Origin of the sequence: Variovorax humicola, assembly GCF_037889915.1 — a bacterium.
Taxonomy (GTDB): Bacteria; Pseudomonadota; Gammaproteobacteria; order Burkholderiales; family Burkholderiaceae_C; genus Variovorax; species Variovorax humicola.
Genome location: NZ_JBBKZV010000004.1, coordinates 113,164 through 167,798, shown reverse-complemented (window position 1 = coordinate 167,798; position 54,635 = coordinate 113,164). Strand labels below are relative to the sequence as shown.

Annotated in this window: 57 protein-coding genes and 3 tRNA genes (2 of these 60 only partly in view); 27 read left to right on the top strand and 33 right to left on the bottom strand. The window is 65.8% G+C overall.

All coding sequences use genetic code 11. From position 1 onward, the window contains the following. From WKW80_RS09555 to WKW80_RS09545, 3 genes are all read left to right on the top strand, one after another. A protein-coding gene (locus WKW80_RS09555; RefSeq protein WP_340363331.1) for an SDR family NAD(P)-dependent oxidoreductase crosses the window boundary here: on the top strand, positions 1-165 show its final stretch. The gene continues 615 nt to the left of window position 1, outside the view; the window shows 165 of its 780 coding nt (coding positions 616-780); its start codon lies off the left edge, out of view; it ends in the stop codon at positions 163-165. Between the two features lie 105 nt (positions 166-270). After that, positions 271-1,476: a M20 aminoacylase family protein gene (locus WKW80_RS09550; protein ID WP_340363330.1), complete on the top strand. Its 1,206-nt coding sequence runs from the start codon at positions 271-273 to the stop codon at positions 1,474-1,476. Positions 1,477-1,534: 58 nt separating this feature from the next. Next, on the top strand, positions 1,535-2,872 hold the full coding sequence (locus WKW80_RS09545) for an MFS transporter (protein ID WP_340363329.1): 1,338 nt from the start codon (positions 1,535-1,537) through the stop codon (positions 2,870-2,872). Here WKW80_RS09545 and WKW80_RS09540 read toward each other — a convergent pair. Beyond that, positions 2,814-4,073: a YbfB/YjiJ family MFS transporter gene (locus WKW80_RS09540; RefSeq protein WP_340363328.1), complete on the bottom strand. Its 1,260-nt coding sequence runs from the start codon at positions 4,071-4,073 to the stop codon at positions 2,814-2,816. The two genes, WKW80_RS09545 and WKW80_RS09540, sit on opposite strands and share 59 nt — an antisense overlap. Positions 4,074-4,172: 99 nt before the next feature. Here WKW80_RS09540 and WKW80_RS09535 point away from each other — a divergent pair, with 99 nt between their 5' ends. Continuing rightward, complete coding sequence (locus tag WKW80_RS09535; protein WP_340363327.1) at positions 4,173-5,105, top strand: LysR family transcriptional regulator; 933 nt, start codon at positions 4,173-4,175, stop codon at positions 5,103-5,105. A 16-nt stretch (positions 5,106-5,121) separates the two neighbouring features. Here the strand turns inward: WKW80_RS09535 and WKW80_RS09530 are convergent, their stop codons facing one another. Beyond that, positions 5,122-5,526 (bottom strand): hypothetical protein, encoded by a 405-nt coding sequence (locus tag WKW80_RS09530; RefSeq protein WP_340363326.1) that lies wholly within the window; start codon positions 5,524-5,526, stop codon positions 5,122-5,124. Positions 5,527-5,580: 54 nt separating this feature from the next. On the opposite strand from WKW80_RS09530, the gene WKW80_RS09525 reads away from it, so the two are divergent. After that, on the top strand, positions 5,581-5,934 hold the full coding sequence (locus WKW80_RS09525; protein ID WP_340363325.1) for a DOPA 4,5-dioxygenase family protein: 354 nt from the start codon (positions 5,581-5,583) through the stop codon (positions 5,932-5,934). A 42-nt stretch (positions 5,935-5,976) separates the two neighbouring features. On the opposite strand, the gene WKW80_RS09520 is transcribed toward WKW80_RS09525, so the two are convergent. From WKW80_RS09520 to WKW80_RS09510, 3 genes are read right to left on the bottom strand one after another with little or no spacing between them, the layout of a single operon-like run. Further along, a complete protein-coding gene (locus WKW80_RS09520) occupies positions 5,977-6,411 on the bottom strand; it encodes an RNA-binding S4 domain-containing protein (protein ID WP_340363324.1) in 435 nt (144 codons plus the stop codon). Next, positions 6,411-7,817 carry a sensor histidine kinase gene (locus WKW80_RS09515; RefSeq protein ID WP_340363323.1) on the bottom strand — a complete coding sequence of 469 codons (1,407 nt, stop codon included), beginning with the start codon at positions 7,815-7,817 and terminating at the stop codon, positions 6,411-6,413. The genes WKW80_RS09520 and WKW80_RS09515 overlap by 1 nt, the downstream gene beginning before the upstream one ends. Next, positions 7,814-8,494 carry a response regulator gene (locus tag WKW80_RS09510; RefSeq protein WP_340363322.1) on the bottom strand — a complete coding sequence of 227 codons (681 nt, stop codon included), beginning with the start codon at positions 8,492-8,494 and terminating at the stop codon, positions 7,814-7,816. Before WKW80_RS09510 ends, WKW80_RS09515 begins: the two co-directional genes overlap by 4 nt. Positions 8,495-8,734: 240 nt before the next feature. Here WKW80_RS09510 and WKW80_RS09505 point away from each other — a divergent pair, with 240 nt between their 5' ends. The 3 genes from WKW80_RS09505 to WKW80_RS09495 all read left to right on the top strand — a co-directional run bounded on the left by WKW80_RS09505 (position 8,735) and on the right by WKW80_RS09495 (position 12,079). Next, positions 8,735-9,694 carry a Bug family tripartite tricarboxylate transporter substrate binding protein gene (locus WKW80_RS09505; RefSeq protein WP_340363321.1) on the top strand — a complete coding sequence of 320 codons (960 nt, stop codon included), beginning with the start codon at positions 8,735-8,737 and terminating at the stop codon, positions 9,692-9,694. Between the two features lie 185 nt (positions 9,695-9,879). After that, positions 9,880-10,416, top strand: coding sequence for a tripartite tricarboxylate transporter TctB family protein (locus tag WKW80_RS09500; RefSeq protein WP_340363320.1), 537 nt, complete (start codon positions 9,880-9,882; stop codon positions 10,414-10,416). 151 nt (positions 10,417-10,567) lie between these two features. Continuing rightward, the gene (locus WKW80_RS09495; RefSeq protein ID WP_340363319.1) at positions 10,568-12,079 is read left to right on the top strand and encodes a tripartite tricarboxylate transporter permease; all 1,512 of its coding nucleotides are present in this window, start codon (positions 10,568-10,570) and stop codon (positions 12,077-12,079) included. 147 nt (positions 12,080-12,226) lie between these two features. Here WKW80_RS09495 and WKW80_RS09490 read toward each other — a convergent pair whose 3' ends face one another. The 9 genes from WKW80_RS09490 to WKW80_RS09450 form a co-directional block, all read right to left on the bottom strand. Beyond that, the gene (locus tag WKW80_RS09490; RefSeq protein ID WP_340363318.1) at positions 12,227-12,583 is read right to left on the bottom strand and encodes a hypothetical protein; all 357 of its coding nucleotides are present in this window, start codon (positions 12,581-12,583) and stop codon (positions 12,227-12,229) included. A gap of 15 nt (positions 12,584-12,598) precedes the next feature. Continuing rightward, positions 12,599-15,706, bottom strand: coding sequence for an efflux RND transporter permease subunit (locus WKW80_RS09485; protein WP_340363317.1), 3,108 nt, complete (start codon positions 15,704-15,706; stop codon positions 12,599-12,601). Between the two features lie 12 nt (positions 15,707-15,718). Next, on the bottom strand, positions 15,719-16,873 hold the full coding sequence (locus WKW80_RS09480) for an efflux RND transporter periplasmic adaptor subunit (protein WP_340363316.1): 1,155 nt from the start codon (positions 16,871-16,873) through the stop codon (positions 15,719-15,721). Beyond that, positions 16,870-18,441 (bottom strand): efflux transporter outer membrane subunit, encoded by a 1,572-nt coding sequence (locus tag WKW80_RS09475; protein ID WP_340363315.1) that lies wholly within the window; start codon positions 18,439-18,441, stop codon positions 16,870-16,872. The genes WKW80_RS09480 and WKW80_RS09475 overlap by 4 nt, the downstream gene beginning before the upstream one ends. Continuing rightward, complete coding sequence (locus tag WKW80_RS09470) at positions 18,438-19,169, bottom strand: CerR family C-terminal domain-containing protein (RefSeq protein ID WP_340363314.1); 732 nt, start codon at positions 19,167-19,169, stop codon at positions 18,438-18,440. The genes WKW80_RS09475 and WKW80_RS09470 overlap by 4 nt, the downstream gene beginning before the upstream one ends. A 261-nt stretch (positions 19,170-19,430) precedes the next feature. Next, complete coding sequence (locus WKW80_RS09465; RefSeq protein WP_340363313.1) at positions 19,431-19,637, bottom strand: YbdD/YjiX family protein; 207 nt, start codon at positions 19,635-19,637, stop codon at positions 19,431-19,433. Between the two features lie 7 nt (positions 19,638-19,644). Next, entirely contained in the window at positions 19,645-21,705 is a 2,061-nt protein-coding gene (locus WKW80_RS09460) for a carbon starvation CstA family protein (RefSeq protein ID WP_340363312.1), read from the bottom strand. A 115-nt stretch (positions 21,706-21,820) separates the two neighbouring features. Next, positions 21,821-22,138, bottom strand: coding sequence for a type II toxin-antitoxin system PemK/MazF family toxin (locus tag WKW80_RS09455; protein WP_340363311.1), 318 nt, complete (start codon positions 22,136-22,138; stop codon positions 21,821-21,823). Positions 22,139-22,140: 2 nt separating this feature from the next. Beyond that, positions 22,141-22,389, bottom strand: a complete 249-nt coding sequence (locus WKW80_RS09450; RefSeq protein WP_340363310.1) for an AbrB/MazE/SpoVT family DNA-binding domain-containing protein — start codon at positions 22,387-22,389, stop codon at positions 22,141-22,143. A gap of 73 nt (positions 22,390-22,462) precedes the next feature. Between WKW80_RS09450 and WKW80_RS09445 the strand changes: the two genes are divergently transcribed. From WKW80_RS09445 to WKW80_RS09410, 8 genes are all read left to right on the top strand, one after another. Then, positions 22,463-23,995 (top strand): sigma-54 interaction domain-containing protein, encoded by a 1,533-nt coding sequence (locus WKW80_RS09445; RefSeq protein WP_340363309.1) that lies wholly within the window; start codon positions 22,463-22,465, stop codon positions 23,993-23,995. A gap of 189 nt (positions 23,996-24,184) precedes the next feature. Then, positions 24,185-25,375, top strand: a complete 1,191-nt coding sequence (locus WKW80_RS09440; RefSeq protein ID WP_340363308.1) for a substrate-binding domain-containing protein — start codon at positions 24,185-24,187, stop codon at positions 25,373-25,375. A gap of 111 nt (positions 25,376-25,486) precedes the next feature. Next, complete coding sequence (locus WKW80_RS09435; protein ID WP_340363307.1) at positions 25,487-26,251, top strand: ABC transporter ATP-binding protein; 765 nt, start codon at positions 25,487-25,489, stop codon at positions 26,249-26,251. Then, positions 26,248-26,967: an ABC transporter ATP-binding protein gene (locus tag WKW80_RS09430; RefSeq protein ID WP_340363306.1), complete on the top strand. Its 720-nt coding sequence runs from the start codon at positions 26,248-26,250 to the stop codon at positions 26,965-26,967. Before WKW80_RS09435 ends, WKW80_RS09430 begins: the two co-directional genes overlap by 4 nt. An 82-nt stretch (positions 26,968-27,049) precedes the next feature. Next, the gene (locus WKW80_RS09425) at positions 27,050-28,030 is read left to right on the top strand and encodes a branched-chain amino acid ABC transporter permease (RefSeq protein WP_340363305.1); all 981 of its coding nucleotides are present in this window, start codon (positions 27,050-27,052) and stop codon (positions 28,028-28,030) included. Further along, a complete protein-coding gene (locus WKW80_RS09420; protein WP_340363304.1) occupies positions 28,030-29,094 on the top strand; it encodes a branched-chain amino acid ABC transporter permease in 1,065 nt (354 codons plus the stop codon). The genes WKW80_RS09425 and WKW80_RS09420 overlap by 1 nt, the downstream gene beginning before the upstream one ends. Continuing rightward, positions 29,091-29,963, top strand: coding sequence for an alpha/beta fold hydrolase (locus WKW80_RS09415; RefSeq protein ID WP_340363303.1), 873 nt, complete (start codon positions 29,091-29,093; stop codon positions 29,961-29,963). The genes WKW80_RS09420 and WKW80_RS09415 overlap by 4 nt, the downstream gene beginning before the upstream one ends. Before the next feature lie 53 nt (positions 29,964-30,016). Beyond that, on the top strand, positions 30,017-30,523 hold the full coding sequence (locus WKW80_RS09410; RefSeq protein ID WP_340363302.1) for a DUF1993 domain-containing protein: 507 nt from the start codon (positions 30,017-30,019) through the stop codon (positions 30,521-30,523). Here WKW80_RS09410 and WKW80_RS09405 read toward each other — a convergent pair. After that, positions 30,505-30,843, bottom strand: a complete 339-nt coding sequence (locus tag WKW80_RS09405) for a hypothetical protein (protein WP_340363301.1) — start codon at positions 30,841-30,843, stop codon at positions 30,505-30,507. The two genes, WKW80_RS09410 and WKW80_RS09405, sit on opposite strands and share 19 nt — an antisense overlap. A gap of 166 nt (positions 30,844-31,009) precedes the next feature. After that, positions 31,010-32,035, bottom strand: a complete 1,026-nt coding sequence (gene hemH, locus WKW80_RS09400) for a ferrochelatase (RefSeq protein ID WP_340363300.1) — start codon at positions 32,033-32,035, stop codon at positions 31,010-31,012. 15 nt (positions 32,036-32,050) lie between these two features. Here hemH and WKW80_RS09395 point away from each other — a divergent pair, with 15 nt between their 5' ends. Continuing rightward, positions 32,051-32,791, top strand: a complete 741-nt coding sequence (locus tag WKW80_RS09395) for an HAD family hydrolase (RefSeq protein ID WP_340363299.1) — start codon at positions 32,051-32,053, stop codon at positions 32,789-32,791. Positions 32,792-32,795: 4 nt separating this feature from the next. Here the strand turns inward: WKW80_RS09395 and hpnE are convergent, their stop codons facing one another. The 3 genes from hpnE to hpnC are packed head-to-tail and all read right to left on the bottom strand — an operon-like array spanning position 32,796 to position 35,854. Continuing rightward, on the bottom strand, positions 32,796-34,076 hold the full coding sequence (gene hpnE, locus WKW80_RS09390; protein WP_340363298.1) for a hydroxysqualene dehydroxylase HpnE: 1,281 nt from the start codon (positions 34,074-34,076) through the stop codon (positions 32,796-32,798). 34 nt (positions 34,077-34,110) lie between these two features. After that, the gene (hpnD, locus tag WKW80_RS09385; protein WP_340363297.1) at positions 34,111-34,953 is read right to left on the bottom strand and encodes a presqualene diphosphate synthase HpnD; all 843 of its coding nucleotides are present in this window, start codon (positions 34,951-34,953) and stop codon (positions 34,111-34,113) included. A 46-nt stretch (positions 34,954-34,999) separates the two neighbouring features. Next, positions 35,000-35,854: a squalene synthase HpnC gene (gene hpnC / locus WKW80_RS09380; protein ID WP_422822884.1), complete on the bottom strand. Its 855-nt coding sequence runs from the start codon at positions 35,852-35,854 to the stop codon at positions 35,000-35,002. A gap of 33 nt (positions 35,855-35,887) precedes the next feature. Between hpnC and WKW80_RS09375 the strand changes: the two genes are divergently transcribed. From WKW80_RS09375 to WKW80_RS09340, 8 genes are all read left to right on the top strand, one after another. Further along, positions 35,888-37,804 carry a potassium transporter Kup gene (locus WKW80_RS09375; protein WP_422822880.1) on the top strand — a complete coding sequence of 639 codons (1,917 nt, stop codon included), beginning with the start codon at positions 35,888-35,890 and terminating at the stop codon, positions 37,802-37,804. 244 nt (positions 37,805-38,048) lie between these two features. Next, positions 38,049-38,135, top strand: a tRNA-Leu gene (locus WKW80_RS09370). Between the two features lie 29 nt (positions 38,136-38,164). Beyond that, the gene (tig, locus tag WKW80_RS09365; protein ID WP_340363295.1) at positions 38,165-39,484 is read left to right on the top strand and encodes a trigger factor; all 1,320 of its coding nucleotides are present in this window, start codon (positions 38,165-38,167) and stop codon (positions 39,482-39,484) included. Between the two features lie 103 nt (positions 39,485-39,587). After that, entirely contained in the window at positions 39,588-40,196 is a 609-nt protein-coding gene (clpP, locus tag WKW80_RS09360; protein WP_340363294.1) for an ATP-dependent Clp endopeptidase proteolytic subunit ClpP, read from the top strand. Between the two features lie 133 nt (positions 40,197-40,329). Then, the gene (gene clpX / locus WKW80_RS09355; protein ID WP_340363293.1) at positions 40,330-41,595 is read left to right on the top strand and encodes an ATP-dependent Clp protease ATP-binding subunit ClpX; all 1,266 of its coding nucleotides are present in this window, start codon (positions 40,330-40,332) and stop codon (positions 41,593-41,595) included. Positions 41,596-41,721: 126 nt separating this feature from the next. Beyond that, complete coding sequence (lon, locus tag WKW80_RS09350; RefSeq protein ID WP_340363292.1) at positions 41,722-44,169, top strand: endopeptidase La; 2,448 nt, start codon at positions 41,722-41,724, stop codon at positions 44,167-44,169. Between the two features lie 53 nt (positions 44,170-44,222). Further along, a tRNA-Gly gene (locus tag WKW80_RS09345) sits at positions 44,223-44,298 on the top strand. A gap of 55 nt (positions 44,299-44,353) precedes the next feature. Beyond that, a tRNA-Cys gene (locus WKW80_RS09340) sits at positions 44,354-44,427 on the top strand. Positions 44,428-44,636: 209 nt separating this feature from the next. Here WKW80_RS09340 and WKW80_RS09335 read toward each other — a convergent pair. From WKW80_RS09335 to WKW80_RS09275, 13 genes are all read right to left on the bottom strand, one after another. Next, positions 44,637-45,842 carry a tyrosine-type recombinase/integrase gene (locus tag WKW80_RS09335; protein WP_340363291.1) on the bottom strand — a complete coding sequence of 402 codons (1,206 nt, stop codon included), beginning with the start codon at positions 45,840-45,842 and terminating at the stop codon, positions 44,637-44,639. Positions 45,843-45,844: 2 nt separating this feature from the next. Beyond that, entirely contained in the window at positions 45,845-46,234 is a 390-nt protein-coding gene (locus WKW80_RS09330; RefSeq protein WP_340363290.1) for a helix-turn-helix domain-containing protein, read from the bottom strand. A gap of 909 nt (positions 46,235-47,143) precedes the next feature. Next, on the bottom strand, positions 47,144-47,362 hold the full coding sequence (locus WKW80_RS09325; protein WP_340363289.1) for a hypothetical protein: 219 nt from the start codon (positions 47,360-47,362) through the stop codon (positions 47,144-47,146). Continuing rightward, positions 47,362-47,628, bottom strand: coding sequence for a hypothetical protein (locus tag WKW80_RS09320; RefSeq protein ID WP_340363288.1), 267 nt, complete (start codon positions 47,626-47,628; stop codon positions 47,362-47,364). Before WKW80_RS09320 ends, WKW80_RS09325 begins: the two co-directional genes overlap by 1 nt. 62 nt (positions 47,629-47,690) lie before the next feature. Next, entirely contained in the window at positions 47,691-48,119 is a 429-nt protein-coding gene (locus tag WKW80_RS09315) for a hypothetical protein (protein WP_340363287.1), read from the bottom strand. Further along, positions 48,116-48,550, bottom strand: coding sequence for a hypothetical protein (locus WKW80_RS09310; protein ID WP_340363286.1), 435 nt, complete (start codon positions 48,548-48,550; stop codon positions 48,116-48,118). The genes WKW80_RS09315 and WKW80_RS09310 overlap by 4 nt, the downstream gene beginning before the upstream one ends. Continuing rightward, a complete protein-coding gene (locus WKW80_RS09305; protein WP_340363285.1) occupies positions 48,547-48,999 on the bottom strand; it encodes a hypothetical protein in 453 nt (150 codons plus the stop codon). The genes WKW80_RS09310 and WKW80_RS09305 overlap by 4 nt, the downstream gene beginning before the upstream one ends. Further along, a complete protein-coding gene (locus tag WKW80_RS09300) occupies positions 48,996-49,637 on the bottom strand; it encodes a hypothetical protein (protein ID WP_340363284.1) in 642 nt (213 codons plus the stop codon). The genes WKW80_RS09305 and WKW80_RS09300 overlap by 4 nt, the downstream gene beginning before the upstream one ends. Further along, complete coding sequence (locus WKW80_RS09295) at positions 49,634-50,029, bottom strand: hypothetical protein (RefSeq protein WP_340363283.1); 396 nt, start codon at positions 50,027-50,029, stop codon at positions 49,634-49,636. Before WKW80_RS09295 ends, WKW80_RS09300 begins: the two co-directional genes overlap by 4 nt. 19 nt (positions 50,030-50,048) lie before the next feature. Next, entirely contained in the window at positions 50,049-51,221 is a 1,173-nt protein-coding gene (locus WKW80_RS09290) for a hypothetical protein (RefSeq protein WP_340363282.1), read from the bottom strand. Next, positions 51,218-51,535, bottom strand: a complete 318-nt coding sequence (locus WKW80_RS09285; RefSeq protein WP_340363281.1) for a hypothetical protein — start codon at positions 51,533-51,535, stop codon at positions 51,218-51,220. Before WKW80_RS09285 ends, WKW80_RS09290 begins: the two co-directional genes overlap by 4 nt. Before the next feature lie 195 nt (positions 51,536-51,730). Beyond that, positions 51,731-52,006, bottom strand: a complete 276-nt coding sequence (locus WKW80_RS09280; RefSeq protein WP_340363280.1) for a hypothetical protein — start codon at positions 52,004-52,006, stop codon at positions 51,731-51,733. Between the two features lie 40 nt (positions 52,007-52,046). After that, the gene (locus tag WKW80_RS09275) at positions 52,047-52,676 is read right to left on the bottom strand and encodes a hypothetical protein (protein WP_340363279.1); all 630 of its coding nucleotides are present in this window, start codon (positions 52,674-52,676) and stop codon (positions 52,047-52,049) included. A gap of 1,330 nt (positions 52,677-54,006) precedes the next feature. Between WKW80_RS09275 and WKW80_RS09270 the strand changes: the two genes are divergently transcribed. Together WKW80_RS09270 and WKW80_RS09265 are read left to right on the top strand one after the other, a co-directional pair. Continuing rightward, on the top strand, positions 54,007-54,210 hold the full coding sequence (locus WKW80_RS09270; RefSeq protein WP_340363278.1) for a YodC family protein: 204 nt from the start codon (positions 54,007-54,009) through the stop codon (positions 54,208-54,210). Then, positions 54,126-54,476 carry a DUF6953 family protein gene (locus WKW80_RS09265; protein ID WP_422822879.1) on the top strand — a complete coding sequence of 117 codons (351 nt, stop codon included), beginning with the start codon at positions 54,126-54,128 and terminating at the stop codon, positions 54,474-54,476. The genes WKW80_RS09270 and WKW80_RS09265 overlap by 85 nt, the downstream gene beginning before the upstream one ends. A gap of 158 nt (positions 54,477-54,634) precedes the next feature. On the opposite strand, the gene WKW80_RS09260 is transcribed toward WKW80_RS09265, so the two are convergent. After that, a protein-coding gene (locus WKW80_RS09260; protein ID WP_340363276.1) for a hypothetical protein crosses the window boundary here: on the bottom strand, position 54,635 shows a 1-nt sliver of it. The gene runs 266 nt beyond the window's last position; a 1-nt sliver of its 267-nt coding sequence is all that appears in the window; the start codon falls outside the window, past its right edge; only part of the stop codon is in view: it crosses the right edge, with 1 base visible at position 54,635.

The following is a 54,635-nucleotide window of genomic DNA, read 5'->3' as shown; positions in this document are numbered from 1 at the left end:
GGGCGCAGCGCCGACGAAGCACTGGCCGAATTCGCATCGGTCAATCCGCAGCAACGCATCGTGCAGCCGGCCGAGGTGGCGAATGCGGTGCGTTGGCTCTGCGGTGATGCGGCGGCATCGGTTACCGGCCAGTCGATATCCGTTTCGGGCGGCGAAGTGATGTAGACGAGGCCGCGAATTGAAAGCGCTGTCGGAAGTGGCTAGGCTCCTGAAACGGGCGCGAGCCGAGAATCCGGCCATTGCGACCTGTCCTCTTGAAGGGAGACCATCTTGAGCACCGAAGCCACTCTGCAAGCACTGCGCCCCCATGCCGAGGAATTCATCCGCATCCGGCGCGACATCCACCACCACCCCGAGCTCTCCTTCAAGGAACAGCGCACCAGCGACCTGGTGGCCGAGCGCCTTCAGGAATGGGGATACAGCGTCGAGCGTGGCCTGGGCGGCACCGGGCTGGTCGGCCAGTTGCGCCGCGGCAGCGGCACACGCTCGGTGGGGCTGCGCGCCGACATGGATGCGTTGCCGATCCAGGAAGAAACCGGCCTGAAGTACGCAAGCCGCAACGCCGGCGTGATGCATGCCTGCGGCCACGACGGGCACACCGCCATGCTGCTCGGCGCCGCCAGGTCGCTGGCCGAGCGCAGCAGCTTTTCGGGCACGCTCAACCTGATCTTCCAGCCGGCCGAGGAATACGGCACGCGGGAGAGCGGCGCCATGCGCATGATCGAGGACGGCCTGTTCGACAAATATCCATGCGATGCGATCTTCGCGATGCACAACATGCCCGGCTTCCCGCAAGGGCGCCTGGTGTTCCGTGACGGACCGATGATGGCCTCGTCCGACAAGGTCTACATCACCCTGAGGGGGGTCGGCGGCCACGGCGCCATGCCGCACCGCGCGGTCGACCCGGTGGTGGCGGCCGCCAGCCTGGTGATGGCCCTGCAGACCGTGGTGTCGCGCAATGTCGACCCGCAACAGACCGCGGTTGTCACGGTGGGCGTGCTGCAGGCCGGCCGCGCCAACAACGTGATCCCGCAAAGCGCGCGCCTCGAATTGAGCGTGCGTGCGCTGGAGCAGAGCGTGCGGGACCTGCTGCAGAAACGCATCACCGAACTCGCCCATGCCCAGGCGCAAGGCTACGGCGTCACGGCCGAGGTGGATTACCGGCGCGGCTACTCGGCGCTGGTCAACACCACGGCTGAAACGGATTTCGCAAGACGTGTCGGCGTCGAACTCGTGGGGGCCGACCAGGTCACGCTGCAGGGCCCGGCGCTGACCGGCAGCGAGGACTTCGCCTTCATGCTCGAACATCGCCCCGGCTGCTATCTCATGATCGGCAATGGCGACGGCGACAGTGCCGGCGCCTGCATGGTGCACAACCCCGGCTTCGACTTCAACGACGACAACATCGTGATCGGCGCGGCCTACTGGACCCGGCTGGCGGAGCGCTACCTGAGCGACGCGCCACTGGCCGCCTGAACCCCATCCACCCCACGCCCGGGAGGGCAGCGTCCGCCAAGAAAGGAAAGAGGGCCATATGAGCAGCACACCCCGCCAGCGTGGAGCGCGCCTTCAGCATGCCGCCACGGATCAATACAGTGGCGGCGCGGCCCCACGCACCGAGCGCGTCTCGCGCAGCATCGTGGCGGCCACCGTGGCAGGCAACGCGATGGAGTTCTACGACTTCACCACCTACGCCTTCTTTGCCGTCTACATCGGCAAGACCTTCTTCCCGGCGTCCACGCCCTTGATGAGCCTGCTGCTGTCGGTGGCGGTCTTCGGCGTCGGCTTTGTCACGCGGCCTATCGGCGGCGTGCTGATCGGCGCCTTTGCCGACCGCGCCGGCCGCAAGCCGGCCATGCTGCTGACCATCGCGCTCATCACGGTGGGCACGCTGGGCCTCGCGTTGACGCCGTCCTATGCCAGCATCGGCATGGCAGCGCCGTTCATCGTGGTGCTGTGCCGCCTGGTGCAGGGCCTCGCGCTCGGTGGCGAGGTCGGCCCTTCCACGGCCTTCCTGATCGAGATCGCGCCCAGCGGCCAGCGCGGCCTGTACGGCAGTTGGCAACTTGCGAGCCAGGGCGTCGCGGCGCTGGTGGCCGGACTCATCGGCGTGCTGCTGACGGTCTCCCTGACGCCCGAGGAGATGCTGGCCTGGGGCTGGCGCGTGCCATTCATCCTGGGGCTGGCGCTGATCCCGATCGCCATCTACCTGCGCCGGCGCATGCCCGAGACGCTGGAGGATGGCCCCAAGCCCACCGTTGGCGAGTCGAAGCCCGCAGGCATTGGCAAGCACACCCGGATCATCGTGCTGTGCGTGCTGGTGGTGATGGGCGGCACTGTGTCCACCTATGTGGGCAACTACATGACGACCTACGCAATCTCGACGCTGAAGCTGTCGCCCGTCATCGGGATGACCGCGACGGTCGTCTTCGGCCTGGCGACATTGATCTTCGCATTGGTCGGCGGCTGGCTTTGCGACCGCTACGGCCGCAAGTCGATCATGGTGATCCCGCGCGTGCTGCTGGCGCTGCTGACCTATCCGGCCTTCATGCTGTTGATCGAGCACACCAGCTTCACCAACCTGCTGATCGTGACCACGCTGCTCGGAGGCCTGACGGCCATCAGCGGAGCGGCCTCGATCGTGACCATTCCCGAACTCCTGCCGAGCCATGTCCGCGCGCTGGGCATGTCGATCGCCTACGCAGTGGGCGTCTCGGTGTTCGGCGGCACCACCCAGTTCATCATCACCTGGCTGATCGGCGCCACCGGCAATCCGGCAGCACCGGCCTGGTACGTGACCGGCACCAGCGTGATCACGGTGCTGGCGATGCTGGCTTTGCCAGAGACTGGCCGCAAGGCGCTGGAGCGCTGAGGGCCTTGCGCGAAGTGCGGCCCGAAGCGAAGTCGAGGCCTAGCGCGAGCACCATCGCCACCGCGCCGAGCTCGAACAGAAGCCCGTAGTCGTTGCCGCTGGCGAACAGCAGGTACGACATGCCGTAGGCCGACAGGGCCTGCAGCAAGGCGAAGCAGGTCGTGGCCTTGCTCCAGGCGGCCTTCTGCGCGGCAGGATGGTGGGCGAGCAGTTCCTGGATTCGGCCCAGCACCAGCGGCACGATGCCCGGCGTGAAGGCGCCCATCACGACGCTCGAGACGATGAGCCACGGCGTTCCGGTCGTGAACACGGGGATCGCCAGGGCCGCCGCCTGCAGGACGAACGCAATGCGCAACGCCGCCTGGAAGCCGATCCGGTCCGCCAGATGGCCACCGAGGATCGGACCGGCCACCGCACCCAGGCCGAACGCCACCCAGTACTGCGAGCCGACCGCCAAGCCTCGCCCCAGCCCGCTTGCAATGAATACGACGAGAAAGATCATGTGTGGCACCAGCCCGATCGCGTCGAGCGCGTATTCGGCATAGAGGAAGCGAAGCTGCCGCGTCGGCAAGGCCGGGTGCGTCGCGCGATGGAAGGGCGCGGCGCTCGGCGCCGACGCCGGCCAACCGTGCCAGGCGACGCCCGTCAGCAGCAGCGCAAGCACGCCGAGGCCCAGCCACGCCTGCGTCAGACCTTCGGCCAGCAGCAAGGGCACCAGCGTGCCGGACGCCGCGACGCCGAGCCCCACGCCCATGAAGATCGCGCCGCCTGCAATGCCGCGCCGGGAGGGCGCGATGTGCGGCAGGACGGTCGGCGCGGCCAGCACCATCACCGCGCCGCCGGTGACGCCGGACACGAAGCGCCAGCAGAAGAACCAGTAGAAGCTGGAAGGCCAGGCGCACGCGAAGAGCGCGACCGTCGTCAGCAGCATCATGGCCCGCAAGACGGATCGCCCCGGAAAGCGTGCCGCCAGAGGCGCCGCGATCAACGCGCCCGCAACGTAGCCCGCAAGATTTGCCGCACCCAGATACGCGGCCGCGGAGGCGCTGAACCAATGTGCCGCGATGATCGCGGGCAGCAGCGGCGTGTAGGCGAACCGCGCAAGCCCGAGGCCGACCAACGTGGCGCAAAGGCCCGACAGCGTGGCGCGCCAGGGCACCACGTCGGCGGTTCGGATGGGAGGGGGCGCTGCGGCGGACATCAGGGGCTCCTTGGGCTGTGGACTCCATGGTAGAAATTGCCGCCTCGCGTTGGAATGCCCGTGCTCCGGCATTCAGTGTTCCGCGGGCGGGAAGGATCGATGGATCGAATCGACGCAATGAAGGTGTTCGTGGCCGCGCTCGACGAGGGCAGCCTGGCCGGCGCGGGCCGCAAGCTCGGCAAGTCCCCGGCCGCCGTCAGCCGCGCCATCGCCTTCCTCGAAGCGCACGTCGGCACCGGCCTGCTGCACCGGACGACGCGTTCGATCAAGCTGAGCGAAGCCGGCGAGCGCTATGCCGTCGCCTGTCGCCGCGTGCTGATCGATCTGGAAGAGGCCGAAATGACAGCCGCCGGCGAGCACGCGGAACCGCGCGGCATGCTCACGATCACCGCGCCTGTTGCCGCCGGCGAAGACCTGGTGCGGCCGATCGTCGATGCATTCATGGACGCATGGCCGGCCGTCTCGGTCCGCCTTCATCTGCTCGATCGACCTGCCAACCTGATCGACGAAGGCATCGACGTCGCATTGCGCATCGCGCACCTTGCGGATTCGACGCTCGTCGCGATCCGCGTGGGAGAAGTGCGGCGGGTGGTTGCCGCGTCGCCGCGCTATCTTTCGCGGCACCCGCCGATCACGGAGCCTGCAGATCTGGCGATGCACCAGATCATTGCGATGACCCACTTCGGCATCGACTCATGGAGCTTTCCGGCGGTCGAGGGCGCATCGATGCCGCGCACCGTTCAATTCACGCCGCGTTTCGTCGTCAACGGCATTCGCGGGGCGGTGGCCTCGGCGGTGCAGGGCCGCGGCGTGGTTCGCCTGTTCTCGTATCACGTCGCCGCGCAGGTTGCGGCGAAGGAACTGGAGATGGTGCTCGTCGGCGACGAGCCGCCGCCGTTGCCCGTGCACCTCGTGTCGCCGCTCGGCCGCCTTGCCGTTCCGAAAGTGCGCGCGTTCGCCGACTTCGCGGTGCCCCGCCTGCGCGCCGGCTTTTCCCGCTGGGCCCGTGAGGCCGGCCCTGCGCACCGCTGACCGAGCGCTGCGTTACCTAGCCGGCAATCCGTGCCCATATCGCCCGCAGTCGCCGGGCGCGGTCTTCGAACAGATACGAACCCGCCAACGCGAGCACACCCGAGATGATGCCCGTGACCACAGCCTCGAGACGGAAGGTGCCGTAGTGGTTCTCGTGCGCGAAGCTGTCGCCGACCATCGTCAGGAGGCCGACCAGCAGTGCGTTGCCGTATCGGTTCGCGTAGAGCTTCGCGGCGGGCGTGAACGTCAGGAGCACGGCGAGGATCCCGGTGAACAGGCCGGTCTGCAGCGCGAGCGTCCAGTGCGGGACGCTCAGGACATTCCAGAGGCTTCCCGGCATGCAGGTCATGCAGGCGCTGGTGGGCTGCCAGAAGCGCTGGGCGAACAGGATCAGGCGGCGTTTCCAGGGGGTTGGATTCATGAATATCCCTTCCGGGGAGCCATTGTGAATGCAAGGCGCCTAGACTCCGCAAGCATGAATCCGCTGAATCCTTCGACCATCGAGAGCTGGCACGCCCATGTGTATTTCGACGGGTCGACGCGCGCGGCCGCGTGGGCGCTGCGCGAGACCATCGAAACGGAATTGGCCGGGCGCATGCAGATGGGCCGGTTTCACGAGAAGCCGGTGGGGCCGCATCCGATGTGGAGTTACCAGTTGGCCATCCCCGCGGCCGACTTCCCGCACGTGTTCGGCTGGCTCGCACTCAACCACGGCGCTCTGGACGTGTTCGTTCACCCGAACACCGGCGACGAGCTTCGCGACCATCGGGACTGCGCGACCTGGCTGGGGAAGTCCTACACGTTGAACCTTGCGATCTTTACGGGCTGAACGGATCGGGCAGCGGTCGATGCAGCGACCAGGCGAGATCGCTTAACCATCGTCGTCCTTGTCGTCCTCGATGCTCGCGCTCCAGCGCGTGCCCCAGCCGCTGCCCTTGGCATCGTCGAGTTGCCGCCGGTCGCGCTTGGTCGGCCGCCCTTGTTCGAGGCTGTGCGCGGGCTCGGTGCCCATGCGCCGCAACTCGCGCGCCGCGGCCTGGGCAGCGATGCTCTCCGGCGTTTCCTCGTAAAGCTCTTGCGCAACCGGCGCCGGGCCGCGCAGCCCGCTCAGGCCGAGCACGTTCACCACCCGCGTGATGGAACCCTGCCGCAGCGTGACCAGGTCGCCGACCTTCACCTCGCGCGAGGCCTTGGCGATGTCGCCATTGACCTGCACGCGGTGCTTGCCGATCTCGTCCGCGGCCAGCGAGCGCGTCTTGTAGAAACGCGCTGCCCAAAGCCATTTGTCGATGCGAAGTCGGTCCATCAGGACGGATTGTCCAGCGGAAGCCATACCGTTGCCGTCAATCCCACGATCACGCCATTCATTTCCCTGTTGTCGAGCGCAATGCGGCCCTCCAGCGCCAGCACGATCTCGCGGCAGATGGCCAGTCCGAGCCCGGAGCCTCGCGTCACGTCGCCGGCGGCAAAGGGCGCGAACAGGCGCTGGCGCAAATCGGCCGAGATGCCCGGGCCGGCGTCCTGCACCGACAGGCGCGCGCCGCCGTCTTCGGGCCGCAGCGCGACCAGCAGCCGCCCGCCGCGCGGACTGTGCTTGATGGCGTTGTGCAGCAGGTTGCGCGTAAGTTCCTGCAGCATCCAGCGGTGCGCGCGCACCGGCGACGGCGCTTCGTCGAACTCGAAATCCAGCGCCTTGTCGGCGATCAGCGGCGACACGTCCAGCGCGACTTCGCGCGCCATGTCGGCCCAGTCGATACGCGTCGACTCCGGCTGCTGCCGCAACTGCTCGACCTTGGCGAGCGAGAGCATCTGGTTGGCCAGCGCGGTCGCGCGCTCGACCGTCTCGTTGATCTCGCGCAAGGCCTCTTCGGGCGGCATGTCGCCACGGCGTGCCGATTGCACCTGCGCCTTGAGCACCGCGAGCGGCGTGCGCAGTTGATGCGCGCTGTCGCGCACGAAGCGCTTCTGGTGGTCGAGCAGGCGCTGCAGCCGGCCCATGACCTCGGTGGTGGCATCGACCAGCGGGCGCAATTCGCGCGGGGCATCGGGCGCGTCGATGGGCGACAGGTCGCTTTCGGAGCGCGCCGCCAGTTCGGCGCTGAGCCGGCGCACCGGGCGCGTTGCGCGCTGCACCACCAGCACCACCACGGCCGCGATCACCGCCATCAACAGCAACTGCCGCCAGAGCGTGTCGACCAGGATGCGCCGTGCGAGTGTGCGGCGAAGCTCCAGCGTTTCAGCGACCTGCACCACGGCCATGCCGCGGCCGCGTTCGGTGGCCACGGGCTGCAGCAGCACGGCCACGCGCACGGCTTCGTCGTGGACCGTTGCATCGTAGAAATCCACGAGCGCCGCATAGGCCGGGCGGCTGGGGATCTGGCCATGCCAGAACGGTAGTTCGTCGAAGCCCGACACGATCGCGCCGGACAGGTGCGATACGCGGTAGAAGATGCGGCTCTGGTTGTCGGCCTCGAAGGCTTCGAGCGCGGAGTAGGGCACCTTCGCGCGCAACTCGGCGTTCTCGTCGTAGCCCTCCACGTCGAGCTGCTCGCCGATGGTCTTGGCCGACGCCAGCAGCGTGCGGTCGTAGGCCAGCGTGGCGGCGGCAAGGCTTTGCGCGTAGAGGCTGACCGAGTTGATGATGACGAACAGCCCGATCGGCGCAAGGATGCCGATCAGCAGCGTCCGGCGCAACGAGGCGGCTTGCTTCATCCTTCCTCGCGCAGCAGATAGCCGAGTCCGCGCAAGGTCATCAGCGCCGTGCCGGTGCCGGCGAGCTTCTTGCGCAAGCGGTAGACCACGACTTCGATGGCCTCGTACTGCACCTCGGTCTCGCCGGGGAACACCAATTCGAACAGGCGCTCCTTCGTCACCGCATGGCCGGGCTTCGCCATCAATGCGGTGAGCAGCGCCAGCTCGCGCGGTGTGAGCTCCAGCACCTCGCCGCGGTGGTAGATGGCGCCGCTGTCCGCTTCGAAGCGCAGCGCGCCCACCTGTTGCGGCCGGGCCGCATGGTCGGTGTCCGCGCCGTGGTGGCGGCGCCGCAGGGCGCGCAATCGCGCCTCCAGTTCGTCCAGGTCGAAAGGCTTGGGAAGGTAGTCGTCGGCACCGGCGTTGAGGCCCATGATGCGGTCGCCCACGGTGCCGCGCGCGGTCAGCAGGAGCACGGGGGTGCGCAGCCCGGCGGCGCGCGCCTGCGCCAGCACTTGCAGGCCGTCGAGGTGCGGCAGGCTCAGGTCGAGCGCGACCACGTCGGGCTCCAGATCGCGCCACTGCGCAACGGCCAGCGCGCCGTCGCCGCACACGCGCACGTCGATGCGGCGCCGGCCCAGCGCTCGCTGCAGCGTTATCTGCATCGACGGATCGTCTTCGACAAGCAGGAGTTTCATCAGCCTTGAAGCGGCAGTTGAATGCGCCCGAGTGCATAGCGCCTCTTACCCAAGAGGTGAAGTTGATCGAAGTCCAGAGTGTCAAGGTTCATGTGATCTGTCCAAGGATTGGGCGCGGTCAACTGCCGATTCAAGGTTCAGTGTTTTCCCCAAGTTGCCGGACAGCCAACTGACAGCAAGGCGGCGCATGATACCGAGTCAGCTTCCGGTCAGATCCACAGTCACAGGAGACATCTTCATATGCGCCGCGATACCTTTCTGAAATCCCTGGCCGCCCTGGCCGCCACCGGCGCCTTGCCCATGTCGGCCTGGGCGGGGGCCAACGTCAAGATGATGATCCCTGCCAACCCCGGCGGCGGCTGGGACACCACCGGCCGCGCGCTGGGCAAGGCCTTGTCGGACGGCAAGCTGGCCGACACCGTCACCTACGACAACAAGGGCGGCGCCGCCGGTGCGCTGGGCCTGGCCCAGTTCGTGAACGGCTCCAAGGGCGACCCGAATGCGCTGATGGTGATGGGCTCCGTCATGCTCGGCGGCATCATCACCGGCAAGCCGCCGGTCAAGCTCGAGCAGGCCACGCCGCTGGCGCGCATGACCACCGAATACAACGTGTTCGTGCTGCCGGCCGATTCGCCGCTGAAGTCGATGGCCGACGTGGTCGCGCAACTCAAGAAGGATCCTGGCAGCGTCAAGTGGGGCGGCGGCTCGCGCGGCTCCACCGAACACATCGCCGCGGCCATGATCGCGCAGAAGGTCGGCGCCGATCCGTCAAAGATCAACTACGTCGCGTTCCGTGGCGGCGGCGAGGCCACGGCGGCCATCCTGGGCGGCAATGTCACGGTGGGCGGCAGCGGCTACAGCGAGTTCGCCGAATACATCGCAGCGGGCAAGATGAAGGCGATTGCCGTCACCTCGGCGCAGCGCCTGCCCGGCATCAACGTGCCGACGCTGAAGGAGCAGGGCATCGATGTCGAGATCGGCAACTGGCGCGGCGTGTATGGCGCGCCGGGCATCACGCCGGAGCAGCGCAAGGCGCTGATCGACCTGGTGCTGGCCGCATTGAAGACGCCGTCGTGGGCCGAGTCGCTCAAGAAGAACGACTGGACGCCAGCGGTCATTTCCGGTGACGCATTCGCCAAGTTCGTGGACGATGACTTCGCAAGCCTGCGCGCGATCATGACCAAGTCCGGGATGGTCTAGCGGGGGCAAGGCCGGCTTCGCGGGTGCCCACGAACAGACTCAGGGGGCGATACCAGTGGCCCGGTGAAGCCGGTTCCACGGTATCCCTGGAGTTCGACGACGCCGGTTTCATGCGTCGCGGGTCACGCGATAGCGTGGCGAAAATCTGAAATGGGGCCATCGCGCCCCGAATCCGGAACAGACAAATGACAAATCCAGAAATCGCGGCGTCGCCGCAACCGGCGGCCCTGTGGCCGCAGACCCTTGTCGGGGTCGGTGTGTTCTTGACCGGCCTGGGGCTGGCGGTCGGTGCCATCGACATTTCGTCCGAGGCGGGTTATGGCGGCGTCGGCCCCAACTTCCTGCCGTGGCTGGTATCGATCGTGCTCACGATCTGCGGGGCCTGGATCATCTGGGAAGCGCGCAGCGGCGGCTTTCGTGAACTCGACGAGCCCTCCGGCGACGTGAAAGCCTATTGGCCCGGCTTCGTCTGGGTGTCGGCGGGGCTGCTGCTCAATGCGGCGCTCATCACCACGCTGGGCTTCATCCTGAGTTGCACGCTGGCCTACGTGCTGGCCGTGCAGGGCCTGCGCCGCGCGAACGGTCAACCGGCCGCGAACGAGCCGCGCATGTGGCTCATCGACTGCGTGACGGGCTTGCTGATCGCGGCGCCCGTGTACTGGGCCTTCACCAAGTTCCTGGCCATCAACCTGCCCGGACTCACCAACACCGGCTGGATCTAGAGAATGAAACACCCCCGAAGCGCCTGCGGCGCCTCCCTCTCGAGGGGGCGCTACCAGTGGCCCGGCGAAGCCGGTTCCACGGTATCCCTGGAAATTGACGGCGCTCGTTGCATGCGTCGCGGGTCACACGTCTGCGGAGTGGAAAACTGACATGGACATCTTCAACGCACTCATGCACGGGTTCGCGCTCGCGATCACCCCTGCCAACCTGCTCTGGTGCCTGGTCGGTTGTGCGCTCGGCACGGCCGTGGGCGTGCTGCCCGGCATTGGCCCGGCGGTGGCGGTGGCCATGCTGCTGCCGATCACGGCCAAGGTCGACGTCACGGCATCGATGATCTTCTTCTCGGGGATCTACTACGGCGCCATGTATGGCGGCTCGACCACGTCGATCCTGCTGAACACGCCGGGGGAGACGGCCAGCATGGTCACGGCCATGGAGGGCAACAAGATGGCCAAGAGCGGGCGGGCCGGCGCGGCGCTGGCCACTGCGGCCATCGGCTCGTTCGTGGCGGGCTCCATCGCGACGGTCATCGTCACGTTGTTCGCGCCGTTCGTCGCCGACTTCGCGGTCAAGCTCGGTCCGCCGGAATATTTCCTGCTGATGCTGCTGGCCTTCACCACGGTGAGCGCGGTGCTGGGCAAGAGCACGCTGCGCGGCATGACGGCGCTGTTCGTCGGCCTGGCGGCAGGCTGCGTCGGCCTCGACCAGATATCGGGCCAGGGCCGCTACACCGGCGGCGTTCCCGAACTGCTCGACGGCATCGAGATCGTGCTGGTCGCGGTCGGCCTGTTCGCAGTGGCGGAGGTGCTCTATGCCGTGCTGTATGAAGGCAAGGTCGTCGAAGGGCAGAACAAGCTGAGCCGCGTGCACATGAGCGCGAGCGACTGGAAGCGGTCGATTCCGGCCTGGTTGCGCGGCACCGTCATCGGCACGCCGTTCGGCTGCATCCCCGCGGGCGGCACCGAGATCCCGACCTTCCTGAGCTATGCCACGGAAAAGAAACTCGCCAAGCCGGAAGTCCGCAAAGAGTTCGGCACCACCGGCGCCATCGAAGGCGTGGCCGGGCCCGAAGCCGCCAACAACGCGACGGTCACGGCCGCACTGATTCCGCTGCTGACGCTCGGCATCCCGACCAGCAACACGACGGCCATCCTGCTCGGCGCGTTCCAGAACTACGGCATCCAGCCGGGGCCACAGCTGTTCACCACGTCGGCGGCGCTGGTGTGGGCGCTGATCGCGTCGCTCTACATCGGCAACGTAATGCTGCTGGTACTGAACCTGCCGATGGTGGGCCTCTGGGTCAAGCTGCTGAAGATCCCCAAGCCGCAGCTCTATGCGGGCATCCTGATCTTCGCGACGGTGGGCGCCTACGGCATGCGCCAGAGCTCGTTCGACCTGTTCCTGCTCTACGGCATCGGCATACTGGGCGTGATCATGCGGCGCTTCGACTTCCCGACCGCGCCTGTGGTGGTCGGCATGATCCTGGGGCCGCTGGCCGAGGCGCAACTGCGCAACGCCATGTCGATCGGCGAGGGCAGTGCGGTGGTGTTCTTCCAGCGGCCGATGTCGATCGCGCTGATCGTCATCGTGCTGGGCGTGCTGATCCTGCCGCGCCTGGCCAAGCGCATGAGCGAGCGCAAGGCGCGCGCCCTGGCGGCTTGAACGAGCGCAAGGCGCGCGCCCTGGCGGCCTGAACGAGCGCAAGGCGCGCGCCCTGGCGGCCTGAACGAGCGCAAGGCGCGCGCCCTGGCGGCCTGAACGAGCGCAAGGCGCGCGCCCTGGCGGCCTGAACGAGCCTGGACGCCGCGTTCAGTGCCCAGCCGGCGGCACGATCACCGCGCGACCATCCCTGGACGTGTAGGTGGAGTCGGAGTCGGCTCCGCTCCTTGCCGTGCCGTTGGGCCCGATAACGGTGGAGCGCGAGTCGGGGATGGTGTCGGGCGAGCCTGTCGGCTGCCCGCCGCGTGCACGCGCCAGCGCGATCCCCGCGTCGCGAATGCAGGCGTTGCGCTGCGGCCGTGGCAGGTTCGCGCTGTTGCACCGCGCGATCGTCTGGTCGTAGCGCTGCTGGGCGGCGTCGTAAGGCTGCGCGCTTGCGGTCGACGCGGCGGCCGCAAGCAGGGCCAGGGCCAGGGCAAGCGGAATGCGGCTGCGTGCGTGCTTCATGAATGAACCTCTGCGTCAGCCCGGTGACGGTTTCAGGTCGTCATCGATGTGCGGGTCCACCGGTTGCCCGCGCACCTTGCGTACGGTTCGCCTGATCCAGTGTTCGATGTCGTCGATATAGGTAAAGACCGCTGGCACTACCAGCAGGCTCAGCACGGTGGAGGTGATCAGCCCGCCGATCACGGCCACGGCCATCGGCGAGCGGAAGCTCGAATCCGCCGAGCCCAGGCCGATCGCGATCGGCAGCATGCCGGCGCCCATGGCGATGGTGGTCATGATGATCGGCCGCGCGCGCTTGTGGCAGGCATCGCGCAGCGCGTCCCAGCGGCTCATGTGGTGTTCGCGGCGTGCGACGATCGCGTATTCCACCAGCAGGATGGAGTTCTTCGTGGCCACGCCCATCAGCATGATGAGCCCGATCAGCGAGGGCATGGACAACGCCTTCTGCCCGATCAGCAGGCCGACGAAGGCGCCGCCCAATGCCAGCGGCAGCGCGCACAGGATGGTGACCGGATGCAGGAAGTCCTTGAACAGCAGCACCAGCACGATGTAGATGCACAGCACGCCGGTCAGCATCGCCAGGCCGAAGCTGTTGAACAACTCGGTCATCACCTCCGCATCGCCCACTTCCGCGACGCGCACGCCGGGCGGCAGGTTGGTGATGGAGGGCAGTTTCATGACCGCATCCTTGGCATCGCCCAGGCCCACGCCCGACAGTTCGATCTCGAAGTTGACGTTGCGCGAGCGGTCGTAGCGGTCGATCACGGCAGGGCCGCCTTCGACCGTGAGCTTGGCCACCTGGCCGAGCATGACCGGGCCGCGCGCGCTCGGCACGCTCAGGCGTTCCAGCAAGGGAAGGTCGGCACGTGCGGAGTCCTCGAGCTTGACCACGATCGGCACTTGCCGCTGCGCGAGGTTGAGCTTGGGCAGCGACACGTCGTAGTCGCCCAGCGTGGCCACGCGCAAGGTCTCGGCGATTGCGCTGCTGGTTACGCCGAGGTCGGCGGCGCGCGCGAAGTCGGGGCGCACGGCGATCTCGGGACGGATCAGGCTCGCGGTCGATGTGATGTTGCCGAGGCCGGGAACGGTGCGCAGGTCGCGCTCCACCGCGCGGGCCGCGGTGGTCAGCGCATTGGGGTCGTCGCCTGACAGCGCGAGGATGTATTTCTCGCCCGAGCCGCCCAGGCCGACGGTGCTGCGCACGCCCGGCAAGCTTTCGAGCGCCGCGCGGATCTGGTTCTCGATGACTTGCTTGCGCGGCCGGTCGCCGCGCGCGTCGAGCTGGATCGTGAGCGTGGCCTTGCGCGTCTCCGGCGTGCCGAAGTTCGCGAACGGGTCGCCGCCCGCGCTGCCGCCGGCCACGGTGGTGTAGACGCTGCGCACGTGCTGGACTTCCATCACGCGGCGTCGTGCCTCTTCCGCCGTCGCCGTGGTCTGTGCCAGCGTGGCCCCAGGCGCGAGCGAGATGTAGACCTGCGTCTGCGAGTTGTCGTCGGGCGGGATGAAGCCGGTCTTGAGCAGCGGAATCATCGCCAGCGAACCGAAGAAGAACAACGTGGCCAGCACCATCGTCTTGAAGCGGTTGGTCATGCACCAGCCGACCGTGCGCATGTACAGCTTGAGCCAGCCGGCTTCCTTCTCCTGTGTGACGATGGGCTTGAGGATGTAGGCGGCCATCATCGGCGTGAGCACGCGTGCGACCACCAGCGAGGCGAACACCGCGAGCGATGCCGTCCAGCCGAACTGCTTGAAGAATTTGCCCGCCACGCCGCTCATGAACGCGGTCGGCAGGAACACCGCGATCAGCGTGAAGGTGGTCGCGATCACGGCCAGCCCGATTTCATCGGCGGCCTCCATCGCTGCTGCGAACGGCGTCTTGCCCATGCGCAAATGGCGCACGATGTTCTCGACCTCGACGATGGCATCGTCCACCAGGATCCCGACCACCAGCGACAGCGCCAGCAGCGAAACCACGTTGATCGAAAAGCCCAGCAGGTGCATGCCGATGAACGCAGGGATGACTGACATCGGCAAGGCAATGGCCGACACGAAGGTCGCACGCCAGTCGCGCAGGAACAGCCACACCACGAGCACCGCCAGGATGGCGCCTTCGTAGAGCAGGTGTAGCGAGCCTTCGTACTCCTCCTCGACCGGCTTGACGAAGTTGAATGCCTCGGTGAGCTGGATGTCGGGGTGCTGCGCGCGCATTTCGCCGAGCGCGTGCTGGATTGCGGCGCCGACCTCGACTTCGCTGGAACCGCGGCTGCGCGCCACCTCGAAGCCGACCACGGGCTTGCCGTCGAGCAACGCGGCGGCGCGCGGCTCCGCGATGGTGTCGCTCACGCGAGCCACCTGGTCGAGCCGGATGCGGCGGCCATCCGACAACGCGATCTGCAGGTCGGCCAGTTCGCCGGCCGACTTGACCGTGGCCAGCGTGCGCACCGGTTGCTCGCTGCCGCCGAGGTCCGTGCGACCGCCGGCGCTCTCGGTCTGCACCTGCCGCAACTGGCGCGAGATGTCGGCCGCGCTGGCGCCCAGCGCCTGAAGCTTGGCCGGGTCGAGGTCCACATGCACCTCGCGCGTGACGCCGCCAACGCGGTTGACCGCGCCGACGCCGGGCAGCGCCAGCAGCTTCTTCGTGACGTCGTTGTCGACGAACCAGCTCAGCGCCGCGGGGTCGAGCTTGCTCGACGAGATCGTGAAGGCGAGCACCGGCTGCGCCGCGAAGTCGAGCTTGGTGACGACCGGGTCGCGCACGTCCGCGGGCAGGTCGGAGCGCACCTTCTGCACGGCCGAACGAACGTCGTCGACAGCCTCCTGCACCGGCTTCTCAAGACGGAACTCGACGATCAGCGTCGCCGCGCCGTCCTGCACCTTGGTCGTGATGTGCTTCAGGCCCTGGATGGTGGCGATCGCGTTCTCGAGCTTGCGCGCAACATCCGTCTCCAGTTGCGAGGGCGCGGCGCCGGGCAACGCGGCCGACACCGTGACAGTCGGCAAGTCGATGTCGGGAAAGTTCTGCACCTTCATCGCATTGAAGGACAGGAAACCGCCGAAGGTGAGCAGCACGAACAGCATCACCGCCGGAATCGGGTTGCGGATGGACCATGCGGAGACGTTCATTCGAAGTGCCCCTTACTTGGCCGTGGCGGCATCGACGACGCGCACCAGGTCGCCGTCGTTGAGGAAACCGGCGCCTTGCACCACCACTTGCGCGTCGGCCGGCAGCTTCGTCGTGATCTCGACGCGGTCGCCCACGCGGCGGCCGGTTTCGATCTTGAGCTGGCTCACGCGGTTGTCGGGCTGCAACAGCAACAGGTAGTTGAAGCCGTCACGCGGAACGATCGACGCCTGCGGCACGGTCAGCGCGTTGCTGCGGCCGAGCTTGAAGTCGCCGCGCGCGAACATGCCGGCCTTGATGGCGCTGTTCTCCTGCAGGTTGGGCATGTCGACGTACACCAGCGCCGCGCGCGTCTGCGGGTCGACCATCGGCGACACGGCGCGCACCTTGCCTTGCACCTGCGCGCCGCTGGCGCTCGTCACGGTGGCCGGCGTGCCGACCGGGACACGGCCCAATTCGGCCGACGTGACTTCGGCGCGCCATTCGAGTCGGCCTTGCCGGATCAGCTTGAACAGCTCCGTGCCCGCGGCGACCACGCTGCCGACGGTGGCCGTGCGTGCGGAGATCACGCCGTCGTCGGGCGCGAGCACTTGTGTGTTGCGGCCGCGCACCTGCTGCGCGGCGAGCACGGCTTCGGCCGCTTCGACGCGCGCCTTCGCGGTCTGCTCGGCCGTGACGTACTGATTGATCTGCTGCTGGCTCATCGCGCCGGTCTTCTCGAGCGTGCGCGCACGCGCCGCGGTGCCAGCCGCGTCGGCGGCCGTGGCGCGGGCTTCGGCGAGCGAGGCCCTGGCCTGCGCCACGTCGGCGTTGATCGTCTCGGGCGCGAAGGTGGCGAGCACCTGGCCGCGCTTGACCGTGTCGCCGACGTTCACCCGCACTTCGGCGAGGCGCAAGCCGTTCGATTCGGAGCCGACGCTGGCCTCCTGCCACGGCATGACGTTGCCGTTGGCCGCGAGCGTGTCGGCCAGTTCGGTGGACTCCGGCTTTGCGACCGTGACCGTGAGCGTCGGCCGTGCCGGCGCGGCACCCGGCTTTGCGCTGGTGGTCGAATTGGCGGCGCCGGCCGCGGCAGGTTGCTCGGGCTTGCGCATCATGAAGATGGCCGCGGCCACGATGAGCAGCAGCATCACGGAGGCGACGATGAGGGTTGGGCGTTTGATGATCATTGCGACTTTGCGGGTGTCGTTTCTTGTTGGCTGATGACGGTGGCACCGTCGGGCCGGACCCATCCGCCGCCCATGGCACGGTACAGCGCCACCCAGGCGTCGCTGCGTTCCTGTTGCAGTTGCACGCGCGCGGTGAGCGCGTTGATCAACAGGCGGCGCGAGGTCTCGAGATCGAGCAGGTTGGCCAGGCCGCTCACGTAGCGCGCCTGCATCGCGTCCAGTGAGGCCTGATAGTTCTGCACCGCGACGTCGGCGTCGTCGGCGCGGCGCGCGGTGCTGTCGAGGTTGAGCAGCGCCGTCTCGACTTCGCGCACTGCTTGCCGCACATTGCCGCGATAGACCGATGCCGCTTCGTCATAGCGCGAAGTCGCGGCGTCGACGTTGGCCTTGAGTGCGCCGCCATCGAAGATCGGCACGGTGAGCGAAAGGGGGCCGACGCTCCACGTGTCGAGCGCCTCGGTGAAGCCCTGGGTGCGAAGCTGCAGCCGCCCGACGGAGCCGGTGAGCGACAGCCGCGGATAGCGTGCGCTCTGCGCCTCGCCGACGGCGGCGCTGGCAGCGGCCACGTCGAGTTCGGCCGAATACAGGTCGGGTCGTTGCGCCAGCGCTTCGGCCGGCACGCTGGCAATCGCGTGGATTCTCGGCAGTGCGCGGTCGGCTGGGGTCGCGGCCATTTTTTGATCGAGCACGTTGGCATCGAGGCCGGTGAGGGCCACCAGTCCGGCGCGCACCACGGCGCACTGCGAGCGCTGCAGGGTCAGGCGATTCGTTGCGTCGGCGGCGCTGGCGCGCGCCAATGCCGCATCGGCCGGCGCCGTGAAGCCGGCGCGCATCGAGAGTTCGGTCAGGCGTGCTGTTTCGCCGCGCGACGTCGCGTCGTTCTCGGCCACCGTGACGAGTTGCTCGCAGGCGCGTTCGTTGAAGTAGAGGTTGGCCGTGTCGGCCGCGATGGACACGCGCGCCTGGTGCCACCGGGCATCGGCACCCGCGAGGCGCAGGGTGCTGGCGTCACGCCCCGCGCGCAGCTTGCCGAACAGGTCGATTTCCCAACTGGCCTGCAAGCCGGCCTGCATCGTGGTGGCGATGAGCGTGGCGGTCGATGCGCTGGCTGTGGTCGTCGAGCCGCCGAAGCCGCTGGCGCCAGCGAATTGCGAGTTGCCGCGAGAGGCCGACGCCGTGCCTGCAAGGTTCGGCAACAGCGCCGCGCCGGCCGCGATGCTATTGGCACGCGCCTCGCTGACGCGTGCCGCGGCGCTCGCCAACGTCGGGCTCGCGTTTTCAGCCGCGTCGATCAGCTCGACCAGCAAGGGATCCTCGAGCTGCCGCCACCATTCGGTCAGCACGCGCACCGAGCCGTCATGGGGCAGGGCGGCGGATCCGGCCGGCGTCGGTGCTGGCACCGGCACCGGTGTCGACGCGGGTGTGGGCGGCAGCGGCGCATGCCATTGCGCTGGCATGGGCGCGCTGACTTCCCGCGGTGGCCGCGTCAGGCTGCAGGCGCTCAGCGCAAGCACCGCAAGAAGCAGGCAGGCGGCGGGACCGATCCGCCTCAAACTGCGAATGCTCATAGGATCTTGTCGCTTTTCTTGCGGGCCGCTTGTGCCCGCTGGGGTCTGGAGGAGGGCGTTTCGCTGCGGCGCCGTGCCTCCGACGCGACCAGCGCCAATGCGTACTGGACGAGGCGTTCGGCCCATGTGTCGATATGCGATGGCGAGCGCAGGAGTGGTGGCCGAATTTCGCCGATGACGTCCTGCATCACGAAAAGCTGGATGGCCAGGCCGGTGACCGAGAACGCAAGGCGATGCATGTCGTCGTCGGCCTCTGATTCGGGTACGCCGAGATGCCGGCGCAGCAGCGCCACCATCGCGTCATGTGGCGCCTTGAGGTCGCGGTCGAGTTCCATCTTCCACTGGCTGGTTGGCTCGATCAGCTCGCGCATGTGCAGGCGCATGCACTGGCGCGCGGTTTCGCTGTCCTTGAGCGGCGCAACGTAGCTGGACATGAAGATGCGCAGCGCTTCTTCGAGCGACAGCCCGGCTGCGGTGAAGTGCGCGATGAGCTCGCGCGAATCGCCGCCCATCGGCTCGGTGAAGGTGGCCGCATAGAGTCCGGCCTTGTCGCCGAAGTAGTAGCTGATGGCGGCGATGTTGGCACCCGCCGCCTGTGCAATCTCGCGCGTGGAGGTCTTGGCGAAGCCCTTTTCGGCGAAGAGCGCGAGGGCGGCGTGCAGGATGCGCGCCCGGGCTTCGACGCCATCGGATCGCGTGGGTTGGGGTGGCGGGACGTAGGCAGCCATAAGTTCCGCCATTGGAACATATAAATCAATCGATTGATTGACTTGCCCCGGCATGCCGAATGGCTTTAGCCGTCGGGGAAGGGTTCCAGCTCCTCTGGCGACGGAATGCTCATTTCAGTTTTCCACCACGTCATCGCGTGACCCGCGACGCATGAAACCGGCGCTGTCAAATGCCAGGGATACCGCGGAACCGGCTTTGCCGGGCCGCTGGTATCGCCCCCTTGAGGGGGAGGCGCCGCAGGCGCATCGGGGGTGTTTCCGTCAGCAGCAGCGTCCCGCGCCACCGCCGTAGCGCGCCTGTTGCCGCTCCCGGAAGAATGCCTCGTAGCTCATCGGCTCCTGCTCGGGATGCGTCGTCCTCATGTGGCTCACGTAGGTGTCGTAGTCCGGCACGCCGACCATCAGCCGCAGCGTCTGCGTCAGCGTGCGGGCCAGGTAGCGGCCGGCTTCGGGAAGCGAGGTGTTCATTGCACGATCACCCCGTCGACGTGGCCGGCTCGAACGGCGTCTCGCGCGTGGTCGGCCGGTTCGCGGCGCGTGCCGCCAGCGAGGTCTTCACGCTGTAGAACAGCACGCTCAGCACGACGAAGATGAACACGCCGCACAGCGCAGCGTCGAGGCGGTCGTTGAAGACGATGCGCGCCATGGCCTCGGGCGTCTTGGCCGGCGCGAGCAGCGTGCCTTGCGCCAGCGCGTCGGCGTACTTGGAGGCATGCGACAGGAACCCGACCTTGACATCGTCCGAGAAGATCTTCTGCCAGCCGGCCGTCAGCGTGCACACCAGCAGCCAGGCCGCGGGCGCCATCGCCACCCAGGCATAGCGCTCGCGCTTCATGCGGAACAGCACGACGGTGCCAAGCATCAGCGCCACCGCGGCCAGCATCTGGTTGGAGATGCCGAACAGTGGCCACAAGGTGTTGATGCCGCCGAGCGGATCGACCACGCCCTGGTAGAGGAAGTAGCCCCAGGCCGCGACCGTCAGCGCCGTGGCGACCAGGTTGGCCGGCAATGAATCGGTGCGGGCCAGTGCCGGCACGAAGCTGCCGAGCAGGTCCTGCAGCATGAAGCGACCGGCACGCGTGCCTGCGTCGACTGCGGTGAGGATGAACAGCGCCTCGAACAGGATCGCGAAGTGGTACCAGAACGCCATCATCCCGGGTCCGCCGACCGCTTGCTGGAGGATGTGCGCCATGCCGACCGCCAAGGTAGGCGCCCCGCCGGCGCGGCCGAGGATGGTGGTTTCGCCGACGTCCTTGGCCGTTTGCAGCAGCATGTCCGGTGTCACGGAAAAGCCCCAGCCCGAGATGGCTTGTGCAACCGCTTCAGGCGTCGAGCCCACCAGCGCGGCCGGGCTGTTCATCGCAAAGTAGACGCCGGGCTCGATGACCGAAGCAGCCACCAGCGCCATCACTGCCACGAACGATTCGGCGAGCATGCCGCCGTAGCCGATCACGCGCATGTGGCTCTCGTTGTCGATCATCTTGGGCGTGGTGCCCGACGAGATCAGCGCATGGAAGCCCGACACCGCGCCGCAGGCGATGGTGATGAAGAGGAACGGGAACAGGCTGCCCGACCAGACCGGCCCGTTGCCTTGCGCGAACTGCGTGAGCGCGGGCATCTGCAGCGTCGGCGCAACGAAGACGATGCCGATCGCCAGCGCGACGATGGTGCCGATCTTCAGGAAGGTCGACAGGTAGTCGCGCGGCGCCAGCAGCAGCCACACCGGCAGCGTGGCTGCGATGAAGCCGTAGCCGATCAGCATCCACGTCAGCATCTTGCCGTCGAAGGTGAAGAGCGGCGCCCAGTATTCGCTGTGGCTCACGGCCTGCCCGCCGAAGATGGCGAGCATCAGCAGCACGAAGCCGATCACCGAGATCTCGCCGATCTTGCCGGGCCGGATGTAGCGCAGGTAGATGCCCATGAAGATCGCAACAGGGATCGTCGCCGCTACCGTGAAGGTGCCCCACGGCGATTCGGCCAGCGCCTTGACCACGATCAGCGCCAGCACCGCCAGGATGATGATCATGATCATGAAGGTGCCGAACAGCGCGATCATCCCCGGCACCGTTCCCATCTCGGTCTTGACCAGGTCGCCGAGCGAACGGCCGTCGCGGCGAGTGGAGACGAAGAGAATGATGAAGTCCTGCACCGCGCCGGCAAACACCACGCCGGCCAGGATCCACAGCAGCCCCGGCAGGTAACCCATCTGCGCGGCGAGCACCGGGCCGACCAGCGGGCCGGCGCCGGCGATGGCTGCGAAGTGGTGGCCGAAGAGGACCTTCTGGTCCGTCGGCACGTAGTCCAGCCCGTCGTTGTGACGATGCGCGGGCGTCTTGCGCTTCGGGTCCACGCCCAGCACCGCGTTGGCGATGAACAGGCTGTAGTAGCGGAAAGCGATGAGGTAGACGCAGATCGCCGCGACGACGATCCAGAGTGCGTTGATGGCCTCGCCGCGCGAGAGGGCCACAGTGCCGAGCGCGAAGGCCCCGAGCACGGCGATGACGAGCCAAGGAAGATGCCGACCGATGTTATGCATGTTTGTCTCCCGGTGAAGAGCCGTCCATGCTTTCTGAATTCGGCTTGGGCGTCAACCGGGGCTGTGTTACCGACTGCTGCGCCGAAGGGCAGGCTTGCCGCCGGGCTGCGCGACTTCAGGGTGCAAACATGGCCTGCAATGTCTGGAGCGTGCTCGCGAGAGTCTGTTGACGCAATGCCCCCATGCGTTTGACAAGTCGTGGCCTGTCCAGCGTGCGAATCTGGTCAAGGACGATCAGGCCACTCTTTCCCTGGAACGTCAGCGACACGCGAAACGCAGCGGGGCGCGACCCGGTAGTCATTGGCGCAACGATCACCGTGGGAAGGTGGATGTTCATCTCCTCGGGCGAAATCACGACGCAGGGCCGTGTCTTTTGAATTTCGCTGCCGACCGTTGGATCGAGTTGGGCCAGCCAGATCTCTCCCGCCTTCATGGTTACCAGACCAATTCGTCGTCACCGGCGTTGGGCATCTCTGGCCAGACCAGGGCATCGTCGCCTTGTGCGACGAGACGGCGCGCGTCCTCGGCCCATCCCTCACGGGGATTGCGATGTATCGGGCGAATCTCGATCACGCCATCGCGCACCTGCAGATCGGCTCTTCCTTCGAGACCCAATTGAGCAAGGATCGGCTTGGGAATCAGCACGCCCTGCGAATTTCCCATTTTTCGGATTGCGACTTCCACAGGTCCTCCTCATCGATATGTAAGCACAATGGTAGCACGGAGGTCGGAAGGATTTCACGCTACGATCCGCGCCATGCCGTCCCCTGCCACGCCCACGCTCCCCCTCGACGCCAATGCCATCCACGCGCTCGCGGCGCGTTCGATGTTCCATCTGTTCTCCAGCATCAGCCAGGGCATGTTCCTGGTCGACCGCAGCGGACGCATCGTGTGGGTCAACGAAGGCTACAAGCGCTTCCTGCCGGCGCTCGGGTTTTCGTCGATCGACCAGTTCATGGGGCAGATGGTCGAGGACGTCATTCCCAATACGCAAATGCGGCAGGTGCTGGAAACGGGCAAGCCGATCCTTATCGACCTGCTGACCAACAAGGCCGGCACCTTCGTGGTCAGCCGCATTCCGCTGCACGAGGAGCGCGAAGGCGACGAGGGCTATGTGCTCGGCGACGTGATCGGCGCCATCGGCATCGTGCTGTTCGACCATCCCGAGACGACGCTGCAGCCGCTCATCAGCAAGTTCGCGATGCTGCAGCGCGACCTGGACGATGCGCGGCGCGAGCTGGCCACGCAGCGGGCCAACCCGCTGCTGAAGCAGCCAGCGGACGGCCAGCGCCGCGCCAAGTACACCTTTGCCAGTTTCATCGGCAGCAGCCCCGCGGCGGTGGATGTGAAACGGCATGCGCGGCGCGCGGCGCAGTCGTCGAGTCCGGTGCTGCTGCTCGGCGAGACCGGCACTGGCAAGGAACTGCTGGCGCATGCGATCCACACCGCATCGGCGCGGTCCAACGGGCCGTTCGTCAGTCTCAACATCGCAGCCATTCCCGACACGTTGCTGGAGGCCGAGTTCTTCGGTTTCGCGCCGGGCGCCTTTACGGGCGCCGACCGTCGCGGGCGCGACGGCAAATTCAAGCTGGCCGACGGCGGCACGCTGTTCCTCGACGAGATCGGCGATATGCCGATGAGCCTGCAGGCCAAGCTTCTGCGCGCGCTGCAGGAGGGCGAGATCGAGCCGCTCGGTTCCAACAGGCTCGTCGCTTTCGATGCGCGCGTGATCGCGGCGACCTCGCGCGACCTGGCGGGGTTGGTGCGCGACGGGCGGTTCCGTGAAGACCTCTACTACCGTCTCAACGTGCTGCCCTTGCGCGTGCCGCCATTGCGGGAGCGGCGTAGCGACATCCCGGCACTGGTAGAAGCGTTGGGCGAAGACATGGCGCAGCGCAGCGGCGAAGCCCCGCCCGAGCTGATGCCCGACGCGCTCGCCTTGCTGGCCGCCCAGCACTGGCGCGGCAACACGCGCGAATTGCGCAACGTGCTCGAGCAACTCAGCATGCGCAGCGACAAGCAGCGCATCGATGCGGAAGAGGTCAAGCGCGTGCTGGCCGAGACCGGGCTCGAGAAGATCGCCGCGCCCGAACCGATGGCGCCAGCGGAGACGGGCGCAGACGCCGTCGCGCTCTTGCGCCCGTTGGCGCAGCAGATCGAGGAACTGGAGCGTCGGGCAATCGATGCCGCCATGGCGTCGACCGGAGGCAACAAGCTCGCCGCTTCTCGTCTGCTGGGCATCTCGCGCGCCACCCTGTACAGCCGGTTGAGCAGCGACGATCCGCAGTGAAGCGTGCCGATGCGTGGCGCTGGAAAACCCTGATCGTCAATCAGACAGTTGTCTGAAAATTGGTCGAAATAGTTGTCTGTGACGTAGCCGATTCCCGTGATTCACAGAGAAAACCCCATGTAATCAAGCATCTCCCACCTGGCATGAACTGTGCAATATTCAGCCATTCCAACCAGGAGACTTTGATCCATGAATCGTCGCAGCCTCGTCGCGATCGCCGCGCTCAGCGCCCTTGCAGCTTCCGCCCCGGCACTCGCCCAATCGGGCAAGGACATCCGCATCGCACACATCTACAGCAACACCGGGCCGCTGGAGGCTTACGGCAAGCAGACCGCGATCGGCTTCAACCTGGGCCTGGAGTACGCGACCGAGGGCACGATGATGGTCAATGGCCGCAAGCTCGTCGTGCTGGAGAAGGACGACCAGGGCAAGCCCGACGTCGCCAAGTCGCTGCTCTCGGCGGCCTACAGCGACGACAAGGCCGATCTCGCCGTCGGCACATCGTCGTCCGGCGCCGCGCTGGCGATGCTGCCGGTGGCAGAGGAGTACAAGAAGCTGCTCGTGGTCGAGCCCGCCGTGGCCGACTCCATCACCGGCGACAAGTGGAACAAGTACATCTTCCGCACCGCGCGCAACAGCTCGCAGGACGCGATCAGCAACGCGGTCGCGCAAGACAAGGACGGCACGTCGATCGTGCTGCTGGCGCAGGACAACGCCTTCGGCCGCGACGGCATGACCGCGTTCAAGGAGTCGCTCAAGAAGGCCAAGGTGGTGGGCGAGGAATACCTCCCGCCGGCCACCACCGATTTCACCGCCGCCGCGCAGCGCATCCTCGACAAGTTCAAGGGCCAGTCCGGCCGCAAGGTGGTCTACATCGTCTGGGCCGGCGCGGCCAATCCGTTCAAGGTGTCGGACCTGGGCCTGAAGAGCGGCGGCATCGAGATCGCGGGCGGCGGCAACATCCTGCCGGCGCTGGTCAACTACAAGCCGTTCCCGGGCATGGAAGGCTCGATCTACTACTACTTCGGCATCCCGAAGAATCCGGTCAACGAGTGGCTCGTGTCCAACCACTACAAGAAATACAAGGCACCGCCGGACTTCTTCACCGCGGGCGGCTTCGCGGCAGCGACGGCCATCGTCACTGCGCTCAAGAAGACCGGTGGCGACACCAGCACCAACAAGCTCATCTCGACCATGGAAGGCATGAGCTTCGAGACGCCCAAGGGCAAGATGACCTTCCGCAAGGAAGACCACCAGGCCATGCAGTCGATGTACCACTTCAAGATCAAGGTCGATCCGGCGTTCGCGTGGGGCGTGCCGGAGTTGGTGCATGAGATCAAGCCTGAGGAAATGAACATCCCCATCCGCAACAAGCGTTGATGCCTTTCCCTCTCCCCGCTGGGGAGAGGGCAGGGTGAGTGGCTGCCTCCGCCTGACGCACGCACCCCAACCCTCTCCCCAACAAGGGGAGAGGGAGCCAGAAAACTCCCGATGCTCGAAACCAAAGACCTGACCATTCGCTTCGGCGGCCATGTGGCCGTCAATGCCGTCTCGTGCGCCTTCGCACCCGGCACGCTGACCGCGATCGTCGGCCCGAACGGCGCGGGCAAGACCACGTACTTCAACCTGATCTCGGGCCAGCTCAAGGCCAGCGCGGGCACGGTGTCGCTCGACGGCAAATCGCTGTCGGGCATGTCCCCGTCGGCGCGCACGCACGCGGGACTGGGACGGGCGTTCCAGCTCACCAACCTGTTTCCCAACCTCACGGTGCTCGAGAACGTGCGCCTGGCCGTGCAGGCCACGCAGGAGGGCGCGCACAAGCGCGGGCTCAATCTCTGGAGCATCTGGAGCGACCACAAGGCACTGACCGCGCGTGCCGACGAATTGCTCGCGCAGATCAACCTGAAGGCCAGGGAACACGCGACCGTCGCAAGCCTGCCGCACGGCGACCAGCGCAAGCTCGAAGTCGCCTTGCTGATGGCGCTCGAACCCAAGGTCTTCATGTTCGACGAACCCACGGCCGGCATGAACGCGGCCGAGGCGCCAGTCATCCTCGACCTGATCCGCCAACTGAAAAAAGACAAGACCAAGACCATCCTGCTCGTGGAACACAAGATGGACGTGGTGCGAGAACTGGCCGACCGCATCATCGTGCTGCACAACGGCACGCTGGTAGCCGACGGCGAGCCGGCCGAGGTGATTGCCTCGCCGGTGGTGCAAGAGGCCTATCTGGGCATTTCGAAGGAGGCTGCATGAACCTGCTCGAACTGAGCGGCGTGCACACGCACATCGGTGCGTATCACATCCTGCACGGGGTTGACCTGGCGATTCCGAAGGGCCAGCTCACGATGCTGCTCGGCCGCAACGGTGCCGGCAAGACGACCACGCTGCGAACCATCATGGGGCTGTGGCACGCGTCGCAGGGCAGCGTGCGCTTCGGCGGCAAGGACATCACCGCGATGCAGACGCCGCAGATCGCCGCGCTGAACATCGCCTACGTGCCCGAGAACATGGGCATCTTTTCCGACCTCACGGTGAAAGAGAACATGCTGCTTGCCGCGCGCTCGGCGAAGAACGCCGCGCAGATGGACGACACGCGGCTGAAGTGGATCTTCAAGCTCTTCCCCGCGGTCGAGAAGTTCTGGAATCACCCGGCCGGCAAGCTGTCGGGCGGGCAGAAGCAGATGCTCGCCGTGTCGCGCGCGATCGTCGAGCCGCGCGAGCTGCTCATCGTCGACGAGCCGAGCAAGGGGCTCGCGCCGGCGATCATCAACAACATGATCGATGCGTTCGGCGAGCTCAAGCGCAGCGGCGTGACGATCCTGCTGGTGGAGCAGAACATCAACTTCGCGCAGCGCCTTGGCGACACGGTGGCCGTGATGGACAACGGCCGCGTCGTGCACAGCGGGAGCATGGCGACGTTCTCGGCCGATGCGGAATTACAGCAATCGCTGCTCGGACTGGCGCTATGAGCGCAGTGCCGGGCCGCCCCAAGCAAGCTCGCACCCCCGCGGGGGGCAGCGCGGCACATGAAATGGCAAGCGTGGGGGCATCATGAAATTCGACTTCGACTGGAAGCCACTGCTGCTGGTGCCGGGGCTTGCGCTCATCGCGCTGGTGTTCACGGGCTCGTTCTCGACCTGGCTCACGCTCACCATCGCGGGGCTTGCGATGGGCATGATCATCTTCATCATCGCGTCGGGCCTGACGCTCGTCTTCGGGCTGATGGACGTGCTGAATTTCGGCCACGGCGTGTTCATCGCATTCGGCGCGTACCTGGCGACCACGGTGCTTGGCGGCATGAGCGACTGGGCCACGGCGGATTCGCTCGCGCGCAACCTGATGGCGCTCGTGCCGGCGCTGCTGATCGCGATGCTGGCGGCCGGCGCGCTGGGCGTGTTGTTCGAGCGCTTCATCGTGCGGCCCGTGTACGGCCAGCACCTGAAGCAGATACTCATCACGGTGGGCGGCGTGATCATCGGCGAGGAACTGATCAAGGTGATATGGGGGCCGGCGCAGTTGCCGCTGCTGCCGCCCACCGCGATGTCGGGCACGGTGTTCTGGCTCGGCGCTCCCATAGAGAAGTACCGGCTGTTCGCGGTGGCCGTCGGCATCGTCGTGTTCGCGGGGCTGGCCTGGACGCTGTCGCGTACCAAGGTCGGCCTGCTGATCCGTGCCGGCGTGCAAGACCGCGAGATGGTCGAGTCGCTCGGCTATCGCATCCGGCGCCTGTTCATCGGCATCTTCGCAATCGGCAGCGCCCTGGCCGGCCTGGGCGGCGTGATGTGGGGGCTGTTCCAGCAGAGCGTGGTGCCGCAGATCGGCGCGCAGGTGAACGTGCTGCTGTTCATCGTCATCATCATCGGCGGCCTGGGCTCGACCGGCGGTGCGCTCATCGGTGCGCTGCTCGTCGGCCTGATGGCCAACTACAGCGGCTTCCTGCTGCCCAAGCTGGCGCTTTTCTCCAACATCCTGCTGATGGTGGGCATCCTGTTGTGGCGTCCGCAGGGCGTGTATCCGGTGAGCAGCAGATGATGCTGAAAAGACTTCTTTCCGACGACACGCCGCGCAGCCGCGTGCTGGCCGCGTTGCTGATTGCGGTGGTGCTCGGCCTGGCCTTCGCGCCGTTCATCTTCCCCGGCGTCAAGGCGCTCAGCGTGGCCGCCAAGGTGCTGGTCTTCATCGTGCTCGTGGCAAGCTTCGACTTGCTGCTGGGCTACACCGGCATCGTGAGCTTTGCCCACACGATGTTCTTCGGCATCGGTGCGTACGGCATCGCGATCTCGGCGACGCGGCTCGGCGCGGGCTGGGAGGCGATGGCGGTCGGGCTTGGCGCATCGCTCGCCGTGTCGCTCGTGTTGTCGTTCGCCGTCGGCTTGTTCTCCCTGCGCGTCCGGGCCATCTTCTTCGCGATGATCACGCTGGCCGTGGCCTCCGCGTTCCAGACCCTGGCCTCGCAGCTCTCGGACTTCACCGGCGGCGAAGACGGCCTGACATTCAAGCTGCCCGAACTGATCTCGCCAAGCTTCGAGTTCTCGGAGGAGCCGTTCCTGGGCGTCTCGCTGGACGGACGCCTGCTTTGCTACTACATGCTGTTCGTCGCGGCGGTGGTGCTGGTGCTGGCGCTGCTGCGCATCGTCAACTCGCCCTTCGGCCGCGTGTTGCAGGCCATCCGCGAGAACGAATTCCGCGCCGAGGCCATCGGCTATCGCGTGGTCGTGTATCGCACCACGGCGGCGGTGCTTTCGGCCCTGTTCGCCACGCTGGCCGGCGCGATGCTCGCAATCTGGCTTCGATACAACGGTCCGGATACTTCGCTGAGCTTCGAGATCATGGTCGACGTGCTGTTGATCGTCGTGATCGGCGGCATGGGTACCGTCTACGGCTCGGTCGTCGGCGCCACCTTGTTCGTGGTGGCGCAGAGCTACCTGCAGGACCTGCTGAAGCTCGGCAGCGCGGCCGCGAGCGACCTGCCGTGGCTGTCGGTCTTGCTGTCGCCGGACCGCTGGCTGCTGTGGGTCGGCGTGCTGTACGTGCTCTCTGTCTACTATTTCCCGACCGGCGTCGTCGGCCGGCTTCGCACACGGGCATCGCGATGAACGCACCTTCCTCCCACTACGTCCAGTTCGTCGGCCGCGAGATCCACTTCATGGACTGGGGGCCGCGCAATGGCGAGGTCATCATCGCCTGGCACGGGCTCGCGCGCACCTGCCGCGACATGGACGACCTTGCGCAGCATTTCGCCGAACGCGGCTTCCGCGTGCTGTGCCCCGACACCATCGGCCGCGGCCTGAGCCAGTGGAGCCGTGCGCCGGACGACGAATACCAGCTCTCGTTCTATGCGCAGCTCGCCGATGCCTTCTGCGAGACGCTGAATCTGGAGCGTGTCCACTGGGTCGGTACGTCGATGGGCGGCGCGATCGGCATGGTCTGCGCGTCGGGCCTGGCGCAGCCGCGCATGAAGCAGCGGATCAGGAGCCTGGTCATCAACGACACCGCGCCGGAAGTCGCGGCTTCGGCCATCGAGCGCATCCGCTCCTATGCCGGCAGCCCGCCCGCCTTCGACAGCGTGCTCGAACTCGAAGCTTTCTTCCGCACGGTCTACAAGCCCTATGGCTGGCTCAGCGACGCGCAATGGCGCCGTCTCACCGAGACATCCACGCGCCGCCTGGCCGACGGCCGCGTCACGCCGCACTACGACCCGGCCATGGTGCGGCAGTTCATTGCGCACCCCGACGACTATCTGATCTGGGCACATTACGACGCCATCGAAGCGCCGATGCTGGCCCTGCGCGGCGTCGACTCCGACCTGGTGCGGCCGGAGACCATCACCGCCATGCATGGTCGCGGCCCCGGTGCGCGCGGAAGGCTGCGGGTGATCGAGGTACCGGGCTGCGGCCACGCACCCGCACTCAACGTGCCGGCGCATCTGGACCCCATCGAGGCATTCATCCGCGCGGCTGCCTGAGAAAATTGGCGCCACAATCGCGCGCCCTTCAAAACTACCTGAGAGACCCTGTCATGCTTATCTCGATGTACGACGCATCTGTCACCGTCTTCCTGCACAACCTGAACCAGCTTTCGCATCTGCTCGACAAAGGCCTGGAGCATGCCAAGGCCAACGGCATCGATCCGGCCACATTGGTGGAGGCGCGGCTGGCTCCGGACATGCTGCCGCTGTCGAAGCAAGTGCAGATTGCCAGCGACACCGCCAAGCTCGCCGCAGCACGCCTGACCGGCATCGCCGCGCCGAGCTACGAAGACAACGAATCAACTTTCGAGGAACTGCAAGCCCGCATCGCGAAGACGCGCGAATGGCTTCAGGGCCTGGCGCGCGAGACCTTTGCCGCCAGCGAGGAACGCGCGGTCAGCTTCAAGGCCGGCCCGACCGAACTGAACTTTGCCGGCCTCGGCTACCTGCTGCACTTTGCGATCCCGAACTTCTTCTTCCACGTCACGACCGCCTACGACATCCTCCGCCACAACGGCGTGCCGATCGGCAAGCGCGACTACCTCGGCCGGGCCTGAGGCCGGGCCGGAGCCCGGACCTGGGCGCTGACCTGAGCATGACTCGTCACGGGCCCGAAAGGGGCCTGCGGCTCGCTCTCCGGCCCGTTGTCCGGATGCACCAGGATCCACAGGATGCGGCACTGGCCGACCAGCAGTCCGGTCAGCATCAAGATGCCGAAGATGCCGTAGTCGCCCCGTCTGCCGGCGACCGCGTCATACAGCAGCGTCGCGACTGCGCCCAGCGCGACGATGCACGCGGTCAACGACAGCGCCGTGGTGACGACCCGGAAGAAGGTTTTCATGCCGATCAGGATGGCGTCCGCGCCGGGAGCGGTCAATGTGCCGGACGGTGCAGGGCGCCGTCTGTCTTTCGGCGTAGATCTTTTCATTACAGGGTAAACCCGTAGCATCGCCGTTAGATCCCAGGGAAACCGCGGAACCGGCTTCGCCGGCCCGCTGGTATCGCCCTCTTGAAGGGGAGGCGCGCGGGCGCCTCGCGGGTGGCTATCTCGTTTTCCAGCCGCTCAAATGGCGCTCCGCAATGCCGCAGAGCGCCGTGATCCATGCGTTGCCATCGTTCAGCGCAGGGATGTAGTGAAACTCCTTGCCGCCCGCGTGCAGGAACGCATCGCGCCCTTCCATCGCGATCTCTTCCAGCGTCTCCAGGCAATCCGCCGGAAAACCGGGGCACATCACATCGACGCGCGCCGCGCCCGCCGCGCCGAGTGCGCGCAGCGTCGGCTCGGTGTACGGCTCCAGCCACTTGGCGCGGCCGAAGCGCGATTGAAAAGTCACGCGATAGCGGTCAATCGGCAACTGCAGTCGCTCGGCCAACAAGCGCGCGGTCTCCAGGCATTGCGCCTGATACGGGTCCCCCAACTGCACGTTGCGCGCCGGAATGCCGTGAAAACTCATCACCAACTGGTCGGGCCGGCCGTGATGCTTCCAGTGCGCCATCACGCTGGCAGCTAGCGCGTCGATGTAGTGCGGATCGTCGTGGTACTGGTTGACGAAGCGGAACTCGGGCAGGCGGCGCACCCTGCGGCTCCAGTCATTGACCGCGTCGATCATGCTGGCCGTCGTGGTCGCCGAATATTGCGGGTAGGCCTGCAACACCAGCACGCGGGTCACGCCTTCGGCCTTGAGGGCATCCAGTTGCGACGCGATCGACGGGTTTGCATAGCGCATCGCCTCGCGCACCGTCACGCGATGGCCGCGTTCGCCAAGCCAGCCGCTCAGCATCACGGCTTGCTTGCGCGTCCACGTCTTCAACGGCGAGCCGTCGGGCGTCCACACGCTCGCGTACTTGGCGGCCGACTTCGCCGGCCGCGTGCGCAGGATGATGCCGTGCAGGATCAGCGACCACACGAGCTTTGGAATCTCGACCACGCGCGGGTCGCTCAGGAAATCGGCGAGATAGATGCGCACTGCGCGGGCTGTCGGCTCGTCGGGCGAGCCAAGGTTGCACCAGAGCACGGCAGTGCGCTCATCGGCAGGAAAAACTGCAGGCGGTTCGGGGCGAAAAAGCATGCGGTATTCTGGCGCATGACCTCCGCGACCCTGGCCCCGCCTCTCGACGTGAAACGCATTGCCGGCATCACCCTCGACCTCGACGACACCCTCTGGCCGATCTGGCCCACCATCGAATACGCCGAGCGCATGCTGCATCAGTGGATGGAGGCCGAAGCGCCGCGCACTGCCGCCATGCTGGTCACCCCCGGCGTGCTGCAGGAGCTGCGGGAGGCCACCGCCAAGGAGCGCTCCGACCTGGCCCACGACCTGGGCGCGCTGCGGCTGGAGTCCATCCGCGCCGCGCTCCGTCGTGCTGGCGAGGACCCGGCGCTGGCCGAGCCGGCGTTCGAGGTCTTCTTCGCCGCGCGCCAGAAAGTCAAACTCTACGACGATGCGCTGCCCGCGCTGCGATGGCTCAGCGAGCGCTATCCGCTCGTGGCCATTTCCAACGGCAATGCCGACATTCATCGCACCGGGGTGGGCAGGTGGTTTCGCACCGCATTCAGCGCGCGTTCATTTGGCAGCGGCAAGCCGCAGGCACCGATTTTTCGCGCGGCAGCCGCATCGATCGGACTGTTGCCGCGCGATGTGCTGCACGTCGGCGACGACGCGGAACTCGACGTGGTCGGCGCGCTCAACGCCGGCATGCAGGCGGCCTGGCTGGTGCGCGAGGAGCGGCCATGGGCGCACGGGATGCATCCGCACCTGATCGTGCCCAATCTGCATGCACTGTGCGACGCGCTTGGCGCGGGTGTGCGGACCGCGCCGGCCTGAAGACTCAGGAAGCCGAGGCAGCGGCCATCGCGGAAAGCACGGCACCTTCCAGCGTCGCGGGGTAGGGCCCTTCCACGTAGTCCCCGCAAGCACGCAAGCCCGGTGCGATCGCCATCGACGGGCGCTGCAGTCCGGGCAGGCAAGCAAAGGTCGCGCGCTTGTCGACGACGGTCTGCAGCACGCGCGGATCTGCGCAGCCCAGTTGCCCTGTGGCCTGAGCGCACACCTGGGACTCCAGCATTGCGCGCTCGGTGCCGCTGGCGCTGACCACCATGGCCCACACGCCTTCATCGCCGCAGAGTTGCGAGCGGTCGAATGCGAACTGTGCGGGCGCATCCGGCGTCGATCGCAGCGCGAGCATGGGTTCCGGAAGGCGGTGTCCGCCTTCGAGATAGACCGTCGTGATGGCCTCGAAGCGCAGCGCGCGGGCTTGCGCGCACCATGCGCCGGTGCCGGTGCCGGTGCCGGTGCCGGCGCTGCTGCCTTCGACGAGCCGTGCGGCTTCCGCCGGCGGACAGGCGAGCAATACCGCGTCAAAAGCTTCGCCGTCGACATGCCAACCGGGCGTCGCCGGCACGACGGCCTGCACACGATGGCCAATTTCGATGCGGCCGCCGCGATTGCAGACCCAGCGGCTCGCAGCCTCGGGGAACAACGCGCCCAAGTCATGTCGCGGCAGCAGCAAGTTCGAGCCGCCGCTCACGCCGAACATTGCATCGCGCAATACGCGCAGGAAGACCTGTCCACTGGCCTCCGGCGCGGGCGTGTTGAGCGCGGACACGCAAAGCGGATCGATCATCTCGTCGCGTACGCGGTGCGTGAGGGCGGCGCACAGGTCCGCAACGGACCGGGTTGCATCGCAGGTAAAGCCCGCACGCTGCCAGCCGATGGCGACGCGCAGCAACGCGAGCTTGTCGCGCCACGACCAGCCGCGCGCACCCAGGATGCCGACGAATGCATCGAGTGGCGCCGGCAACGCTGGCAAGCGCAGGCCGTTGCCATCGGGGAACACCAGTGCCAGCGGCGTGCGCAGCAGCGCGTCGTCGACATCGATGCCCACCTGGCGCATCAGCCGCAGGGTCTGTGCATAGGCGCCGATCATGATGTGCTGGCCGCTGTCGAGCGTGATCGGTGTGCCGTCGGACCTGGTCGCGCTCACCGCGCGCGCACGACCACCGAGTTGGCGCGAGGCCTCGAAGACAGTGACGCCGTGGCCCGCGTGCGTTGCTTCGACGGCGGCGGCAAGGCCGGCCCAGCCGGCACCGATGATGGCGATGCGCTTCATGGCAGGCGCCGGCACTCCTGCCGGGCTGCTCCCGTCACACCCGCCCCAGGGCCTGCACGCGCCACGCCAGCCACAACTTGCGCACCGGCGTCAGGCTCACGCGCTGGTTCAGCACCTGGAAGTCGTCGCTCTCGATCTCCCGCAGCAGCGTGCGATAGATGCTGGCCATCATCAGCCCCGGCTTTTGTGCGCGAAGGTCGGCAGCCGGCAGCAGCGTCAGCGCCTCGTCGTACGCCGCATGGGCACGCGCGGCCTGGAACTTCATCAGCGCGACGAAGCGATCGGAGTACACGCGGTTCAGCAACTCGTGCGCCTTCACATCGAACTTCTGAAGTTCATTCACAGGCAGGTAGATGCGGCCACGCATCGCGTCCTCGCCGACATCGCGAATGATGTTGGTCAACTGCAGCGCCAGGCCGAGCTTGTGCGCGTACTCGGTGGTGCGGGCGTCGGTCTGGCCGAAGATGCGCGCCGCCACTTCGCCGACCACCCCGGCCACCAGGTGGCAGTACTGCGCCAGGTTGGGAAACGCGAGGTAGCGCGTCTGTTCCAGGTCCATCTGGCAGCCATCGATGACCTGCTGCAACTGCATTGCCTCGATGCCGAATTCGGCGGTGCAAGGCATCAGCGCCTTCATCACCGGATGGGTCGGCTTGCCGGCGAATGCCTGCGCGACCTCGGTGCGCCACCAGGCGAGCTTGGTGGCCGCGACGCCGGGGTCGCGCACCTCGTCGACCACGTCGTCCACCTCGCGGCAGAAGGCATAGAAGGCCGTGATCGCCGCGCGGCGCGGCTTGGGCAGGAACAGAAAGGCGTAGTAGAAGCTGCTGCCCGATGCGGCGGCTTTTTGCTGGACGTATTGCTCGGGCGTGGTCATCGTGCGTGCGAAATCATGGGCCGCAATTGTCGACGACGCGAGCGGCTTACATGCGCAGGGCGCGCCACGCGAGCAGCGGTGCGTCGGTGGCGCCGACGGTGGGGCGATGGCGCAGCGTGTCGAAGCCCAGCGCCTCGATCTTGTCGAGGATGCGCAGGCCGCCTTGCACCACCAGGCGCAGTTCCCATCCCATGCGGCCCGGCACGCGGTGGACCAGCGGCGCGCCTTGCGCCATGAGTTCGCGAGCCCATTCGACTTCGGCTGCGATCAGGTTGAGTGCTGATTTCGGCGGTGCGGTCGCGGAATCCGTCCCCAGGGATTTGAGCTTGCCCGGCTTTATCCGGAATGTCTTGCAGTCGGCCAGCGGAAAGTAGAAGCGGCCGCGCGGCAAGTCGACGCTCGGGTCCTGCCAGAAGTTGATGAGTTGCAGCGAAGTGCAGATGGCATCGCTCTGCACCAGCGCAGTGGCGTCGTCGATGTCGTAGAGGTGCAGCATCAGCCGGCCAATCGGGTTGGCCGACCGGCTGCAGTAGTCGAGCAAGGCGGCGCGATCGATGTAGTCGGTGCCGTCGCGCGTCTTCTCGATGTCTTGCGTGAAGGCCGACAGCAGCGCGGCCAGCAAGGGCTCCGGCAGGGAGAAGTCGCGCATTGCCACGGCCAGCGCGCCGAATACCGCCGGCCAGCGCGTCGAAACCCGGCCATTGCGCGCCACGGCCCGGAGGTCGGCACGATACGCCTTCAATTGGGTCAGGCGTTCGTCAGGCGACAGGTCGCCTTCGTCGGCGATGTCGTCGGCCGTGCGCGCAAAGTTGTAGATGGCCGTGATCGGCGGCCGCAGCCGTGGCGGGCAGAGCAGGGAGGCGACCGGAAAGTTTTCGTAATGTTCAGACACGCGCCGCATTGTCGGGCACGGCTGTACGATGGTGCGCACATCATGACCTCCACCACCCCCGCGTCTCATTCCCATACCGGCGCCGAGTCGCATGCCACCGGCCGGGCGGCCGTGGTGGTGGCAGCGCTGGGCGTAGTCTTCGGCGACATCGGCACCTCGCCGCTCTACGCCTTCAAGGAAACGCTGAATCCGGAGCATGGGGTGGCTTTCGCGCCCGATGCCGTGCTGGGACTGCTGTCGCTCATCTTCTGGGGCCTGATGGTGGTCGTGACGCTCAAGTACGTGATGTTCGTGCTGCGCGCCGACTACGACGGCGAGGGTGGCATCCTGGCTCTGCAGGCACTGGCGCGGCGTGCGGTGGAGGGGGCGCACGCGCCGGCATGGATGTGGCAAATCCTGGGTCTGCTCGGGCTCGTGGGCGCCGCGATGTTCTACGGCGACAGCCTGATCACGCCGGCCATTTCGGTGCTGTCGGCCGTCGAGGGGCTGGAGGTGGAGGCGCACGCGCTGAGGCCATTCGTCATCCCGATCACCATGGCGATCCTGGTCGCGCTGTTTGCCGTGCAGCGCCACGGCACGCACGTGGTCGGCAAGGTCTTCGGGCCGGTCATGCTTTTGTGGTTCGTCGTGCTGGGCGCGGCGGGCTTGACGCAGGTGTTGAAGCAGCCGCAGGTGCTGGTCGCGCTGGACCCTTCCCGCGCCCTCGGCTTCATGCTGGCGCACCGGGCGCAGGCGCTGTCGGTGCTCGGGGCGGTTTTCCTGGCCTTTACCGGCGGCGAGGCGCTCTATGCCGACATGGGGCACTTCGGTGCCAGGCCGATCCGCTTCGCCTGGCTTTTCATTGCAATGCCGGGTCTGGTGCTCAACTATTTCGGACAGGGCGCGCTGGTGTTGGGCAACCCGGCCGCCATCGACAACCCGTTCTTTCGCATGTATCCGTCGTGGGCCGTGCTTCCGATGGTGTTCCTGGCCGCCTTTGCCACGGTGATTGCCTCGCAGGCGGTGATCTCGGGTGCCTTCTCGCTCACCGCACAGGCCATGCGCATGGGCTACCTGCCGCGCATGCGCATCGTCCAGACCTCCGGCGCGGCCATCGGGCAGATCTATGTACCCGCCATCAACTGGTCGCTGATGGTCGGTGTGCTGTTGCTGGTGGTGGGCTTCGGCAGTTCCAGCGCGCTGTCGGCGGCGTATGGCATCGCGGTGTCGATCACGATGGTGACGACCACCTTGCTCGCGGGCGTGGTGGCCTACAAGCTGTGGCGCTGGAACCGCGTCGCCGTGGTGCTTGGCGTCGTGGTATTTGCGGGGATCGACCTGACGTTCGTGGTCGCCAACAGCCTCAAGGTGGCGCAGGGCGGATGGCTCACCCTGGCCGTGGCCGTCGTCATGATGGTGATTTTCACGACCTGGGCCAAGGGCCGGCGGCTTGGCCTGCAAGCGGCAGAGGCCCATCAGTTGCCGCTCGAGCCCTTCGTCGAATCGCTGGCAGGACACATGCCGCACCGTGTGAGCGGCACGGCGGTTTTCCTCAACCGCGACGCGTATTCGGTGCCGCATGCACTGCTGCACAACCTCAAGCACAACCAGGTGCTGCACAACCAGGTGATCGTGCTCGTGGTGCAGTCCAATCCCACGCCTCGCGTCGATGCGGTGCACAGGATCTCGGCGCGCAGCCTCGGCCACGGCGTGTGGTCGGTCATTGCGCGGCACGGCTTCATGGAGCGGCCGGACGTGCCGGAATTCATCCGCATCTTCGCGTACCAGCAAGGGCTGGCCTGCGAGACGATGAGCACCTCGTACTTCACCTCGCGCGCATCGGTCACGGCCGGGCAGCTGCCGGGCATGAACCGCGTGCGGCAGGTGCTGTTCAGCTGGCTGCAGCGCAACGCGGGCAGGGCGTCGGATTATTTCGAGTTGCCAGGCAATCGGCTGGTGGAGATGGGGCAACGGAACTGACCTGGCGTGCCGATCCTGGTCGTTCGATTTGTTGTGCGTGCCGATCGGCGCGCGCATCGCCACGGGGCTGGCAGTCGCCCAACACCACCCTGCCGTGTGCGAAGTGCCCGAGCAATGGCGAAGTGCCCGCTTCGAACGGGCCCCGGCCCCGGTTTAGAATACACGGTTGACCGATTTCAAGCGGCTGGCTGCCTTGCGCTTCCCTCTAGGAGCCAACCGCTTTTTGCATCCATTCACCAGAGACGCGCGGGTGGCGAAATTGGTAGACGCACCAGGTTTAGGTCCTGACGTTCGCAAGAACGTGCCGGTTCGAGTCCGGCCCCGCGCACCAGCTCCAGATTCACTTTTGAGGAACAAAAAATGACCGTGACTGTAGAGACTCTCGAGAAACTCGAGCGCAAGATCACGCTGACCCTGCCGGTCGGCACCATCCAGAACGAAGTCGATTCGCGTCTCAAGAAGCTCGCGCGCACCGTGAAGATGGACGGCTTCCGTCCAGGCAAGGTGCCGATGAACGTCGTGGCCCAGCGCTATGGCTACTCGGTGCACTACGAAGTCATGAACGACAAGGTCGGCGAAGCCTTCTCGCAAGCCGCCAACGAAGCCAAGCTGCGCGTCGCCGGCCAGCCCCGCATCACCGAAAAGGAAGAAGCGCCCGAAGGCCAACTGGCTTTCGACGCCGTCTTCGAAGTGTTCCCCGAGGTCAAGATCAACGACCTGTCCACCGCCCAGGTCGAGCGCCTGACCGCCGAAGTCAGCGACGAAGCCATCGACAAGACCCTCGACATCCTGCGCAAGCAACGCCGTACCTTCGCCCAACGCGCGCTGGATGCTGCAGCGCAAGATACCGACCGCGTGACGGTCGACTTCGAAGGCAAGATCGACGGCGAGCCCTTCCAGGGTGGCAAGGCCGAAGACTTCCAGTTCGTCATCGGCGAAGGCCAGATGCTCAAGGAATTCGAAGACGCCGTGCGTGGCCTGAAGAACGGCGACAGCCGTACCTTCCCGCTGTCGTTCCCGGCCGACTACCACGGCAAGGATGTGGCCGGCAAGCAAGCCGACTTCATGGTCACCGTGAAGAAGATCGAGTCGACGCACCTGCCCGAAGTCAACGAACAACTCGCCAAGTCGCTCGGCATTGCCGAAGCCACGGTCGAGGGCCTGCGCGCCGACATCAAGCGCAACCTCGAGCGCGAAGTGAAGTTCCGCCTGCTGTCCCGGAACAAGACCGCCGTGATGGACGCGCTGATCGCCAACGCAGAGCTCGACCTGCCGAAGGCCAGCGTGCAGCAGGAAGTCCAGCGCATGGTCGAAGGCGCCCGCGCCGAACTCAAGCAGCGTGGCATCAAGGACGCCGACAAGGCGCCGATTCCCGAAGAGATCTTCCAGGCACAGGCCGAGCGCCGCGTGCGCCTCGGCCTGGTGGTCGGCGAACTGGTGCGTGTCAACAACCTGCACGCCAAGCCCGAGCAGATCAAGGCCCACGTCGATGAACTGGCTGCCAGCTACGAGAAGCCGCAGGACGTCGTTCGCTGGTACTTCAGCGACAACAACCGCCTGGCCGAGGTCGAATCCGTGGTCATCGAGAACAACGTCACCGACTTCGTGCTGGGCAAGGCGCAGGTCAGCGACAAGTCGGTTTCGTTCGACGAACTGATGGCCCAGCAACAGCAGGGCTGATCCATCCCGTACGATTCGACGGGCTTGCAACCGCGCAGGCTCATCCCCATTTGCACTTTTGCCGGCATCCCCCGGCAAGGTCAAGCACTGAACGGAGCAATTCATGAGCGCACTGGACACTAAAGCTCTCGGCCTGGTGCCGATGGTGATCGAGCAATCGGGCCGCGGCGAGCGGTCCTATGACATCTATTCGCGCTTGCTGAAAGAGCGCGTGATTTTCCTGGTCGGCGAAGTCAACGACCAGACCGCCAACCTCGTGGTGGCGCAACTGCTGTTCCTCGAGAGCGAAAACCCTGACAAGGACATTTCGTTCTACATCAATTCGCCGGGCGGTAGCGTGAGTGCCGGCATGGCAATCTACGACACGATGCAGTTCATCAAGCCGGCGGTGTCGACGCTGTGCATCGGCTTCGCGGCCAGCATGGGCGCATTCCTGCTGGCGGCGGGCGAAAAAGGCAAGCGCTTCTCGCTGCCCAACTCCAAGATCATGATCCACCAGGTGCTCGGCGGCGCACGCGGCCAGGCGACCGACATTGAGATCCATGCCCGTGACATATTGAAGACCCGCGAGCAAATGAACAAGATCCTGGCCGAGCGCACTGGCCAGACGTTTGAGAAAATCGCCCGGGACACCGAACGCGACTATTTCCTGACTGCCGACGAGTCGAAGGAATACGGACTCATCGACCAGGTGATTTCCAAGCGCAGCTAAGATCGCTTGGCGCCCCGGCGCCCGTGCTGCGCCTTGGGGAGAGCAGCACAAGAGCAACAACGGCGTTTGCCCACACGGGAAACGCCGTTTTTGTTTCGCTATCATTGTTAAATTCCAGTTACGAGGCACCTTCATGGCCGAGAAAAAAGGCTCCTCCAGCGAAAAGACGCTTTACTGCTCGTTCTGCGGGAAGAGCCAGCATGAGGTCAAGAAGCTGATCGCCGGTCCTTCGGTGTTCATCTGCGATGAATGCATCGATCTTTGCAACGAGATCATTCGAGACGAACTCCCCGCTGGCGAAGAAACGCGCGACGCACGCAGCGACCTGCCGACGCCGCTTGAAATCAAGGCCAACCTCGATAACTACGTGATCGGCCAGGAGCCGGCCAAGCGCATGCTGGCGGTGGCTGTCTACAACCACTACAAGCGCCTGCGGCACAAGGAAAAGGCCAAAGGCGACGACGTCGAACTCAGCAAGAGCAACATCCTGCTGATCGGGCCCACGGGCTCCGGCAAGACGCTGCTGGCGCAAACGCTGGCGCGCATGCTCGACGTGCCGTTCGTGATGGCCGACGCCACCACGCTGACCGAAGCCGGCTACGTCGGCGAAGACGTCGAAAACATCATCCAGAAGCTGCTGCAAAGCTGCAACTACGAAGTCGAGCGCGCCCAGCGCGGCATCGTCTACATCGACGAGATCGACAAGATCTCCCGCAAGTCGGACAACCCGTCGATCACGCGCGACGTGTCGGGCGAGGGTGTTCAGCAGGCTTTGCTGAAGCTCATCGAGGGGACGATGGCCAGCGTGCCGCCGCAGGGCGGGCGCAAGCATCCGAACCAGGACTTCCTGCAGATCGACACGACCAACATCCTGTTCATCTGCGGCGGTGCGTTTGCCGGACTGGAAAAGGTGATCGAGAACCGTACCGAGGCATCGGGCATCGGTTTCGGTGCGTCGGTGCGCAGCAAGCAGCAGCGCAGCCTCACGGATGTGTTCCGCGAAGTCGAGCCGGAAGACCTGATCAAGTTCGGCCTGATCCCCGAACTGGTTGGCCGCATGCCGGTCGTGGCTTCACTGGCCGAACTGAGCGAAGACGCGCTGGTGCAGATCCTGACCGAGCCGAAGAATGCGGTGGTCAAGCAGTTCACCAAGCTGCTGCAGATGGAAGGCGTGGACCTCGAGATCCGCCCGGCCGCGCTCAAGGCGATCGCGCGCAAGGCGCTTGCCCGCAAGACCGGCGCGCGGGGCCTGCGCTCGATCCTCGAACAGTCGTTGATCGACACGATGTTCGAGTTGCCGAATGCGACCAATGTCGACAAGGTCGTGGTCGAGGAATCGACCATCGATGAGAACAAGGCTCCGTTGCTCGTCTACCGCGAAGCGGCCAAAAAGGCGTAGGTGGCCGAGGTCTCGACGCCGATCTTTCACACGCCAACTGGCGTGTGCCTCACACTGAACGCGCCGCGCGGGCTTGAAATCCGCGCGGCGCGTTCCATCTTTGCCTGACACATCAAGAGGATTCGCATGTCCGGTCATACCCCCCTGCCACCCGACGCCATCGACCTGCCGCTGCTGCCGCTGCGCGACGTCGTGGTGTTCCCCCACATGGTGATCCCGCTGTTCGTGGGGCGCCCCAAGAGCATCAAGGCGCTGGAACTCGCGATGGAGGCCGAGCGCCGCATCATGCTGGTCGCGCAAAAAGCCGCCGCCAAGGACGAGCCCGCCGTCGAAGACATGTTCGAGGTCGGCTGCATTTCGACCATCCTGCAGATGCTGAAGCTGCCGGACGGTACGGTGAAGGTGCTGGTCGAAGGCCAGCAGCGCGCACGCGTCAACCGCATCGACGACAGCGAGACGCACTTTTCTGCCAATGTGAACCCCGTTGGCGGAGGCGAGGGTGCCGCCCAGACCGGCACCGAGATCGAAGCACTGCGCCGCGCCGTAATGCAGCAGTTCGACCAATATGTAAAGCTCAACAAGAAGATCCCGCCTGAAATCCTCACGTCTATTTCGAGCATCGACGATCCGGGACGCCTGGCCGACACGATCGCCGCGCACCTGCCGTTGAAGCTGGATAACAAGCAATCGGTGCTGGACCTCGCCGACGTCAAGGCCCGGCTCGAAAACCTGTTCGGCCAACTCGAACGCGAAGTCGACATCCTCAACGTCGACAAGAAGATCCGCGGCCGTGTGAAGCGGCAGATGGAGAAGAACCAGCGCGACTTCTACCTCAACGAGCAGGTCAAGGCGATCCAGAAGGAGCTTGGCGAAGGCGAAGAGGGTGCGGACATCGAGGAGATCGAGAAAAAGATCAAGCTCGCCAAGATGCCGAAGGATGCGCTCAAAAAGGCCGAGAGCGAACTCAAGAAGCTGAAGCTGATGTCGCCGATGTCGGCCGAAGCGACGGTGGTGCGCAACTACATCGACGTGCTGGTCGGCCTGCCCTGGAGCAAGAAGACCAAGATCAAGCACGACCTGGCCCATGCCGAGGAAGTGCTCAACGAGGACCACTACGGCCTCGACAAGGTCAAGGACCGCATCCTCGAGTACCTCGCGGTGCAGCAACGCGTCGACAAGGTGAAGGCGCCGATCCTGTGCCTGGTCGGCCCGCCGGGTGTGGGCAAGACCTCGCTCGGCCAGTCGATCGCCAAGGCGACCGGCCGCAAGTACACACGCATGGCGCTGGGCGGGATGCGCGACGAGGCCGAGATCCGCGGCCACCGGCGCACCTACATCGGCGCGCTGCCGGGCAAGGTGCTGCAAAGCCTGAACAAGGTGGGGACGCGGAATCCGCTGTTCCTGCTTGACGAGATCGACAAGCTCGGCACGGACTTCCGCGGCGACCCGTCGAGCGCGCTGCTGGAAGTGCTCGACCCCGAGCAGAACCATACCTTCGGCGACCACTACGTCGAGGTCGACTTCGACCTGTCCGACGTGATGTTCGTGGCCACTTCGAACTCGATGAACATCCCTCCGGCGCTGCTGGACCGGATGGAAGTCATCCGCCTCGCGGGCTACACCGAGGACGAGAAGACGCACATCGCACTGAAGTACCTGCTGCCCAAGCAGTTGAAGAACAACGGCGTGAAGGACGGCGAGTTGCTCGTCACCGAGGAAGCGGTGCGCGACATCGTGCGCTACTACACGCGTGAAGCCGGCGTGCGTTCGCTCGAGCGAGAGCTGTCGAAGATCTGCCGCAAGGTGGTGAAGGGCCTGCTGCTCAAGAAGATGACGCCCGGGGTCTCGGTGACCGGCGAGAACCTCAACGACTTTCTCGGCGTGCGCAAATACACCTTCGGCCGTGCGGAGAAACAGAACCAGGTCGGCCAGGTGGTTGGCCTTGCATGGACCGAAGTCGGCGGCGACCTGCTGACCATCGAAGCGGTGACGATGCCCGGCAAGGGCGTCATCAGTCGCACGGGTTCGCTCGGCGACGTGATGAAGGAATCGGTCGAGGCTGCACGCACCGTCGTGCGCAGCCGCTCGGCCCGCCTCGGCATCAAGGACGAAGTGTTCGAGAAGCGCGACATCCATATCCACGTGCCCGATGGCGCCACGCCAAAGGATGGACCGAGCGCGGGCGCTGCGATGACGACGGCTTTCGTGTCGGCGTTGACCGGCATTCCGGTGCGCGGCGATGTCGCGATGACGGGGGAGATCACGTTGCGCGGCGAGGTCACGGCCATCGGTGGGCTGAAGGAAAAGCTGCTGGCCGCGCTGCGCGGCGGCATCAAGACCGTGCTCATTCCCGAGGAAAACGCGAAGGATCTGCAGGAGATTCCCGAGAATGTGAAGAACGGCCTCGAAATCATCCCCGTCAAGTGGATCGACAAGGTGCTGGAGATCGCGCTGGAGAAGGCGCCCACGCCGCTGTCCGACGAAGAGGTTGCTGCGTCTGCTGCCGCCGTGGCCGAACTTGCCAAGAAGCGCGGCGTGCCGCCTGCCGAAGATTCGTCTTCGGTGAAACATTGACGGGTAAGTTTGCGAGGGCCTTGAAAACCGGTATATAATTCGAGGCTCGAAACGCGGGAATAGCTCAGTTGGTAGAGCGCAACCTTGCCAAGGTTGAGGTCGAGAGTTCGAGACTCTTTTCCCGCTCCAGTTTTTGAAAAAGGGAAGCATCAGCTTCCCTTTTTTTCGACTTCAGGAACAACGTGGCGCGATAGCAAAGCGGTTATGCAACGGATTGCAAATCCGTCTAGCCCGGTTCGACTCCGGGTCGCGCCTCCACTCTTTGGGTTCATCTTCGGATGCCCGATTCGGCAGCCTCATCAACTTCGTTGGCGAGGCTGTTTTTGTTTGGGTTATCTTCGACGCATCGAACCCCATCGCCCGGGTGGTGAAACTGGTAGACACATCGGACTTAAAAGGTTGGGTGTCATCTTCCATGACAGCACCCTTCCCGAGGGCAATTATACAGAACTGCTGACCGTGTGGACCTACATTGCGGGACGATTTGCGGGGACCGCGTGCAGGGCGTTGAGCACAGCAGCGGCCTCGATCCCTGCAGCGCTGGGCGCGAGGTGCGCGTAACGCTGGGTCACTGTGGGGGTCGTGTGCCCCAGCAGGTTCTGCACGGTGAACAACGAGACCCCAGCGCCGACCAGCCTTGACGCGTAGCTGTGGCGCATCGTATGCGGCGTGACCCGACCCAGTCGCCCTGCGTCGTCGTTCAGGCCTACAGCGTCAATTGCAGCTTGAATGCCGTCCGCCCCTTCACCTCGGCCGATGTCTTCGTCCGCCCAGCGCTTGCCCGTGAAGGCGGGCCAGACATGGATGCGTGGCGCGGTGATCTTCCGGCGCTCGCGCATCATCTCCAGTGACCGCGCGGACAGTGTCAGCGTGGACCAATTCTGAGTCTTGGAGCGCCACAGTTTCACAGTGCCGGCGTCGAGGTCGACGGCATCCCATTGGAGCGTCGTCGCCTCTGTGAAGCGGCAGCCCAAGTCCAACAGCAGCATGACGAGATCATGGGAGTCCTGGGGCGCTCGCTGACGCGGTCGGGCCGCAGCGTCAGTCGCGAGATACGCCAGCAGCTTGGCCTCCTCTGCGGTCGTCAGATAGCGAGTCTTGCCGACTTTCTCAGTCGTGCGGAGGGATGCCGTCTTGTTCATCTTCACCGACCATTGGATAGCCGGGTTCGGCAACACGATGTTGTGCGCGGCGGCGAACTTGAACAGACTTTGCAACAGGCTGATCTCTCGGTTAATGGTCGACTGGGTGTTGCCCTCGGTCTTCCGCTTGCCCTTGAGCGTCATCAGCATCCCCTGCGTCAGTTCGTGGACCGGCAGGTCACGGGGTAGTCCCGCACGCGCCCCCTCGACCAGCTTCCAGGCCTTAGGGGTCTCGGGGTCTCGCTGCAGTTCTTCGCCGAACAGCTTACGCAAGCGCGATGCGTTGTTGCCGGCGTCGCGGTGGTGCTCTTTGGACGCAGCTAGCCACATGTCGCCCAAGGATCCCAGCGTAGACCGGGTGATGCCGAGGCGCTTGGCTTCGGCGTCGTCCTTCGCCTCTTGACGCATGCGGACCTCGATGGCTTTGGCCTTGATCTTGTCGGCGGTGCCGGTGGCCTTGCGGTATCGGGTCCCCTTCATCTCGAATTCGACAGTCCAATTCTTGGTGCCGGGTGGTTGGTATAGGGCCATGGTCAGTCTTTCTTGCGTTCTGTGATGTTCTTGCGGACGCGGGCCTGGGCCTGCTTGAGGGAGGCCACGGTCGGCGCCGGGGGCTTGAGGTGTTCTTGGGTAAATGGGGAGACGCCGAACAGGGCGGCGTAGACGTACGGCTCGCAGTACCACAGCCACGCTCGAGCGAACTCCTCGGCGGTCATCCCAATGGCGGCCGACCACGCAGCGATGGTCGCCGGGGGTGGGGCGGAGACTCCGCGCTCGACTTGGGACACAAGGCCAGTAACGCGCCAGTCCAAGGCCAATGCGAGGTCAGATTGGGTCAGGCCGGATTCTTCGCGCTTGCCCCGGATGAGGGCGCCGAAGCGTTGCCGAAGGATCTTGGCTTGGTCAGAGGTTGGATTGGGCATCGTCGTCGTCGTCGGGGCAGGTTGCGGAAGCGTCACTATAGCGAACTGCTGACAGTAATCAAGTGCTGTCAGAAAGGCGGGTCTTCCGGGTTCGTTGGGCCGGCAGTTGAGAGGAGGGCGGCCTTCGCGGCTGCTTCGTCGATCCATCGCTGTTCGCTGTCGGCTCGACGATGAAACATGCCCTTTCGGACCTTGACCGGCGGGGCCCACAGCTTCGGCGGCACGACCACGCGAACAGGCTCGGGTGGCGGCATCCGCTCGACAACGGGTCGCGCCGGGACCACTGGGACCACCAAGACCGCCGGAACCACCGGGGCCGCTGGCGCCCTGACGCGCAATCTGTCCATGTAGCTGAGGTCGACCGCAGGGGACCTGGGGGCCATGGGGGCCGCAGAGACCGCAGGACGCGCTGGTCGCCTCGCTGAGGCCTTGGCTATGTCTTTCACGACTGGAGCGCCTACGCGCGGCCTACGGCGTCCTGTGGGCCACCGAGGCCCCACGAATCTCGCAACGAACCGCGCGTAGGCGTCGGCCTTGTTCCGGGCCTTCCGGTCTAGCTCGGCTCGACCACGGGCGGCGTATGACTCGCGCTCTTGGCGGCGCCGTAGCTCGGCCATCTCGCCGGCCCGTTCGGCCGCTCTGATGGCGGAGCGGCATGGCTTGCATGTCGAATCGCGACGATATCGACCGTGCGGGTTCGCGTGGAACTCCTCGGAGGTCTTCCAGCATTCGCACGCGGTGCAGTAGCGAGGCAACAGAGGGCCCATGAAGCCCTTGGAGACCACGGCGTACGGCTTCCACCCCACCGGGCGCGTTTTCGGCTGACGTAGTGCCATGGGTGGTTCTCTTTCATTTGGGGAGGCCGCCCGCCACTGATGCCGCCTTGCGGAAACATCAGGGACTGAAGGTCTACCGGGTATCGATGGCAGCGGTCAGAGCGTCCGCTGCGTGGCTCGCGGCGAATGGCGACACGTCGGCTTGAGCCAGCAAGGCCGCTGCGCCGTTCGTCTGGACCGTTTGGTAGGTGCTGAAGTCCGGGTCGGTCGCGAGGGTCCGCAGGCCCGCCGGGGTCTGTCGGCCTCCCAGGGTCTCCGAGATCGCGAGGCGCAACTTTTCGTTGGGCGACATCAGACCGCCAGTCCCGTGATCTCGTTGCGGGTCACGGTGACGCCCTCGAGGGGCTTGCCAATCTCGGGTACGAACCCAGCGGGCACGTCGTGTTGTTGACCCAGGCTTGCGTCGAGGCGCTCGTCGTTGATGCCGATGGCGACGACGTGGCCAGTGATCCGATCGATTGCGACGGTCAGCTTTGTGACCTCGGGGGCCGGGGCGTTGACGCCGTACTTGCCGGCTTCGGTGGTCCGTGCGCTCGGGGCGCGTTGGAAGGATGACATGGTGTGATTCTCAGAAGATGGGGAACTGCCCGACGGGGAGCCAGTCGGGCGTCGGCATGGGCTCAGGCCTTGGGGAGGCCGCCGAAGAATGAAATGGGCGTCATGCCCGGGGGCAACGGCGCATTGCCTGGCGTGGCACTCGCCCTGCCGTACACGTTGCCGGCGGGAATGGCGTAAACGTGTGCCCCGTTTTTGTCGATGGTGCTGGTCGCGACGGCGGCGACGATGCGGTCTACGCGACGCTCGTCGAAGCCCTTGATTTCGGCTTGTGACCTGCCGCCGGCTTCCACATGGACGATCTGTGGCTCAGGGTTCGTCATGAAGGCGCGGCGGGCTTCGGCGCGGCCGGCCTCGGTGTTGTACTTGGCGAACTGCGCGTCATGTGCAGCCTGACGGGCGTCCTGCTTTGACTTCAAGTCATAGTAAATGGACGCGGGGTACAGCCGGCCATTCAGTTGGAAAAGGGTTTCATTCATGGGGTGGTCTTTCAATAGTTGTGGTAGCGGACGCGGTAGCGCTCGGCGGCCTCGGTGACTTCGGCATGAAGCTTTGCGGCGTGAATCTGGGCGGCGTCCGGGTTGCGAGGTGCAAAGGAGCTCAGATACGCGCTCTGGGTTTCCCTGAAGGCGGCGACGTAAGACAGCGCGAGCGTCTCGAGACGCTGTACCGAAGCCCAGCCGGCTGCCACGCCGTCGATGAGCTTCTGAAGCTCGGCGGCACGGCTGGCCTGCGCCTCGGGGAACGTGCTGAGCACGGGCGAGAGGTTGGCCGGGATGTCATTGCGGTCCTTGAGGGCCTCGGCGAGGTCGTGGGCCAGTCGGCCGGCGGCGTTGGCGGCATCCAGTTCAGGACTGGCGATGTACCCGCCGGGGGCAGCGCTGGGGAGGGTCGGCACGAAGGCCGGGATGGTCTTTGGTTTCATGTGAACTTACGTAGGGTTGGGTTGTGCCAATCGCTGGCGGGTGTGTCGGCCGGTGGCGATCCGGCGGGACTTGAGGGGAGGTCTGGGGCTTGCAGCGCGGCCAGCTTGCTGGAGTGGCCGATGTCGCGGCCGGCTGGAACCAGTCGAAGATTCGACCGGCGACAGTTCAGGGTGTTGCCGTCCGCGTGCTTAACGTAGTCGTCGATCTTGGCCTTGAGCATCAGGCGGCCCAGTTGGGAGGTCGCCCGCATCTCGCGGTTGTTCAAGATCGCGTGCTTGACGCCGTGGCTGTATGCAACTGACAGCGACCAGCCGGCGGCCCATCGCCACCATTCGAGTTCGCCGAGGTCGGCTTTGTCGATCAGGACGTATTGCCCATTGACGTCCAGGGCGACGGAGTCCCCGTGGTCCTCCGCGACCACAAGGTCCCTGGGTCCTTGCCGGCTCATACGCGTTCCACCCTGATGTCCGGGACGCGACGCAGCATCTTCAGCAGCGCGGGCACGTCATAGGTCGCCGGCTCTGCAGAAGTACGCGACCGCGACAGGACAATGTCGCTGGCGGTCAGCGTCCACGTCGACGAGTCGCAGCGCGTGTTGGGATTGCGTACTAGATCCAAATAGGCCTCGGTGGACAACGTGGCATAGCCGACCAAGTTCCGCTTGGCGTCCACCAATGCGACCCGCGTTGTGGCCCTGGAGGTGTTGGGCGCCTGGGCGTATTCCCGGCGGCCATTGACGTAAATCGGAGGCCGGCCTCCCTTGGTGGCCGAAGGCGAACGCGTTGGCATGGTGGCCGTGAAGTTCGCAAAGGCGTCGGCAATCAGCGACTGAGGCGTCGCAGCCTGTGCGGGCTTCTTGGCGGCCTTGGGGACCGGCGGGGACGCGGGTGGCGCCGCGATCAAGTCGGCCAGCGCTTCGAGACTCAGCCCGTGGAGTTCATCGCGAGACTTGCGGTAGACGCGGACCTCGTCGTCGACGACGCACAGGCGCGACAGGTCGATGTCGAGGCCGATTAGGCCCGCATGTGTCTTGGGGTCAATGCGGACCTCGTGGCCTTCCAGTGTGGTTATGGCGACATCGTTCATTGCGGAACCTCGGCGGCCACCAGATCAACGAGTTTCAGCGAGGAGCGGCGCAGATCGAAGGGGCCGCGCGTGTGGATGACACGTTGTCGACGGCTCGCCCCTGTGATCAGTCGGCTCAGGAAGACCATAGGCATTCGCGGGGAGCGGCTGGGGAACGTGATCGAGGTCTTGCCGGTGGCGGGGTTCGCTGTGCGTGCCCAGCCCGAGCTACAGCCGACGGCCCGGAGCATGTCCCATGCGTCCGCGTCGACAGTGACGTATTCGCCAGTCGACAGCTTAACGTGGGCGACCTGCTGGCCGTTCTCGTCGTTCACGTACAGGACGCGGTCGCGGGGCTGCAGCAATGCAGCGGTAGTGCCGACTGCGTCGGTCTTGATGTTGGTGTTTTGCATAGGTGTTGAATTGATGGGTTCAGGCTGCGGCGCGAACCTTGGTCAGCAAGGCGACCAGCACGGCCTCGAGGTCACTGGTGCCCACGAGATCACGCAAGGCGTTCTCAGCGTTCGCCAGGACCTCGGGGTCCACGGTGGTCTCGGGGATCTCGGTGGCCTCGACGTCGACCACTTCGCCCGACTCGATGTCGAGATGGGGGCGAGGGGACGGCGCGGGCCTGGGGTTCGCGGCGACGTATTCGGCGTGGATCCGGGCGTTGTGAGCTGCTACTTTCTCGTTGTACGCGTTGCGTAACGGCTCGGAGATGGACGACCACTTCACGCCCTCGTGGATCTCGCCGGACTTGCCGCGAACCGTGCAGCCGCCTGAGGGGGATCGCTGCAGAATCTCGGCGGTGGCCGGTCGGTGGATTCCGTCTGCACCGCACCTCAGTGTTTGGGTACTTGCAGAAGGTCGACCAGTGCGGGGCGTGACCGTTGAAGAAGTACTGGTACTACTTGAGAGGCTGCGGATGCCACTGAAGGTCTGGTAAATGACCACGGGATTCGCAAGGCGCTCGGTGATCTTCCCCGAGGCCTCGATCTCAGCGCGGTTCAAGTGCCACCACGCGGCCTTGGCCCGCTCATCTTTCGAGTAGCGATCCAGACCGGCGGCGGCGATCCATTCGGCGCGGTTCTTCGTCGAGGGGAACAAGACACGAGCACGCACCAGGATTGCCCCGAGGTCGTCCCAGTGGTCTCGCATTTCGCTAACGCCTTGATCGATTCGCGAAGTAACGAGGCGGGACTGCGCCGCGAGTTCATCGAGGTCCATCAGGGCGAAGGCAGTGGCCGCGATGCCTGAAGAAGTACTGGTACTACTGGAGACGACCGACTGCAGCGGCGCGACGGCCGGGACAGTGTCGATCAACTTCACCAGTGCGTCGCGCGACACCAGGTGGACCGAGCCGTCGGCGCAGCAGGCGTCGCAACTGCCGTGTACGTCTGCGTCGTAGTTGACAGTGACGCAGTCGCCACGATCAAGGTCGCCGACCAGGTACTGGGCGGTTTCTACGCGGCCGAGCTTCGCGATGTTCGCGGCTGTGAGCGGCCAACGGCCGACGCCGTTCAGGACGACCGTATTGGTCAAAGAGGCGATGCGGGATTGGGTGTTGGACATGATGCGCAGGGATGGAGGAATCGGGTTGTTCATTCGCCGAGGGCAGTGGCGGCGCGGCTCAGGTCTATGGCACGGTCGCGCACTCGCTGGCGTGCCCGTTCTTCGGCAGCGCGGGAGCGGCGCCATACGCCGTTTGTCAGCTTCCAATAGGGAAAGCTGCGGGCGAGGTGATCGCAGATCAGCAGCCAAGACGGGTCGGTGTAGTTCTTGCCGTGCGCCTTGCCGACGGTCTTGCGGACGTAAGCGTCGGAGGTGTACGTGCAGCGCTTCTGGATTGCGCCGAGATGCCGCATGACGTAGCGGGCGTGCGTTGCGATCTGATGGGGCGAGGGGGTTGGTGTGGACATGGTGCAGATGAAAAGGTGCGCCGACTCCTGGAAGAGACGGGCGCGGTTAAGCCCGCTCGGATTGAGCAGACCAAGGGGAGCCGATCAGCGGGAGCCGATCAGCGGGGATCAGTTGGGTTCGGTGAGACGGGCGACGCGTCTAATGCGTGCGATTGCCAGCCGAGAATCTCGCGGATTCCTGGGCGCTGTATGGCGTCAACGTGTGGGACGCTTGTTGCTCTTCGAGGTCGCCAGCAACCGGCGACGGCGATTGGTCAACGCGTTATGACGCGCGGGGTCGGCCGCGTAATGCGCGGCGTTGTCCTTGGCAAAACAAGCGCGGCACTTGGCGCGAAAGCGGACGACGCCATTGGCTTCTTTCCGCTCGCGGTAGTGGTCGCGATAGAACGCCTGTGGAACCTCGGCGGCTCCATGGAACGCTCCGCACTTGACGCAGCGTTGCCCTTCGGCGGGTTGGTTGATGGTCAGCATGGTGTGCAGTCGGATGGACGACCACACGCCAGGGCACGGGTCAATCAGTTGTCGGGGAGCCGCAGAAGGGCGGCGGCTGTTTGGTGGCCGAGCGGTCGCCGAACTTGAGCCTGTTCTCGGCGATGAGCCTATGCATGCGCTCGAGGTGCTCGAGTTGTTCTGCGTCGGGGGTGGGGCCGTGCTGCTCGGCCGCTTCGGCCTGGGCTTTCTCGGCCTTCAAGATGGCGGTCTTCTCGGCCTGCGTCCGGCCCGCAAACCGCCCGTACCACAGCTTGGGCGACGGGTCGCCGCGTACGCGTGCGGAATGCTTGATCAGCGCCTTGGTAAACACCAGCTTTTCTGCACGGGCCTTGCGGACCTCGGCGACAGCGTGGTGGGCTGCAGCGGCCTCGGGGGTCATCAGGACCGCCGGGGGTCTGAGGGCCTGGGCTTTGGCTTCGGCTCTCTTGGCGCGGCGCCGCTCGTTGCGACGCTCGGCGTTGGCGCGTTCCCATGAGCGGGACTTGGCGGCCGTGCAGGCCTTGCACGTCGCCCCGAGGCTCCAGACTTGCCAGGGGTATCGATACGGGCCGGTCTTCCGGTAGAAGTGCTCGTCAGTCAGGGGCAGCGTCCGCCCGCATCCAGTACAGGCGCGGGTCGCTGGCAGCCCCCAGGATTGTGGGGAGGTCATTGGGGTCCTGGGTGTAATGCAAAAACGATGGCGGCCGGGCTCTTGGGCTTACGGTTGTCACCTTGTGTAGGTTTATTCCCGTGAAGCCTGTCGAGCACGTCGGCGGCCTTACGTCCAGTCGCATGCGGGCACAGGTGGGGGCGGAGGTCTGCGGGGCCCGGGATTCCGATGGGAAACCCGTCGGGGTTTCGTGCCAGTTCCCCGGAGTCATTAGAGCCGTGGTCACTCTGTGTGGGTGCGACCCCTGCATGGGCCGCTGTCGGCGATACGGTTGTCACTTTGTGTGGGTTGAGTCGCGGCGGTGTTGCGGTCGTCACTTTGTGTGGGTGAACCCGCACGCTCGGTCGCCCCGATTTGCTTACGGTTGTCACCTTGTGTGGGTGACCCCTGCCCGTCGATGGTCGGTGTCGCGGTCCGGTCGTACGGTCGTCACTCTGTATGGTTTTATTCCCTGCGGCCCCACGGAGACCTCGGAGCTTCGGCGATTCGGTCGTCACTCTGTAGGGGTCGAGGTTCCCATGGGGTCTAGGCGGTAGAGCCGTCACCTTGTATGGGTGAACCCCAGGCGGCCTCAGGGTCTCCCGAGGCGTTGGGCGGGAAACCCGGCGGCGCAGGTGCAGCCAAGCGCATGCAAACGGCGATGGCCTCCCAGGACCCCTCAGAGCCCCCAGGACCCGCGCGGTTCTCCCACCGACCCCTCCGGGACCCATGCGGTCCTACGCGTCTCTGGGGCCGATTGCGGGCTCCGACGGGCTGCCGTAGTACCAGTACTTCCTCAGGAAGTTTCAGACGTGCAAAGCCCGCCAGGGCGTAGTACGCATACCAATCCTCGCGGCCGGCCTCGGCAGCGTCAACGCCAAATCGGGCCAGCACGGCGCCATTTTTTACCCTCAATAACAGGGGTTTATCGTGACCTATCGACCGCGCCGGCCCCTGACAGGGCGGATGTCGTTCTAGGTATCCGGTGCTCATAAGCCGCCGCCCCGTGGGAAATCGCAGCGCCGCAGGGCTCACCGTGGGGGCTTGGCGGTCCCCTCAGGGCCGAGCTGGCTGGCTGACGCCCAGAGCCGCAGGGCTCCCGATGGGCCGCTCGAGCCCCAGCGCCCCAGCGCTCCCCAGCGCCAGCCTGTGGTCGACCCGGGGCCCTATGGGGGGCGTCAGGCTGCGCGGCGGGACGGAGGAGTGGGGACAGATTTCCCGGAGGTTTTTAGGTCCGAGGGACCTCCAGGAATCCCAGGGCGGCGAGGGTGATGGGGTATTGAAATGCCAGGAACAGCCCCCACCTCGTTCCTACCGGACGGGCGGAACCCGGGTATGAGGAGAAGACGAGATGGCAAAGTTCAATACTGGAGATTTGGTGAAGCTGAAATCGGGCGGCCCTGTGATGACCGTCGACTCGTACGAGAAGATGTATGGAGGCGACCAGGATAAGCCCCGCGTGTTCTGCAAGTGGTTCGCTGGCTCCAAGGCCGAGCAGAACTTCTTCCACGAGCAAACGCTGGCGTTGCACACCGACGACGCGCCAAAGAAGTGACAACTCCATCGGACGTCGCGGCTTGGATGAAGGCGACTCTCGACGAAGAGGGCACCTTGTACCAGGACGTCGCGGCAGCGAATATCGCCGTGAAGTTCGGTGAGCCCTTCGTGACCATCAGCGAGGTCAGCGGCAACCAGGTCATCGACAAGGCGGTGCTCGCTGCCTTCAACAAGATCACGAAGGACGTGGTCTGGATTCGCAGCGAGCGCTACTGGAGGCCGCGTCAGCCGCACGACGTGACGGGACGACAGCAGCCGTACTAGCGCTTGCGGGGGTGGCTGATGAGCCACCGTGTCCCTGGGGTCAAGCGTGCGCGATCATCGTTGCAGCCGGTGGGCGCTGGAGAGGGCCGGAAGCCGATGCGCATGCACGCGGGGCGCCGGGGTAAGGGGCAGCATTCGAAAAATCGCCGAGCGCTCTAC

Excerpts from the sequence above, each read along its gene's own strand:
- WKW80_RS09275 (WP_340363279.1), bottom strand. The coding sequence starts at position 52,676 with ATGACCTCCCCACAATCCTGGGGGCTGCCAGCGACCCGCGCCTGTACT.
- WKW80_RS09415 (WP_340363303.1), top strand. The coding sequence starts at position 29,091 with ATGAACGCACCTTCCTCCCACTACGTCCAGTTCGTCGGCCGCGAGATC.
- WKW80_RS09460 (WP_340363312.1), bottom strand. The coding sequence starts at position 21,705 with ATGCATAACATCGGTCGGCATCTTCCTTGGCTCGTCATCGCCGTGCTC.
- WKW80_RS09310 (WP_340363286.1), bottom strand. The coding sequence starts at position 48,550 with ATGAAACCAAAGACCATCCCGGCCTTCGTGCCGACCCTCCCCAGCGCT.
- WKW80_RS09525 (WP_340363325.1), top strand. The coding sequence starts at position 5,581 with ATGAATCCGCTGAATCCTTCGACCATCGAGAGCTGGCACGCCCATGTG.
- WKW80_RS09420 (WP_340363304.1), top strand. The coding sequence starts at position 28,030 with ATGCTGAAAAGACTTCTTTCCGACGACACGCCGCGCAGCCGCGTGCTG.
- hemH (WP_340363300.1), bottom strand. The coding sequence starts at position 32,035 with ATGCTTTTTCGCCCCGAACCGCCTGCAGTTTTTCCTGCCGATGAGCGC.
- WKW80_RS09495 (WP_340363319.1), top strand. The coding sequence starts at position 10,568 with ATGGACATCTTCAACGCACTCATGCACGGGTTCGCGCTCGCGATCACC.
- WKW80_RS09500 (WP_340363320.1), top strand. The coding sequence starts at position 9,880 with ATGACAAATCCAGAAATCGCGGCGTCGCCGCAACCGGCGGCCCTGTGG.
- WKW80_RS09320 (WP_340363288.1), bottom strand. The coding sequence starts at position 47,628 with ATGTCATCCTTCCAACGCGCCCCGAGCGCACGGACCACCGAAGCCGGC.
- WKW80_RS09545 (WP_340363329.1), top strand. The coding sequence starts at position 1,535 with ATGAGCAGCACACCCCGCCAGCGTGGAGCGCGCCTTCAGCATGCCGCC.
- WKW80_RS09510 (WP_340363322.1), bottom strand. The coding sequence starts at position 8,494 with ATGAAACTCCTGCTTGTCGAAGACGATCCGTCGATGCAGATAACGCTG.
- WKW80_RS09305 (WP_340363285.1), bottom strand. The coding sequence starts at position 48,999 with ATGAGCCGGCAAGGACCCAGGGACCTTGTGGTCGCGGAGGACCACGGG.
- clpX (WP_340363293.1), top strand. The coding sequence starts at position 40,330 with ATGGCCGAGAAAAAAGGCTCCTCCAGCGAAAAGACGCTTTACTGCTCG.
- hpnC (WP_422822884.1), bottom strand. The coding sequence starts at position 35,854 with ATGCGGCGCGTGTCTGAACATTACGAAAACTTTCCGGTCGCCTCCCTG.
- WKW80_RS09300 (WP_340363284.1), bottom strand. The coding sequence starts at position 49,637 with ATGAACGATGTCGCCATAACCACACTGGAAGGCCACGAGGTCCGCATT.
- WKW80_RS09330 (WP_340363290.1), bottom strand. The coding sequence starts at position 46,234 with ATGCCCAATCCAACCTCTGACCAAGCCAAGATCCTTCGGCAACGCTTC.
- lon (WP_340363292.1), top strand. The coding sequence starts at position 41,722 with ATGTCCGGTCATACCCCCCTGCCACCCGACGCCATCGACCTGCCGCTG.
- WKW80_RS09440 (WP_340363308.1), top strand. The coding sequence starts at position 24,185 with ATGAATCGTCGCAGCCTCGTCGCGATCGCCGCGCTCAGCGCCCTTGCA.
- WKW80_RS09280 (WP_340363280.1), bottom strand. The coding sequence starts at position 52,006 with ATGCTGACCATCAACCAACCCGCCGAAGGGCAACGCTGCGTCAAGTGC.
- WKW80_RS09295 (WP_340363283.1), bottom strand. The coding sequence starts at position 50,029 with ATGCAAAACACCAACATCAAGACCGACGCAGTCGGCACTACCGCTGCA.
- tig (WP_340363295.1), top strand. The coding sequence starts at position 38,165 with ATGACCGTGACTGTAGAGACTCTCGAGAAACTCGAGCGCAAGATCACG.
- WKW80_RS09435 (WP_340363307.1), top strand. The coding sequence starts at position 25,487 with ATGCTCGAAACCAAAGACCTGACCATTCGCTTCGGCGGCCATGTGGCC.
- WKW80_RS09395 (WP_340363299.1), top strand. The coding sequence starts at position 32,051 with ATGACCTCCGCGACCCTGGCCCCGCCTCTCGACGTGAAACGCATTGCC.
- WKW80_RS09485 (WP_340363317.1), bottom strand. The coding sequence starts at position 15,706 with ATGAACGTCTCCGCATGGTCCATCCGCAACCCGATTCCGGCGGTGATG.
- WKW80_RS09480 (WP_340363316.1), bottom strand. The coding sequence starts at position 16,873 with ATGATCATCAAACGCCCAACCCTCATCGTCGCCTCCGTGATGCTGCTG.
- WKW80_RS09475 (WP_340363315.1), bottom strand. The coding sequence starts at position 18,441 with ATGAGCATTCGCAGTTTGAGGCGGATCGGTCCCGCCGCCTGCCTGCTT.
- WKW80_RS09285 (WP_340363281.1), bottom strand. The coding sequence starts at position 51,535 with ATGTCCACACCAACCCCCTCGCCCCATCAGATCGCAACGCACGCCCGC.
- WKW80_RS09535 (WP_340363327.1), top strand. The coding sequence starts at position 4,173 with ATGGATCGAATCGACGCAATGAAGGTGTTCGTGGCCGCGCTCGACGAG.
- WKW80_RS09465 (WP_340363313.1), bottom strand. The coding sequence starts at position 19,637 with ATGAACACCTCGCTTCCCGAAGCCGGCCGCTACCTGGCCCGCACGCTG.
- WKW80_RS09375 (WP_422822880.1), top strand. The coding sequence starts at position 35,888 with ATGACCTCCACCACCCCCGCGTCTCATTCCCATACCGGCGCCGAGTCG.
- hpnE (WP_340363298.1), bottom strand. The coding sequence starts at position 34,076 with ATGAAGCGCATCGCCATCATCGGTGCCGGCTGGGCCGGCCTTGCCGCC.
- WKW80_RS09410 (WP_340363302.1), top strand. The coding sequence starts at position 30,017 with ATGCTTATCTCGATGTACGACGCATCTGTCACCGTCTTCCTGCACAAC.
- WKW80_RS09325 (WP_340363289.1), bottom strand. The coding sequence starts at position 47,362 with ATGTCGCCCAACGAAAAGTTGCGCCTCGCGATCTCGGAGACCCTGGGA.
- WKW80_RS09540 (WP_340363328.1), bottom strand. The coding sequence starts at position 4,073 with ATGTCCGCCGCAGCGCCCCCTCCCATCCGAACCGCCGACGTGGTGCCC.
- WKW80_RS09430 (WP_340363306.1), top strand. The coding sequence starts at position 26,248 with ATGAACCTGCTCGAACTGAGCGGCGTGCACACGCACATCGGTGCGTAT.
- WKW80_RS09505 (WP_340363321.1), top strand. The coding sequence starts at position 8,735 with ATGCGCCGCGATACCTTTCTGAAATCCCTGGCCGCCCTGGCCGCCACC.
- clpP (WP_340363294.1), top strand. The coding sequence starts at position 39,588 with ATGAGCGCACTGGACACTAAAGCTCTCGGCCTGGTGCCGATGGTGATC.
- WKW80_RS09520 (WP_340363324.1), bottom strand. The coding sequence starts at position 6,411 with ATGGACCGACTTCGCATCGACAAATGGCTTTGGGCAGCGCGTTTCTAC.
- hpnD (WP_340363297.1), bottom strand. The coding sequence starts at position 34,953 with ATGACCACGCCCGAGCAATACGTCCAGCAAAAAGCCGCCGCATCGGGC.
- WKW80_RS09455 (WP_340363311.1), bottom strand. The coding sequence starts at position 22,138 with ATGAAGGCGGGAGAGATCTGGCTGGCCCAACTCGATCCAACGGTCGGC.
- WKW80_RS09515 (WP_340363323.1), bottom strand. The coding sequence starts at position 7,817 with ATGAAGCAAGCCGCCTCGTTGCGCCGGACGCTGCTGATCGGCATCCTT.
- WKW80_RS09335 (WP_340363291.1), bottom strand. The coding sequence starts at position 45,842 with ATGGCCCTATACCAACCACCCGGCACCAAGAATTGGACTGTCGAATTC.
- WKW80_RS09425 (WP_340363305.1), top strand. The coding sequence starts at position 27,050 with ATGAAATTCGACTTCGACTGGAAGCCACTGCTGCTGGTGCCGGGGCTT.
- WKW80_RS09290 (WP_340363282.1), bottom strand. The coding sequence starts at position 51,221 with ATGAACAACCCGATTCCTCCATCCCTGCGCATCATGTCCAACACCCAA.
- WKW80_RS09490 (WP_340363318.1), bottom strand. The coding sequence starts at position 12,583 with ATGAAGCACGCACGCAGCCGCATTCCGCTTGCCCTGGCCCTGGCCCTG.
- WKW80_RS09445 (WP_340363309.1), top strand. The coding sequence starts at position 22,463 with ATGCCGTCCCCTGCCACGCCCACGCTCCCCCTCGACGCCAATGCCATC.
- WKW80_RS09270 (WP_340363278.1), top strand. The coding sequence starts at position 54,007 with ATGGCAAAGTTCAATACTGGAGATTTGGTGAAGCTGAAATCGGGCGGC.
- WKW80_RS09530 (WP_340363326.1), bottom strand. The coding sequence starts at position 5,526 with ATGAATCCAACCCCCTGGAAACGCCGCCTGATCCTGTTCGCCCAGCGC.
- WKW80_RS09470 (WP_340363314.1), bottom strand. The coding sequence starts at position 19,169 with ATGGCTGCCTACGTCCCGCCACCCCAACCCACGCGATCCGATGGCGTC.